General features: G+C 40.7%; 45 protein-coding genes, 2 pseudogenes and 1 riboswitch. Of the genes and pseudogenes, 22 read left to right on the forward strand and 25 right to left on the reverse strand.

Going from position 1 to position 57671, the window contains the following annotated elements:
- Window positions 1–342 (forward strand): annotated as a pseudogene (gene istB, locus HX743_RS05555) (IS21-like element ISAba8 family helper ATPase IstB); the annotation flags it as partial.
- 379 nt (window positions 343–721) lie between these two features.
- Here the strand turns inward: istB and HX743_RS05560 are convergent.
- A complete protein-coding gene (locus tag HX743_RS05560; RefSeq protein ID WP_178318709.1) occupies window positions 722–2956 on the reverse strand; it encodes an NADP-dependent isocitrate dehydrogenase in 2235 nt (744 codons plus the stop codon).
- 816 nt (window positions 2957–3772) lie between these two features.
- Here HX743_RS05560 and HX743_RS05565 point away from each other — a divergent pair.
- Window positions 3773–5041, forward strand: coding sequence for a sensor histidine kinase KdpD (locus tag HX743_RS05565; RefSeq protein ID WP_004974961.1), 1269 nt, complete (start codon window positions 3773–3775; stop codon window positions 5039–5041).
- A 96-nt stretch (window positions 5042–5137) separates the two neighbouring features.
- Here HX743_RS05565 and HX743_RS05570 read toward each other — a convergent pair whose 3' ends face one another.
- Genes HX743_RS05570 through HX743_RS05580 form a run of 3 tightly spaced genes read right to left on the reverse strand, consistent with a single transcriptional unit; the run spans window position 5138 to window position 9906 of the window.
- Complete coding sequence (locus HX743_RS05570) at window positions 5138–6574, reverse strand: efflux transporter outer membrane subunit (RefSeq protein ID WP_178318767.1); 1437 nt, start codon at window positions 6572–6574, stop codon at window positions 5138–5140.
- 22 nt (window positions 6575–6596) lie between these two features.
- Window positions 6597–8570, reverse strand: coding sequence for a MacB family efflux pump subunit (locus tag HX743_RS05575; protein WP_178318710.1), 1974 nt, complete (start codon window positions 8568–8570; stop codon window positions 6597–6599).
- Window position 8571: 1 nt separating this feature from the next.
- The gene (locus HX743_RS05580) at window positions 8572–9906 is read right to left on the reverse strand and encodes an efflux RND transporter periplasmic adaptor subunit (RefSeq protein ID WP_178318711.1); all 1335 of its coding nucleotides are present in this window, start codon (window positions 9904–9906) and stop codon (window positions 8572–8574) included.
- Between the two features lie 413 nt (window positions 9907–10319).
- On the opposite strand from HX743_RS05580, the gene HX743_RS05585 reads away from it, so the two are divergent.
- A complete protein-coding gene (locus HX743_RS05585) occupies window positions 10320–10769 on the forward strand; it encodes a bacteriohemerythrin (RefSeq protein WP_178318712.1) in 450 nt (149 codons plus the stop codon).
- A gap of 50 nt (window positions 10770–10819) precedes the next feature.
- Here HX743_RS05585 and holA read toward each other — a convergent pair whose 3' ends face one another.
- From holA to HX743_RS05605, 4 genes are all read right to left on the reverse strand, one after another.
- Window positions 10820–11818, reverse strand: coding sequence for a DNA polymerase III subunit delta (gene holA, locus HX743_RS05590; RefSeq protein WP_178318713.1), 999 nt, complete (start codon window positions 11816–11818; stop codon window positions 10820–10822).
- 21 nt (window positions 11819–11839) lie between these two features.
- Entirely contained in the window at window positions 11840–12370 is a 531-nt protein-coding gene (gene lptE / locus HX743_RS05595) for an LPS assembly lipoprotein LptE (protein WP_178318714.1), read from the reverse strand.
- A 196-nt stretch (window positions 12371–12566) separates the two neighbouring features.
- Window positions 12567–15188, reverse strand: a complete 2622-nt coding sequence (gene leuS / locus HX743_RS05600; protein WP_178318715.1) for a leucine--tRNA ligase — start codon at window positions 15186–15188, stop codon at window positions 12567–12569.
- A gap of 131 nt (window positions 15189–15319) precedes the next feature.
- Window positions 15320–15691, reverse strand: coding sequence for a DUF4124 domain-containing protein (locus HX743_RS05605; RefSeq protein WP_372238842.1), 372 nt, complete (start codon window positions 15689–15691; stop codon window positions 15320–15322).
- Between the two features lie 729 nt (window positions 15692–16420).
- Between HX743_RS05605 and HX743_RS05610 the strand changes: the two genes are divergently transcribed.
- The 3 genes from HX743_RS05610 (at window position 16421) to ilvC (ending at window position 19780) form a co-directional block, all read left to right on the forward strand.
- On the forward strand, window positions 16421–18148 hold the full coding sequence (locus tag HX743_RS05610) for an acetolactate synthase 3 large subunit (protein ID WP_096902629.1): 1728 nt from the start codon (window positions 16421–16423) through the stop codon (window positions 18146–18148).
- Entirely contained in the window at window positions 18145–18636 is a 492-nt protein-coding gene (gene ilvN / locus HX743_RS05615) for an acetolactate synthase small subunit (RefSeq protein ID WP_004974986.1), read from the forward strand. The genes HX743_RS05610 and ilvN overlap by 4 nt, the downstream gene beginning before the upstream one ends.
- Before the next feature lie 127 nt (window positions 18637–18763).
- Window positions 18764–19780 (forward strand): ketol-acid reductoisomerase, encoded by a 1017-nt coding sequence (ilvC, locus tag HX743_RS05620; RefSeq protein ID WP_004974988.1) that lies wholly within the window; start codon window positions 18764–18766, stop codon window positions 19778–19780.
- Between the two features lie 248 nt (window positions 19781–20028).
- On the opposite strand, the pseudogene HX743_RS05625 reads toward ilvC, so the two are convergent.
- Window positions 20029–20576, reverse strand: a pseudogene (locus HX743_RS05625) (transposase); the annotation flags it as partial.
- Window positions 20577–20976: 400 nt separating this feature from the next.
- On the opposite strand from HX743_RS05625, the gene HX743_RS05630 reads away from it, so the two are divergent.
- The 5 genes from HX743_RS05630 (at window position 20977) to HX743_RS05650 (ending at window position 25559) form a co-directional block, all read left to right on the forward strand.
- On the forward strand, window positions 20977–21867 hold the full coding sequence (locus tag HX743_RS05630) for a mitochondrial fission ELM1 family protein (protein WP_178318716.1): 891 nt from the start codon (window positions 20977–20979) through the stop codon (window positions 21865–21867).
- A 116-nt stretch (window positions 21868–21983) separates the two neighbouring features.
- Window positions 21984–23012, forward strand: coding sequence for a glycosyltransferase (locus HX743_RS05635; protein WP_178318717.1), 1029 nt, complete (start codon window positions 21984–21986; stop codon window positions 23010–23012).
- The gene (locus HX743_RS05640) at window positions 23012–23764 is read left to right on the forward strand and encodes a polysaccharide deacetylase family protein (RefSeq protein ID WP_178318718.1); all 753 of its coding nucleotides are present in this window, start codon (window positions 23012–23014) and stop codon (window positions 23762–23764) included. Before HX743_RS05635 ends, HX743_RS05640 begins: the two co-directional genes overlap by 1 nt.
- Window positions 23761–24531 carry a glycosyltransferase family 2 protein gene (locus HX743_RS05645; protein WP_178318719.1) on the forward strand — a complete coding sequence of 257 codons (771 nt, stop codon included), beginning with the start codon at window positions 23761–23763 and terminating at the stop codon, window positions 24529–24531. The genes HX743_RS05640 and HX743_RS05645 overlap by 4 nt, the downstream gene beginning before the upstream one ends.
- Entirely contained in the window at window positions 24528–25559 is a 1032-nt protein-coding gene (locus HX743_RS05650) for a glycosyltransferase (RefSeq protein ID WP_178318720.1), read from the forward strand. The genes HX743_RS05645 and HX743_RS05650 overlap by 4 nt, the downstream gene beginning before the upstream one ends.
- A 15-nt stretch (window positions 25560–25574) precedes the next feature.
- Here HX743_RS05650 and HX743_RS05655 read toward each other — a convergent pair whose 3' ends face one another.
- Window positions 25575–26465, reverse strand: a complete 891-nt coding sequence (locus HX743_RS05655; RefSeq protein ID WP_178318721.1) for a hypothetical protein — start codon at window positions 26463–26465, stop codon at window positions 25575–25577.
- Window positions 26466–26491: 26 nt separating this feature from the next.
- Window positions 26492–27313, reverse strand: coding sequence for a glycosyltransferase family 25 protein (locus HX743_RS05660; RefSeq protein ID WP_178318722.1), 822 nt, complete (start codon window positions 27311–27313; stop codon window positions 26492–26494).
- Between the two features lie 190 nt (window positions 27314–27503).
- Here HX743_RS05660 and HX743_RS05665 point away from each other — a divergent pair, with 190 nt between their 5' ends.
- Window positions 27504–28289 carry a glycosyltransferase gene (locus HX743_RS05665; protein ID WP_178318723.1) on the forward strand — a complete coding sequence of 262 codons (786 nt, stop codon included), beginning with the start codon at window positions 27504–27506 and terminating at the stop codon, window positions 28287–28289.
- A 14-nt stretch (window positions 28290–28303) separates the two neighbouring features.
- Entirely contained in the window at window positions 28304–29434 is a 1131-nt protein-coding gene (locus HX743_RS05670) for a glycosyltransferase family 4 protein (RefSeq protein WP_178318724.1), read from the forward strand.
- A gap of 67 nt (window positions 29435–29501) precedes the next feature.
- On the opposite strand, the gene HX743_RS05675 is transcribed toward HX743_RS05670, so the two are convergent.
- The 4 genes from HX743_RS05675 to HX743_RS05690 all read right to left on the reverse strand — a co-directional run bounded on the left by HX743_RS05675 (window position 29502) and on the right by HX743_RS05690 (window position 33778).
- Window positions 29502–29723 carry a hypothetical protein gene (locus HX743_RS05675; RefSeq protein WP_178318725.1) on the reverse strand — a complete coding sequence of 74 codons (222 nt, stop codon included), beginning with the start codon at window positions 29721–29723 and terminating at the stop codon, window positions 29502–29504.
- Between the two features lie 132 nt (window positions 29724–29855).
- Window positions 29856–30722, reverse strand: coding sequence for a lysophospholipid acyltransferase family protein (locus tag HX743_RS05680; RefSeq protein WP_178318726.1), 867 nt, complete (start codon window positions 30720–30722; stop codon window positions 29856–29858).
- Between the two features lie 311 nt (window positions 30723–31033).
- Window positions 31034–32818: an aspartate--tRNA ligase gene (gene aspS / locus HX743_RS05685; RefSeq protein ID WP_178318727.1), complete on the reverse strand. Its 1785-nt coding sequence runs from the start codon at window positions 32816–32818 to the stop codon at window positions 31034–31036.
- 195 nt (window positions 32819–33013) lie between these two features.
- On the reverse strand, window positions 33014–33778 hold the full coding sequence (locus HX743_RS05690) for a DUF4184 family protein (protein ID WP_178318728.1): 765 nt from the start codon (window positions 33776–33778) through the stop codon (window positions 33014–33016).
- 148 nt (window positions 33779–33926) lie between these two features.
- Here HX743_RS05690 and znuD point away from each other — a divergent pair, with 148 nt between their 5' ends.
- Window positions 33927–36053 (forward strand): zinc piracy TonB-dependent receptor ZnuD, encoded by a 2127-nt coding sequence (znuD, locus tag HX743_RS05695; RefSeq protein ID WP_178318729.1) that lies wholly within the window; start codon window positions 33927–33929, stop codon window positions 36051–36053.
- Window positions 36054–36158: 105 nt separating this feature from the next.
- Complete coding sequence (locus tag HX743_RS05700; protein WP_178318730.1) at window positions 36159–37622, forward strand: phospholipase D family protein; 1464 nt, start codon at window positions 36159–36161, stop codon at window positions 37620–37622.
- Window positions 37623–37690: 68 nt separating this feature from the next.
- Here the strand turns inward: HX743_RS05700 and HX743_RS05705 are convergent, their stop codons facing one another.
- Window positions 37691–38143: a hypothetical protein gene (locus HX743_RS05705; protein ID WP_004975032.1), complete on the reverse strand. Its 453-nt coding sequence runs from the start codon at window positions 38141–38143 to the stop codon at window positions 37691–37693.
- Window positions 38144–38322: 179 nt separating this feature from the next.
- Between HX743_RS05705 and HX743_RS05710 the strand changes: the two genes are divergently transcribed.
- Complete coding sequence (locus tag HX743_RS05710; protein WP_004975035.1) at window positions 38323–38793, forward strand: RcnB family protein; 471 nt, start codon at window positions 38323–38325, stop codon at window positions 38791–38793.
- Between the two features lie 78 nt (window positions 38794–38871).
- Here HX743_RS05710 and HX743_RS05715 read toward each other — a convergent pair whose 3' ends face one another.
- The 4 genes from HX743_RS05715 to HX743_RS05730 form a co-directional block, all read right to left on the reverse strand.
- Entirely contained in the window at window positions 38872–39381 is a 510-nt protein-coding gene (locus HX743_RS05715) for a phosphate-starvation-inducible protein PsiE (RefSeq protein WP_019836466.1), read from the reverse strand.
- A 139-nt stretch (window positions 39382–39520) separates the two neighbouring features.
- Window positions 39521–41302: an acyl-CoA dehydrogenase C-terminal domain-containing protein gene (locus tag HX743_RS05720; RefSeq protein ID WP_178318731.1), complete on the reverse strand. Its 1782-nt coding sequence runs from the start codon at window positions 41300–41302 to the stop codon at window positions 39521–39523.
- 219 nt (window positions 41303–41521) lie between these two features.
- Window positions 41522–43324, reverse strand: a complete 1803-nt coding sequence (locus HX743_RS05725; RefSeq protein ID WP_131260791.1) for an acyl-CoA dehydrogenase C-terminal domain-containing protein — start codon at window positions 43322–43324, stop codon at window positions 41522–41524.
- Between the two features lie 309 nt (window positions 43325–43633).
- Window positions 43634–44251, reverse strand: coding sequence for a hypothetical protein (locus HX743_RS05730; RefSeq protein WP_178318732.1), 618 nt, complete (start codon window positions 44249–44251; stop codon window positions 43634–43636).
- A 140-nt stretch (window positions 44252–44391) separates the two neighbouring features.
- On the opposite strand from HX743_RS05730, the gene baeS reads away from it, so the two are divergent.
- Window positions 44392–46047, forward strand: a complete 1656-nt coding sequence (gene baeS, locus HX743_RS05735; RefSeq protein ID WP_178318733.1) for a sensor histidine kinase efflux regulator BaeS — start codon at window positions 44392–44394, stop codon at window positions 46045–46047.
- Window positions 46048–46067: 20 nt separating this feature from the next.
- Complete coding sequence (locus tag HX743_RS05740; protein WP_178318734.1) at window positions 46068–46754, forward strand: response regulator; 687 nt, start codon at window positions 46068–46070, stop codon at window positions 46752–46754.
- A gap of 213 nt (window positions 46755–46967) precedes the next feature.
- Here HX743_RS05740 and HX743_RS05745 read toward each other — a convergent pair whose 3' ends face one another.
- From HX743_RS05745 to HX743_RS05765, 5 genes are all read right to left on the reverse strand, one after another.
- Window positions 46968–48413, reverse strand: coding sequence for a YdiU family protein (locus tag HX743_RS05745; RefSeq protein ID WP_178318735.1), 1446 nt, complete (start codon window positions 48411–48413; stop codon window positions 46968–46970).
- Between the two features lie 124 nt (window positions 48414–48537).
- Complete coding sequence (locus HX743_RS05750; protein ID WP_178318736.1) at window positions 48538–49704, reverse strand: acyl-CoA desaturase; 1167 nt, start codon at window positions 49702–49704, stop codon at window positions 48538–48540.
- Window positions 49705–49995: 291 nt separating this feature from the next.
- Entirely contained in the window at window positions 49996–50709 is a 714-nt protein-coding gene (locus HX743_RS05755; RefSeq protein WP_178318737.1) for a glycerophosphodiester phosphodiesterase, read from the reverse strand.
- Between the two features lie 168 nt (window positions 50710–50877).
- Window positions 50878–51462, reverse strand: a complete 585-nt coding sequence (locus tag HX743_RS05760) for a cob(I)yrinic acid a,c-diamide adenosyltransferase (protein ID WP_178318738.1) — start codon at window positions 51460–51462, stop codon at window positions 50878–50880.
- Between the two features lie 95 nt (window positions 51463–51557).
- Window positions 51558–53420 (reverse strand): TonB-dependent siderophore receptor, encoded by a 1863-nt coding sequence (locus HX743_RS05765; protein WP_178318739.1) that lies wholly within the window; start codon window positions 53418–53420, stop codon window positions 51558–51560.
- Between the two features lie 35 nt (window positions 53421–53455).
- A riboswitch (cobalamin riboswitch) is annotated at window positions 53456–53680 on the reverse strand.
- A 192-nt stretch (window positions 53681–53872) separates the two neighbouring features.
- Between HX743_RS05765 and HX743_RS05770 the strand changes: the two genes are divergently transcribed.
- The 4 genes from HX743_RS05770 (at window position 53873) to HX743_RS05785 (ending at window position 57631) form a co-directional block, all read left to right on the forward strand.
- Window positions 53873–54526, forward strand: a complete 654-nt coding sequence (locus HX743_RS05770; protein ID WP_019836282.1) for a phosphoribosylanthranilate isomerase — start codon at window positions 53873–53875, stop codon at window positions 54524–54526.
- A complete protein-coding gene (trpB, locus tag HX743_RS05775) occupies window positions 54498–55742 on the forward strand; it encodes a tryptophan synthase subunit beta (protein WP_178318740.1) in 1245 nt (414 codons plus the stop codon). Before HX743_RS05770 ends, trpB begins: the two co-directional genes overlap by 29 nt.
- A 174-nt stretch (window positions 55743–55916) precedes the next feature.
- Window positions 55917–56438 carry a DUF1543 domain-containing protein gene (locus HX743_RS05780; RefSeq protein WP_019836283.1) on the forward strand — a complete coding sequence of 174 codons (522 nt, stop codon included), beginning with the start codon at window positions 55917–55919 and terminating at the stop codon, window positions 56436–56438.
- Window positions 56439–56638: 200 nt separating this feature from the next.
- Window positions 56639–57631: a DUF2804 domain-containing protein gene (locus HX743_RS05785; protein WP_178318741.1), complete on the forward strand. Its 993-nt coding sequence runs from the start codon at window positions 56639–56641 to the stop codon at window positions 57629–57631.
- Window positions 57632–57671 lie beyond the last annotated feature (40 nt).

Raw genomic sequence — 57671 nt, forward strand, 5'->3', positions numbered from 1 at the left:
AGTACAGCCTATCAGCAAGGTAAACTGAAAACCTATATGCAACGTGCGGTACTGGGACCAAAGTTACTGATTATCGATGAAATTGGTTATTTACCGTTTGGACGTGAAGAAGCGAATCTGTTCTTTAACGTGATTGCCAAGCGTTATGAAAAAGGCAGTACGATATTGACGAGTAACTTACCCTTTAGCCAATGGTCTAAGTCGTTTGCGGATGATGTTACGTTGACCGCTGCGATGTTAGATCGGTTGCTGCATCACTGTCATGTGGTACAAATATCGGGTGAGAGTTATCGTTTGAAGGATAAAAAAAGAATTGGGATTCAGCCCCAGGTTGAAATTTAATACGAGATCAAAGGGGTCAATTTTACTTTGCCATTTGTAAGGTGAAAGGGGTCAATTTTAGAATGCCGTTGACAAGACTTCTTATTAGCTCTTTCAGTGCCAAACTTTTTGCCGCAATATACACAGCACAGGTCTCGCTCCGAGACCGCATCTTCTATGTGCTTTGGTATTCCCCATGAATTTGCCATTTTAGGTTTTCCTTATTTTATGGCTATAGTTGAATGAAAAATCCTAACCTTTGATAACTCACATTCATAAAATTTAGATCTAAGCATAAAATGAAATAGTTGTCATAACACTATATAAATGAGGGTGTAAAAAAACCAGCGCCGAAGCGCTGGTTTTTTACATCACTAACTTAGGTTAGTTTTGCATCATCTTATTGAGCTGCATCAAGTGCAGCATTGAATGTTGCGCTTGGACGCATTACTGCATTCACTTTAGCTTGATCTACTGCGTAGTAACCACCGATATCAACCGATTTACCTTGTACTTCCGCAAGTTCAGCAACAATTTTGTCTTCGTTTGCAGCTAAAGCTTGTGCAAGTGGTGCAAACTTCGCTTTCAACTCAGCATCTTCATCTTGAGCAGCAAGTGCTTCTGCCCAGAATTTTGCCAAGTAGAAGTGGCTGCCACGGTTGTCCAGTTCGCCAGTACGACGTGATGGAGACTTGTCGTTATCAAGTAATTTGCTGGTCGCTTGATCAAGAGTTGATGCAAGTAATTTCGCACGAGTATTATCTTCTTTAATACCCATTTCTTCTAAAGAAGCAGCAAGCGCAAGGAACTCACCTAATGAATCCCAACGTAAGTGGTTTTCTTCAACAAGTTGTTGTACGTGTTTAGGCGCAGAACCACCCGCACCAGTTTCGTACATACCACCACCCGCCATTAACGGAACGATAGATAACATTTTCGCAGAAGTACCAAGCTCCATAATTGGGAACAAGTCAGTGAGGTAGTCACGTAAGATGTTACCTGTTACAGAAATGGTGTCTAAACCACGCGCAACACGCTCAAGTGTATAACGCATCGCACGAACTTGTGACATGATTTGAATATCTAAACCAGTCGTGTCGTGATCTTTTAAGTATTTTTGAACTTTCTTGATCACTTCGTTTTCGTGTGGACGGTACGGGTCTAACCAGAAAATTGCTGGCATACCAGAGTTACGTGCACGTGTTACTGCAAGTTTAACCCAGTCGCGAATAGGTGCATCTTTCACCTGACACATACGCCAGATGTCGCCTTCTTCTACGTTTTGAGTCATCAACACTTCACCAGTGTCAATATCAGTGATGTTTGCAACACCTGCAGCAGGAACTTCAAAAGTCTTGTCGTGTGAGCCGTATTCTTCAGCTTTTTGCGCCATCAAACCTACGTTTGGCACAGTACCCATCGTACGTGGGTCGAAGTTACCATTCCACTTACAGAAATTGATCATTTCTTGGTAAATACGCGCGAAAGTAGATTCAGGCATTACTGCTTTACAGTCGTAAGGTTTACCGTCAGCACCCCACATTTTACCGCCACCACGAATCATTGCAGGCATAGAAGCATCTACAATTACGTCGTTTGGAGAGTGGAAGTTGGTGATGCCTTTTGCAGAATCCACCATTGCAAGTGCAGGGCGGTGTTCTTGGCATGCGTGTAAATCTTCGATGATTTCTTCACGTAAAGAAGTTGGTAAGGTTTCGATCTTTTCATAAAGACCTGCCATACCGTTGTTGACGTTAATGCCAAGTTCTTCAAACAATTTACCGTGTTTTTCAAACGCTTCTTTATAGTAAATTTTCACACAGTGACCGAATACAATCGGGTGTGAAACTTTCATCATGGTCGCTTTTACGTGTAAAGAGAACAAAATGCCTGCTTCTTTACAATCATCCAATTCTTTTTCATAGAAGTCGCAAAGTGCTTTCTTGCTCATGAACATAGAATCGATGATTTCGCCATCAAGTAACGCTACTTTTTCTTTCAATACAATGGTTTCACCAGAATGAGTGATGAGTTCCATTTTTACATTACGTGCGCGGTCAAGCGTCATCGATTTTTCGCCATGGTAGAAGTCGCCTTCATCCATGTGTGAAACGTGAGTTTGTGACCATTGCTTCCATTCACCCATAGAGTGTGGGTGTTTTTTTGCATAGTTTTTCACTGCAGCAGGCGCACGACGGTCAGAGTTACCTTCACGTAATACAGGGTTTACTGCTGAACCTAAGCATTTACCAAAACGAGCGCGTAAAGCTTTCTCTTCTTCAGTGTCCGCATTTTCAGGATAGTCAGGAATTGCATAGCCTTTTGCTTGTAATTCCTTGATACATGCAACTAACTGAGCAACTGAAGCACTGATGTTTGGAAGTTTGATGATATTGGTATCTGGATCTTGCGTGAGACGTCCAAGCTCTGCGAGGTTGTCGGCTACCTTCTGTTCTTCGCTTAGGTATTCCGAGAATTCAGAGAGTACGCGTGCTGCTACAGAGATATCACTCTTGACAATCTCGATGCCAGCAGGCTTAGTAAAGGTCTCAATGATCGGCAGTAGAGAGTAGGTCGCCAACAATGGCGCCTCATCGGTCAGTGTGTAAATGATTTTTGACTTTCCACCAGCCATATATAGCCCCTTGCTTTGATTGAGTTTTTTAGGAGCGAGATGATGACTCAGCCCCTGCGAACCGATTTGCCTAATTTAACCTTGAGAGTATCGACTCTCTATGCATTTCAGTCAACGTAATTACAGTGATGACGCCATTTCGCTACGAAATGATGTGTCTCATTTGTGCGAGTCAAGACACGGCTTAATGTAAAAATGAGCCTATTTAAACCTAAAAATCGCCTTGAGTATTTACTGTTGAAATACTAATCAAATCGTATGATGAAGATATGACATCAAAAATATATGTATATTTTATTATAAATTAACCAGTTGAGGGTTCGACTTAAGTCGAATGTTTGATAAATAACCGATGAAAATGATAGGTGGATATATTTATTCTATTTATTTTATATGTTTATCAATATGTTGCTTCTATTTTTTACAGTGTGATGCAATGTAAACTCTTGTATAGAAGTTGAGATTTTCTTCAAAAACGGAGGGAAATCTACAGATAAAAAGCCTGATTTATATTTTAAAAGTTTAGATCTATTTTTATGGTCCAAATTTTACAAAAATAAGCGTATTTTTTAGTGGGTTTGTAGCACCGTTTGATCCATCAAAAATCATAATCAAGCGTGAGCTAAACCCTTGTTAATCCATAGATGAAAAAATCAAGTAGTAAAGAAGAAATGCCGAGTTGTTACGCAGTTTTTTAAATTAGTTTGAAAGCTTGTGTTTTGTGTTAAAGTTTGTAAGTTAACTCTGAATTCAGTGGATGAGTTTTGTAGACAAAATAATTCATAGGCGCGGCACACTCTAATTAACGAGGCAAAAATGAAAATACAGTTGCTGGAAATTGGTCCTGAAACGGAGCAACTCAGTGCTTGCACACTCTCGTTATTATTGGGTGTACATACGCCAAGTAACCAAATTGATGGTTTTTTGAAGTTTGCCCGTCAAATGCTGCAAGTCGATCATGCCATTTTGACTTTTAAAAATGAGCCGTACATCTGGTATTCCACCAATCAAGTTTTTAAAGCCTTTCGTGCCAACCCAAACGCACGGTTAGACGCTTTCTTTCAAGGTCAGCAACTGATTGAACCTCAACATCCTCAATATGCAAATTTTGTGCAGCACATCGCAAGTTTGGGGATAGAAGCCGCGCGCCTAATCGCACTGGATTTACTCAAAACCGATGGGGAGTCGATTGGGCAGTTGTTGTTATTTGATCATCGTGAAGAAGCGTTTAGTTTAGGTGCTTTGCCGACAGTGGCGGAGTTTGCTGCAGGTTTGGTGCGTTATATTGAATTAAAAGTTGATTATGCAAGCTTAAAAGAACTGTATGAACAGCAGTCTGCATTGAATTTTAGTAAAACCAAATTTTTCCAAATTATTGCGCATGATTTGCGCGCGCCATTTCATGGCTTATTGGGGTTTTCGGAAGTTTTAGCGCAAGAGCGCGAAACTTTGGATGATTCTAGTATTCAAAATATTGCCGACTATTTATTCGACACAGCACAATCGACCTATAACTTGCTAGAAAGTTTATTGAATTGGGCGATGGCAGAGGGTGGACGCTTTGTGTATCACCCAATTAATTTTGAGTTAAAGCAATCGACCAAAATTGTTTGCGATGTGTTGAAAAGTTTGGCAATCAAGAAAAATATTGAACTGATTGATCAAGTTGAAGAAGGCATTAAAGTTTATGCCGACATCAATATGATTACCTCGGTGATTCAAAATTTGGTGTCGAATGCGCTGAAATTTACCTTTACCGATGGCACAGGCAAAGTCATTTTACGTGCAGAGCAAACAGAAACCAGTGTGGATATTTATATTCAAGATACGGGTTTGGGCATGACTGCACAACAACTCGAAACGCTGTTCGAGCCTAAACTTACTGTTAGTTTTAAAGGCACTGCAGGTGAAAAGGGTATTGGTTTAGGTTTGGTGTTGTGTAAGCGTTTTGTCGATTTGAACCACGGGCAAATTGTGGTGGAATCGAAAGAAGGTGTGGGAACGACTTTTAAAGTCAGTTTGCCAATTGCGACCAGTAGCCATCAAGTATTAAGTAAAGAAGCGTTATTATCTGAGAAAACTTAATTTCAAAGTTTATATACAAAGCAAGCAAAAGCCTGTGGATGTTTAAAATCATCCACAGGCTTTTTTTATCGTGATCAATTTAGATCAACTCTTGCATTATTGAATGTTTTGAATCGGACTACCACCCAACGCTTGCAATAAAGTCACATAGGCGTTGTATTGGTTTTGCTTGGTCTGCAATAAACTTAAACGTGCATTGCGGGTGGTTTCTTGTGCATCTAGCAGGTTTTTTAAGGCAATCGCACCATGCCGATAACGCACCTCAGTTAAGCGTTCAGTTTTCTCTGCCAGTGCTAAATTGCGGCTTTGCAGCGCGACTTGTTGATTCAGCGTGGTTCGTGCTGACAGTGCATTTTCGACATCGGCAAAGGCTTTATATAAAGTTTGTCGATATTGCACAATGGCTTTTTCATATTCCAAAGCATTCACTTTTAGATCGCGCTGCATATCATTCCATTGCAAAAATGGCAGGGTTAAACCTGCACCTAAAGTGGCAATTGGGTTTTTTAGGGCATCGCTTAAAGAGGTATGCGCGCCTGTACCGACACCTGTACTGAGTGTGCCTGTAAGACTGATGGATGGGTAATAACTGGCTCGATTGGCATCTTTATTGGCCAAGGCTTTACGTAAACGTAATTCGGCTGCACGTAAGTCGGGACGACGTGACAGCAGTTCTGCAGGTAAGCCAGCAGTAATATTCGGTAAACGAACAGCGGCTAAACTCTGTGGTTCATTGATATTCAACATTTGCACAGGTTGATGCAGTAAAACTGCCAAGGCGGTGCGTGTTTCAACTTTTTGCTGTGCAATTTGGCTCAAGGTTGATTTTTGACTTTGCAGGGCTTGTTCGGCTTGGTTTAAATCCAATCCTGAAACTGCACCCGCGCGATATTGCGCACTGACCAATTGATACGTTTTTTGCGTACTGGCAAGGTTTTGTTGTGCGACAACATAGCGTTCATTTAAATAACCCAATTGCCAATATAAATTGGCAGTGGTTGCAATCAGGCTTTGTGCGGTGGCTTGTAAGTCTTGTTCGGTGGCTAAGGCTTCCCAACGTGCAGCTTCAGTCTGATTGGCAAGTTTACCGAATAAGTCCAATTCATAGCTCAGTCCGGGATAATTCAGCGAAATCCCACGCGCTGTATCACCATTGCCCTCTAAACTAAATTGATGCCCTGTAGAAATACCTGCATTGCCAATCTGGACACCTTGCTGACTTTGGCTTTGTTTGGCTTGTAATCTAGCTTGTTGTAAATTCAGTCCTGCAACCGCGAGGTCACTGTTACGCGCCAAGACTTGTTCAACCAATTGATTTAAAGCAGCATCGTGAAAGAGTGTCCACCAACGGTCTGTATTTAGTTGTGCAAGGACTTGCTGGCTTTTTTGCTGCTGCTCAAACTGTTGAGGAATATTTACAGCAGGTGCCTGATAAGGTGTTTTGACTACGGCTGCACAACCCACTAAGCTGCTGCCAAGAAAAAGCGCAGTGACGAGTTGGCTGAATTGTCGTGACTTCTGGTTAAATCGCATCATCATTCCTTACTCTAATTCCTTATTCTCTAGATAGCGCATCGACAGGGTTCAGTTGGGCAGCATTACGTGCAGGAATAAAACCGAACACAATTCCAATCAGGCTTGAACAGACAAAAGCGGCTACAATCGAGGTGGTGGAGTACGCCATTTGAAAGGTTCCACCTGCCACATGATTAATCAATTGCCCAATTCCGAGTGCGAGCAAGACGCCAAGTACACCGCCTAAAATACACACTAAAATGGCTTCAATTAAAAATTGCTGCAAAATATCGCTTTGTCGTGCGCCGACTGCCATGCGTACCCCAATTTCTTGGGTGCGTTCTGTGACAGAGACCAACATGATGTTCATTACGCCAATTCCACCGACCACCAGTGAAATCACTGCAATAGCAGAAACCAGTAAGGTCATGGTGGCGGTAGTTTGTTGGATGGTTTCACGGATACTGTCGGCATTTTGAGTAAATACATCCTGCGCACCATGACGCTGTACCAACAGACTTAGGATGGCATTTTCTGCTGCAGCACTTGGATATTCATCTTTGACTCGTACAATAATGCTGCGCACATGGCTTTGGCCAAGCATGCGGCTCATTACCGTAGAGTAGGGCAAATACACATTTAAGCTGTCGGCATTGCCCATCATGCTTTTTTGTTCTTCGACCACGCCAATAATACGGCTGGGTACGCTGCCCAATAAAATTACTTGCCCGACAGGGTTGCTGCCATCACTAAAAAATGTATTTTTGGTGTTGTGATCAATCACCACATCTTGTGCTTGTTCCAGCACGCTGTGTTTGTCAAAAGGCTGACCCGACTGGAAGTTCATGCCGCGCACATAGAAAAAGTCTTCGCTCACACCATTGACTGTGGCAGAAGCCTCGGTGTCTTTAAAACGTACTGTGACGTTGCTATTGACCGATGGGCTGACCCCATCCACATAAGGTTGTTCTGCCAAAGCATCGGCATCGGCAGGAATTAGGGTTTTAAGCTGAGATGAGCGCGAGGTATCACCAAAACCACGCCCCTGAAACACGGTAATGGTGTTGGTACCTAAACTGCTGATGTTCTCTAAAATTTGTTTCTGTGAACCATTGCCAAGTGCCACAACAGATACAACCGAAGCGATCCCGATAATAATCCCGAGCATGGTTAAAAAGGTGCGCATGCGATGCGCATTCATCGCCAGTAGCGCCATGCGGAAGGCTTCACCTAAACGATCAAATACAGAACGCCAAGCTGAAGTTCTTTTTTGTGGCGGATGTTGCAAGGTTTGTTGGGCAATATCATCCTGATCGGCAGGTGTGTTGGGCTGATCAGAAATAATAAGCCCATCACTGATTTCAATAATCCGTGTGGCATTTTTAGCGACATTATGGTCATGTGTGACCAAGATGATGGTGTGACCTTTGGTATTTAGCTCACGCAAAATCCGCATCACTTCAATACCGCTATTCTTGTCGAGTGCACCTGTGGGTTCATCGGCAAGAATCACATCGCCACCATTCATCAAGGCACGTGCAATGGATACACGTTGTTGTTGCCCACCTGAAAGCTGACTTGGGCGGTTTTGGGTTTTATCGGCTAGACCTAAATCACTGAGCAGCGCAGTTGCGCGAGTTTGTCGTTCTTCAACATCGGCACCTGCATAAATTGCAGGCACTTCGACGTTGCCCGCAGCGCTTAAATCACCCAATAAGTGATAGCGCTGGAAAATAAAACCAAAATATTCACGACGTAGCTGTGCCAGTTCATCGGCTTCAAGTTGTCGGGTTTCACGTCCTTTGACTTTATAGCTGCCAGTGGTGGGTTGATCCAGACAGCCCAAAATATTCATGAGAGTGGATTTCCCCGAACCCGACTGACCTACAATCGCAACCAATTCACCTGGGTAGATCTTCAGGTCAATGCCTTTGAGAATCTGCACTGTAGATTCACCCGCAGGGAATTCACGGGTCAGATTGGTGACCTCTAACAGAGGTTGTGACTGACTCATCTTACATTCTCACTGATGGGCCAACACGACCACCACGCTTCGCCGCATCGTTTGAGGTATCGGAACCATCGGCAATAATGACTTGATCGCCCAGTTTTAGGCCACGAATGACTTGTACTGATGCGCGGTTGTTTAAGCCAAGCAATACCGATTGTGGTCGAGCTGAACCATCGGCTTGCAGCACGCGTACCATGCCTAAAGAGGCTTTACCTTGATCAACCAAGGCTTTTTCATTGGTAGTCAATTCCAAGCGGGCAGGGCGTTTGCTAGAACTGGCATCGGTATTGTCGCGCTCAGCACGTACGTTGCTGTCTGAATTATTGCTGTTGCCACGACTGCGTGAACGGTTTACACCTTGTACCGCAGCAGCAGGAATGGTCAGCACATTGCGTGCCTCTGCCAATACAATGGACACTTGTGCGGTCATATTGATGCGTAGCTTGCCGTCTTCATTTGGTACGTCAAATAAAGCGTTGTAGTACACGGCAGAACTTGAAGATGATGACGTATTGTTATTGCTTTCGGTATTGATGGATTTGGGTGCAGGTTCTACCTGACGTAAAGTAGCGTAATGTTTTTTCTCACTGTTGCCCAAGGTGGTGAAATAGACCGTTTGTCCCTCTTCGACCTTCATTACATCCGCTTCAGAAATTTCTGCTTTTACAGTCATGGTGTCAAGTTTGGCTAATTTAACAATCGTGGGTGCACTTTGATTGGCGTTCACGGTTTGACCTTCTTCGGTCACAATTGCAACGACAGTGCCATCCATTGGGGCAAGAATACGGGTATAACCTAAATTTTCTTTAGACGTGTCTAAAGTTAGGCGTGACTGTTCAATTTGAGCGTTAATGGCAGCAATTTCTGCTTGTGAAGTTTTATAGTTGGCTAAGGCAGTTTCAAGTTCGGCACGTGAGGTCGCATCTTGCGCATACATGGCTTGTTGACGCTGATATTCTGCTGCGACTTTGGCGAGATTGGCTTGTCGAACCGCCAATTGTGCCTGTTGGTTTTTAATACTGGCCTGCGCTGTTTTAAACTCATTTTCCTGTCGTACGGAGTCAATTTGGGCAATCAACTGTCCTTGTTTGACTTGATCGCCTAACTGAACATACATTTTTTTGACTTGACCTGAAACTTGCGCACCAACACTGACCATTTTGGTGGCTTCAAGTACGCCTGTTGCCAACACCGCACTTTCAATATCTCCACGGCTCACTTCGGCAGTAATGTATTGCGGTTGTTGTTCTTTGGGTTTTAAAAAATACCAAGCGGCAAATGCCAGCATCAGCGCAATGATAATTCCCGCAATAAGTTTGGTCGATTTTATTTTTGGCATGAGTCAAAAAACAGAAAAAGAAATTAAAAGGATTATAGAAGTGAAATAAGGATAAATCGTGAATTTTTTGAAGAAACTGCAAATGAGAATTATTTATTGGTGGTTTGAGCTAGATTTAATACAGTCTGAGTACGGTATTACATCCATAAAAAAAGTGAAAATAGCATCTGTTAACGAGGTGGGGTAGTTTGTTTCATCTCTATGATAATTTTATGAATTTTTATGATAAATGCTGAAAAATACAACTATGGTCTAAGTTGCTTAAAAAACCTTATTTTCTATATGGATTTAAGAATTAAAAGCAGCTAGTATCAAATTCCATAAAATAATTATGGATTTAATCATTAGGATAATACGGCATCGGGACGATGCAATAAAACATGACTTTAAGCAAAAAATCTGAGGGGTAAATCATGGAGTGGAGTGAGAAATTTAATATCGGAATTGATGTGATTGACAATCAACATCGACAAATTCTGGACTATATTAATGCGCTGGAAAAAATTCGGGCGACAGGTGCGCGGGAGCAAATCAAAGAAGTCTTGGATGACTTGATTGACTATACGCAATCGCATTTTAGCTTTGAAGAAAACGTGTTGTCACAGGTCAATTATCAATACTTACCATCACATCGTGGTATTCACGAACTCTTTGTGAAGCGTTTGAATGATTGCCGTCAGCGTTTTGCCAATGGCGAATCGGTAGAACATGATTTGTATCGTTTGTTGTCTAAATGGTTGATTAACCATATTCAGCATGATGATCAGGATTATGTCGATGCAGTACGTGACAATATGCTGCATTATTTGCGTTCACAGGAACAGAAAAAAGGTAAAAGTTGGTTTGCACGTTTCTTTAGCTAATCCTCTGAAAAGCAGATGATTTTAAAAATTATTTGATGAAGTCTGCTAAATTAAGCCGAGTGAGAAGCGAACAGTGTTTTACCACAGAGTTCTGTAATGGCTTGTAGCACCAGATGTTCAGGGTTTTCCTTGGACATCCCTTTTATGGCGGCATCAATACGCAATAACAGGGCGGGCCATTGCAAGAAACTATTTGGATTTAAACGTCGCAAAGCTTGCTGATAAACACTGACTTTGTTTTTCCAAATACCCAGTTGCAAAGCATTTTGTGGTTGTTCAAATAATTGCATCAGTAGACGCATTTCTTTGCTGATGCTCCATAAAATTAAACTCATGGTTTCTCCAGAAGCCATTAAGTATTGAAAAATTTTCATGGACTGTGCCAGATTGCCTGCCAATAAAGCATCGTTTAAATCATACGTGCTGTAACGGGATTGATCTTGTAAACAGGCATGTAAATGTTCAATCTGAATCTGCTGAATTTCAGGAAAGGTGTCACTGACCCGCATTAAGCTATTTTTGGCAGCCAAAAGGTTGTGTTCATGATGTTGTTCCAACCATTGCCACGCATCATGTCCCAATTGGATGCCAAGCTTTTCTGCTTCCAAACCTAAAATCTGCTGCCGATCTTTAGGATAATTCGCCGTGAGTGCAACATTGACCCCATTGGCATCAATCAACTGAAAAAAACTGGATTTCAGACTATTGTTGTCTTGTTTCGGCATTACCACCAACAGCAAGTTTTGTTCATTGTGTTGAATATAACTTTTCAGTTGTTTTAGTGTGCTGGCATCAGGCTTGATATTGCCGTGTACTTCAACCGCCAATTGACTCGAAAACAGTGACAGACTGTTTAAGGCATTGAATACATTTTTCCAATCGCTCACGCTATTTAAATCATAACGCTGACGTTCAATATCCTGTTTTTGCCAACTGGCACGAAAAGCATCCAGCAAGTTTTGTTCGAGTAAGGGTTCTTGACCATGCAAAATCCATACGCCACGTGCTTCATCGACACGTTTGAGGGCTTGTAGATAGTCAAGTTTCATAAAAAAATCGCACTCGAAAACTTATTTAGGGTTTGAATACACAGGTGGATTGACCAAAGGTAAACGATTAGATGAAATTTGACGCACAATTTGCTGTGCCACATCATCAATAATTACTTCTTTTAAGAATTTTTGTTCCTGATCATCGGTATTCACAGTTGCGACATCATACTGATAACTACGGCTTGCCATGATTGTACGAGGTTCGGTGATCGGGTTGCCTTGCGCATCTTCAATACGGAAAGTCACGCTTAAACGCAACAAGGTTTCTACCAGTTTGCCATTCAATTCCAAGCGAAGTGGCGTATAGTCAAGCACACGCAGTACATAGGCATTAGGGTCATTGCTGAGTTGTACGCCCGCTGTACCCATGTGAATAGAAAGTTTTTCTTCTAATTCTTCAGCATTGCTCGGTAAAGCCAGACTCATTTTTGAATAAGCCACAGGTGCAATGCTTGGATTGGTGCCTTTAAGATGAAAACCACAGCCGACTAAGCCAGCACTGAGTCCACAAGTTAAAACAATGACTGCTAGACGTTGGCTAAAGTGCATGTGCTGTCCTCTGTAATATTCTTGAAAGTTTAAAAGCGGAAGTTGAGAATATCTTGATTGTAGGTGCAAAGCCCATTGACTGACAACGGGCTTTGTTTGGAAATTGTTTTAATTCCTTTTTTGTAGGAGGGTTTAGGGGGATTGTTTTATAAAATCCCTCCAAGCCTCCCTTTAAAAAAGGGAGGTTTAAAAGCACTTAAACCACCAAATTCACTAACTTATTCGGTACCACAATTTCTTTCTTGGTTGGCCCAGTCAAGAATGGTTGTACTTCAGGTAAGGCTTTGGCAAGTGCAAGAATGTCTTCTTTAGATGCATCTACTGCTACATCAAGCTTGCCACGTAATTTACCATTTACCTGCACCACAATCGTTTGAGTGTTACGGGTTAATGCAGACTCATCGACTACAGGGAATAGGGTAGAAGTTAATTCAATTCCGAACTCTGCCAACAAGGTTTGGCTCAAGTGTGGTGCAAATGGTGCAAGCAAGGTCAATAACGTCACAATCGCTTCGCGTTCAACCGCAAGGTCTTGTTCGTTTTGCGCTTCAAACTTGTTGCAAGCATTCAAGAGTTCCATCAATGCTGCAATTGCAGTGTTGAACGCATGACGACGTTCAATATCATCGCCCACTTTTTGAATGGTTTCATGGGTTTTGCGACGTAAGTCTTGCGCTGCTGTAGCAAGTTTACTACTGTCAATTACAGTTGTATTGCTGCCTTTTTCAAGGAAACCTGCTGCTAAACGCCAAACACGTTTTAAGAAGCGGTTCGCACCTTCAACGCCTGCATCTGACCATTCTAAAGACTGATCTGGTGGTGCAGCGAACATCATAAATACACGTGCAGTATCTGCGCCGTATTGGTCAATAATGGCTTGTGGGTCGATACCGTTATTTTTCGATTTCGACATTTTTTCCTGACCACCAACAATCACAGCTTGACCATCGCCTATGTATTTAGCCGAAAGAACGCGACCTTTTTCGTCTTTTTCAAGCTCGATATCGGCAGGGTTAAACCAAGTTTTCTTGCCGCTTTCTGCTTCGCGGTAGAAGGTGTCAGCCAAGACCATGCCTTGAGTCAGTAAGTTGGTAAATGGCTCATTGCCTTGTACCACGCCTTCATCACGCATAAGTTTGTGGAAGAAACGCGCGTACAATAAGTGCAAGATGGCGTGTTCTACACCACCAATATATTGATTGACTGGCAACCAAGTTTGTGCAGCTTCAGGCTTGACCATGCCACCTGTAAAGTCTGGAGATGCGTAACGTGCGTAATACCAAGATGACTCTACAAAAGTATCTAAGGTATCGGTTTCACGACGTGCTTCGCCACCACAGCATGGGCAAGTGGTTTGATAGAATTCAGGCATTTTATTTAACGGGTTGCCTGAGCCATCTGGCACAACATCGGTAGGTAAAATGACAGGAAGTTGATCTTCTGGAACTGGAACTTGTCCACATTTTTCACAGTTGATCATTGGAATTGGGCAACCCCAGTAACGTTGGCGTGAAACACCCCAGTCACGTAAACGGAATTGTACTTTTACGTTGGCTAAACCTTGTGGCTCTAATTTCGCTAAAAGTGCATCAAAAGCCGCTTGGAAATCTAAACCATCAAATTCGCCTGAATTGACCAGTTTACCTTCTTTAGAACCGTACCATTCTTGCCATTGGGTTGTGTCAAAGTCCGCATCGTCTGCACCTTTGGCATCAATCACCTGAATAATTGGCAATTGGAATTTATTGGCAAACTCAAAATCACGCTCATCGTGTGAAGGTACAGCCATCACCGCGCCAGAACCGTAAGACATCAACACATAGTTGGCAATCCACACTGGCAATTCTTTACCCGTTACTGGATGCTTCACAAACAAGCCAGTCGCCATACCTTTTTTTTCGGCAGTGGCAAGGTCAGCTTCTGCCACAGAACCCATGCGGCATTCTTCAATAAAGGCTTTTAATTGTGCATTATTTTCTGCTGCTTTTAACGCCATTGGATGTTCTGCAGCAACAGCCACATAAGTTGCACCCATTAACGTGTCAGCACGCGTTGTAAATACAGTCAGACCATCTGCATAAATTTCAGGATTTGCCGATGGGAATGTGATTTCCATCCCTTGCGAACGCCCAATCCAGTTGCGCTGCATGGTCAAGACTTGCTGTGGCCAACCATCTTTTAAAGTTTCTAAATCGTCTAATAATTCTTGGGCATAATCGGTAATGCGGAAGTAGTACATTGGAATATCGCGTTTTTCTACCAATGCACCTGAACGCCAACCACGACCATTTTCGACCTGTTCATTGGCCAAAACTGTTTGATCGACAGGATCCCAGTTGACTGTCGAGAGTTTGCGATAAATTAACCCTTTTTTATACAGTTGCACGAATAACCATTGTTCCCAGTGGTAATACTCTGGGGTGCAAGTGGCAAATTCACGATCCCAATCTACTGCCAAACCTAGTTTTTTCAATTGGTCGCGCATGTAGGCGATATTTTCAAAAGTCCATTTAGCTGGGGCAACCTGATGCGCAATCGCTGCGTTTTCAGCAGGTAAACCAAAAGCATCCCAACCCATCGGTTGTAAGACTGTTTCACCTTTTAAACGGTGAAAACGGCTAATTACATCACCAATGGTGTAGTTACGCACGTGACCCATGTGCAGTTTGCCGCTTGGGTAAGGGAACATCGAGAGGATATAACGATGTGGACCTTCGACTGTGTCGGCAACTTTAAAGGCTTTGCGAGATTCCCAGTCATTCTGGACTTGAGGTTCAATCGCACTGGCTTGATATTCAGGGTCAATGTGAGTAGTCATAAGGTTAAAATCAGGAATAAACGGTTAAAAAAAGTGTGTCACACAGCATAGCGCAAAATGCAGCTAAATTGAATTTTGCGCGTTGGATTGTGCAGGAAAATTTAAGCGAGTCGTACTTTATGGCTTAAAACTTAAAAAACTTGTGGGTTGGCACGTTCTTGTTGTGCCTGATTTAAAGCTGCATTGGCTTCACGTTGTTGCTGATCCATGGCTGGATTTCCTGCAGGATGATTTGTGGTTGGTGTCGCTTGTTGGTTTGTTGCATTTGCAGCAGTAGGCTCAGGGTTCGCAGTAGAATTTGCAGGAATGGCAACAGTAGGTGCTGAATTTTTCCAGCCGTAGGTATCGACTTTACCTTTTTTCTTGGCTGTTTTTGGTGGTGGTGTCGTGGTGTAATGGGTTGATCCATTTGCATCGACCCACTTGTAATATTGTTTTGCAGAAACTGAGCTAGTGGCAAAAATTAGAATCAAGCTTGCAGAAAGACAACTCAAGCGGATCATTGGCGTTTTCATGTTTGGAAGTCCTGAGCAAAAAAGGTAAATGGCAGAAAACCAATTACAAAAAATCATGTTGGCTAAATTTTAGCAATAATTCCCCGTGAAGCTAGGATTTATTGACAATTTTTTGATGATTTTTATCTGCAATATCGCCTATTTAAAATTGGAGCATTGACTTGTCTATTTGCAAGTTAAAATAAGCTGAAATGCGTTGGTGAATCATAACCAAGCGATTTATATATTTTTTAATTCATTCTTTATTTTTATGTATGTGATATGAAAAAATTATAAAAAATTCAGCAAATCTCTGAAATTATTTGTTTTATATGGAAATATTAGACTTTGGATTAAATTGTGATGGATGACACAAAGCGCAAAAAATACCCAGTTTATAAATAAAGCAGAAAAAGCCGATTTTTAAACTTGACTTTAGTCGGGTAAACTACAAAAATGCACACTTTAGTTTTATGTGCCTTAGATCGATCACCCTTCGAATAAGTGTCATGTCATGCAATGGGCAACTTCTCTAGCCGAGAAGCTGAACAAAGCTTATAAAATGTGTTTACCCCAACACGTTTTAGATCTCATATTGCTTATACGGTAATCAGATCAGAAATTTTTCCTATTGCCATGAAAACTATGAAATATGTGTGCTATAACAGTGCAGGAATTAATGAACAAAACACTGCAGGTGTCTCCCATTTTGCAGTGACAAGACTAGGGTGAATCACGTTGGAACTTTTATCTGGTGGTGAAATGCTCGTTCGCGCATTGGCGGACGAAGGCGTTGAGCATGTTTTTGGATACCCAGGCGGCGCAGTACTTCATATTTACGATGCGTTCTTTCAACAAGACAAAATTAATCATTACCTTGTGCGCCATGAGCAAGCTGCTGGTCATATGGCAGATGCCTACTCGCGCGTAACAGGTAAAACTGGTGTGGTGCTGGTGACTTCAGGTCCTGGTGCAACCAACACGGTAACTCCAATTGCAACGGCTTATATGGACTCAATCCCAATGGTGATTTTGTCAGGTCAGGTTGCAACACACTTAATTGGTGAAGATGCCTTCCAAGAAACCGATATGGTGGGTATTTCACGTCCGATTGTAAAACACAGTTTCCAAGTGCGTCATGCAAGCGAAATTCCTTCAGTGATTAAGAAGGCATTCTATATTGCATCTTCAGGTCGTCCTGGTCCTGTGGTGGTTGATATTCCTAAGGATGCAACCAACCCAGCAGAAAAATTTGCTTACGAATACCCAGAAAAAGTGAAGATGCGTTCGTATCAACCACCGCATCGTGGTCACTCAGGTCAAATTCGCAAAGCAATTGATGAGCTATTAAATGCCAAACGTCCTGTGATTTATTCAGGCGGTGGTGTTGTACAAGGCAATGCTTCTGAGCAATTGACTGAACTTGCACACATCTTGGGCTTCCCTGTAACCAATACATTAATGGGCTTGGGCGCGTTCCCAGGTAATGATCCACAATTTATTGGTATGTTGGGCATGCATGGTACTTATGAAGCCAACATGACCATGCATAATGCTGATGTGATTTTATGTATTGGTGCGCGTTTTGATGACCGTGTAACCAATAACCCTGCAAAATTCTGTCCAAATGCCAAAGTCATTCATATTGACATTGACCCTGCGACAATTTCAAAAACCATCATGGCACACATTCCAATTGTAGGTGCGGTTGAACCTGTACTTCAGGAAATGTTGGTTCAATTGAAGCAATTAAATGTGTCCAAGCCAAACCCTGAAGCGATTGCTGCATGGTGGAATCAGATCAATGAATGGCGTAAAGTTCATGGTTTGAAATATGACAAACCAACCGATGGCACGATGAAGCCGCAACAAGTAGTTGAAGCTTTAGACAAAGTGACCAATGGTGATGCGATCATTACTTCTGACGTAGGTCAGCACCAAATGTTTGGCGCGAACTACTATAAGTACAAGCGTCCACGTCAATGGTTGAACTCTGGTGGTCTAGGTACTATGGGTGTAGGTTTACCGTATGCTATGGCGGCTAAACTGGCTTATCCAGATCAACAGGTTGTATGTATCACGGGTGAAGCATCGATTCAGATGTGTATCCAAGAGCTTTCTACCTGTAAGCAATATGGTTTAAACGTTAAGATCTTATGCTTGAATAACCAAGCTTTAGGTATGGTTAAACAATGGCAAGATATGAACTATGAAGGTCGTCACTCAAGTTCTTATGTTGACTCATTGCCTGACTTCCCTAAATTGATGGAAGCTTATGGTCACGTTGGTATTCAAATTAACCATGCCGATGAGCTTGAGTCTAAGCTTGCAGAAGCGATGGCGATTAATGACAAATGCGTATTCATTAACGTAATGGTTGACCGTACAGAGCACGTTTATCCGATGCAAATTGCGGGTCAATCCATGAAAGATATGTGGTTAGGTAAAGGGGAGCGCACAGAATGAGACACATTATTTCCGTTCTCGTTGAAAACGAATCAGGTGCGCTTTCTCGTTTAGTGGGTTTATTCTCTCAACGTGGTTATAACATTGAGACTTTAAACGTTGCGCCAACCGAAGACCCAACACTTTCACGTTTAACGCTTACAACTTATGGTGATGATCATAAAATTGAGCAAATCACCAAACAACTGAATAAATTGGTTGAAGTGGTTAAAGTGGTCGACCTGTCAGAAGGCCCGCATATTGAACGCGAATTGATGCTGATTAAAGTCAAAGCATCGGGTGCTGCACGTGCTGAAATTAAACGTACTGCAGACATCTTCCGTGGTCAAATTGTGGATGTCACACCAACGACTTATACGGTGCAGCTTGCGGGTACAACTGAAAAACTAGATGGTTTTATTGACGCGATTGCTGAAAACACCATTTTAGAAGTTGTGCGTTCAGGTGTGTCAGGTATCGCACGCGGCGAAAAAGTTTTAACCATTTAACTAAATTTCATAGTTAATTTTACTCATCGAATTCATTCCATCTCAAAGGATGGAGAGCTTACTGAAGTACTGAATAGACAAGTACTTGAGTAAGATAGGAATCCTAAGCATTTTAGCGGAGACAGCAATGCAAATTTTTTACGATAAAGACTGCGACTTATCTATCATTCAATCTAAGAAAGTAGCGATCATTGGTTACGGTTCACAAGGTCACGCGCACGCGCTTAACCTTAAAGATTCTGGCGTAGACGTAACTGTAGGTTTACGTGCTGGTTCTGCTTCTTGGAAAAAAGCTGAAAATTCGGGTCTTAAAGTTTCTGAAGTTCCTGCTGCTGTTGCTCAAGCTGACTTAGTTATGATTTTGACTCCAGATGAGTTCCAATCACAACTTTATCGTGACGTGATTGAGCCAAACATCAAGCAAGGCGCAACTTTAGCATTTGCTCACGGCTTCTCTGTACTTTATAACCAAGTTGTTCCACGTGCAGACTTAGATGTAATCATGGTTGCACCTAAAGCACCTGGTCACACTGTACGTTCTGAATTCCAACGTGGTTCAGGTGTTCCTGATCTTATCGCGATTCATCAAGATGCTTCTGGTAATGCACGTAACGTTGCACTTTCTTACGCTTCAGGTGTAGGTGGTGGTCGTACAGGTATCATCGAAACTTCTTTCCGTGAAGAAACTGAAACTGACTTATTTGGTGAGCAAGCAGTTCTTTGTGGTGGTGCTGTTGAATTGGTTAAAATGGGCTTCGAAACTCTTGTTGAAGCTGGTTATGCACCAGAAATGGCTTACTTCGAATGCTTACACGAGCTTAAATTGATCGTTGACTTGATGTTCGAAGGCGGTATCGCTGACATGAACTATTCAGTATCTAACAACGCTGAATATGGCGAGTATGTAACTGGTACTGAAGTGATTAACGAACAATCACGTGAAGCAATGCGCAATGCACTTAAACGTATTCAATCTGGTGAATATGCGAAAATGTTCATCCAAGAAGGTGCGTTGAACTACCCATCAATGACTGCTCGTCGTCGTCAAAATGCGGCGCATGGTATCGAAGTAACTGGTAACAAGTTACGTGCGATGATGCCTTGGATCCAAGCAAACAAGATTGTAGATAAAGAAAAGAACTAAGGTTGCGTTACGTGCCTTAAAAAATGGGAAAGCAGTGCTTTCCCATTTTTTTCGTGCCTTGGATCCAAGCGAACAAAATCGTAGACAAAGAGAAAAACTAAGTTTTAGTTTAATCTTTAAAAAACCCTTATTGTATATAAGGGTTTTTTTATGAGTGAAGTAAAGGATGTTACGTGCCTTGCGCTTCGCTCAGAACTGTGTTTTCACTCCTTGCGCTGTAAGCGTCCGCTGAACCCCATGCCTATTTTTTAATTTGAGTTGGATTTCCAGCGATGTGGCGTAATTCTTCTATTTGGGTCGCTTTATGCGTCGGCAGCCTTTTCAGCACATCACTTAAATAGGCATACGGATCCAAGCCATTCAGCTTTGCTGACTGGATTAAAGTCATGATATTCGCCGCTCGCTGGCCGCTGCGCAGCGAGCCAGCAAACAGCCAGTTCTTGCGCCCTAAGACCCAAGGTCGCATTTGATTCTCTACCCAATTATTGCAAATCGGTAGATTGCCATCATCCAAATAGCGGATTAAAGCTGGCCAACGCTTCAGAGTGTAATTGATGACCTTGGCGGTGGGAGAACTCGATGGCACCGTCAGATGATGTTGGTTGAGCCATTCATATAGTTGTTGCATCACCGGTTGGCTATGCTGTTGTCGGTATTCGCGGCGGTCTTCCGCTGTACCATCGGTCTTTTTCCTGAGTTCTGCTTCTATGGCATACAGTTTCTGAATCAGCACTAATGCCTGTTCAGCGACCTGACTTTTCCCGGTCACATGCAGTTCATGGAATTTACTGTTAGCGGCAATGTAAAAATGACCCCCCAACAGCATTTGAAAATTGACCCCCTTGGTTAATATAGTGGTCTTTTTGGACTGCTCAACATGTTAACTTTGGAGCAAGCAGGGACAATCCAAATACTTCATCAACAAGGTCAATCTATTAAGGCAATTTGAACCGTACCGGGTTTGTCGGAGACTCAATATTCTGAGAGACTATTCCGATGAAAAAACCAAACTATACTCCCGAAATTAGAGAAAGAGCGGTTCAATTACTCATTGAATCTGAAAAGGCGGATTCAAGCCTTGTGACAGTTCAATGAAGTTTATATTTCGAGTCATTGAGGAGATGTAGCTTTGCTTACTTTAAATGCTTTGATAGAGTAAAATAATGCGATTCTTGCTTTAGATCTGGTGGGTGAATATGCATATTGTATATGTGAGTGATGGCAAGGCAGGTCATCGCTCTCAGGCATTAGGTCTTTTTAAGGCAATGCAAAAGCAAACACATATTGAGTTCACTTTTGAAGAAATTTCGATTGATCATTTACCATTGTTGAGTTTGTTGGCCGCATATAAGAAACAAAAACTTGCAGCAGTATCGCAGCCACCTGATTATATTTTTGGAGTAGGCAGTCATACACAATTCCGTGTTTTTTTGATGGGCAAGGTTTTTCCGCAAGCGAAAACCGTGATTTTAATGAAACCCAATTTTCCATTATCTTGGTTTGATCATGTGGTTATTCCTGAACATGATGGTGTTGCTAAACAGGGCAATGTGATTGTTACAAAAGGTGTGCTGAATCCAATTGAAAATGAGCAGCGACACATGCCAAACCGTATTTTGATCGCATTAGGTGGTTCATCTAAACGGCATGTTTGGAATGCAGATAAGGTGTTGTCTGCGATTGGGCAGATCGTGCAGCAGAATATGCAGTGTGACATTATTTTGACGAGTTCTAGGCGTACACCTGCTGATTTTTTAGCGACATTGGCTCAGCAAAGTTTTGCTTCACGACTACAAATTTTTCCAGTTGAAGAAACGCCGCAGGGTTGGATTTTTGAAGAGATGCAAAAAGCGGAAGCGGTATGGGTGACTGAAGATAGCGTATCTATGATATACGAGGCACTCACTGCAGGTTGTAAAGTAGGGCTTATTCAGATAGATCGAGTGAAAGAGGATCGGATTACGCGTTCGGTACAGCATTTGCTTGATCAAAAACTTGTATCGAATGCTAGACAAATTGCTGAATTATATTCTACGACTGCTTTTAAAGAAGCAGAGCGTGTGGCGAATAGGATGCTAGTTAAATGAGGTGTAGTTGTTTAAATTGTTATGATGGACTAGCTTATATCCTATTATTCTTTTTTAACAACGATTAAAATATACCAATCTATAAATGGGACATTCATTTGTTTCTTGAGTGATTTATGAAAATATTACATATTGCGAATTTTGGGTTCAACAAACAAGGTGCTCATTTTTATTGTACAGACCGTAAGATTTCTGCGGGTTTGATTGAAAATGGTCATTTTGTATATGACTTTAGTTTTCGTGATATGGCTAGAATGGGAACTATTTTTAAAACAAAAAAATTAGGGGCAAATTGGGCAAATAAAGAAGTTCTTAAAATAGTTTCTAATTTAGAACCAGATCTAGTTTTGATTGGACATAGCGATTTAATGAGTCCAACGGTGTTAAAAGAGATCAAGCAACAATTCCCAAAGACAAAAATTGCATTTTGGTATGTTGATCCTTTGTATTTGGAGCAAAAACTTGGTTTTGTTCGTGAATTTTCTCCATATTTAGATGCTATTTTTTGTACGACTGGTGGAGAATATCTTCAAAAATTGAAACAGCCAAATTTAAAAGTAGCTTATTTTCCTAACGTCGGGCATTCAAATGTTGAAATACTAAAACAATTTGAATCTACAAATATTGATAAAGAATTTATATTCTGTGGTGTTGTTTATAAAGAACCAGAACGTGAAAAATTTTTGAAAGACTTGGCAAATACTCTTCAAGCACATTCATTGAAATACCAATATTATGGTTGTTTTGAGCAAGCTGGCGTGTATGGAAAAGGTTATTATAAAGTGCTTTCAGAAGCGCGTATGGGGTTAAATTATTCACGTAAAAACGATGTAACTTTATACAGTTCAGATCGTATTGTACAGTTAACGGGTAATGGTCTATTAACTTTTAGCCCTCGTATCCCTGATTTTGAAAAACTGTATAGTGAACAAGAAATTGTCTATTTTAACGACCAAAATGATTTAGCTGAAAAAATTAAGTACTATGCAGATCATCCTGATGAGGCAAGAAAAATTGCAGAATTGGGTTGGAGCAAAACGCGTCATAGTTTTAATGCTAAACGTATTACTCAATTTATGCTTGAAGTTACTTTTGATCAGCCTTTATCTGAAGCATATGAGTGGGCATATGAGGTGTATATCTAATGTGGTTTGTTTATGTGGTACTTGGTTTAATTGTTTTTGCTGCAATACTTTACTTATTAGGTAATTATACCTTTTGGTTACCATTACGCAGTGCGAAATTGCCACGTATTGTGATGTTGCATCAAGTAACTCCCCATGCAGAAGCTTCAGGTATGAATATGCCACCGGCTAAATTTGAACAGTTGTTGCAGTATTTGGTAAAAAAACAGGCTGTTTTTTGTTTCGTTTCCGAACTTGACCAGTATGAGGGGCAGAGTAATGTTTTTGCCCTGTCATTTGATGATGGCTTTCAGGATAACTACCAATATGCATTTCCTTTACTCAAAAAATATAATGCGAAAGCAACAATTTATTTAGCAACACAAATTGAAGGTATTGAGAAGTTAGATACAGCACAAATTCAAGAAATGTCAGCTTCGGGCTTAATTGAGTTTGGTGCACATACTCAGCATCATGTAAATTTGTTGAAATTATCTGATGAGGAAGCATTTGCAGAAATGCAGGCATCAAAAAAAGATGTAGAAGTTTTAGTAGGGAAATGTCCAAGCTTTGCTTATCCATTTGGGCGTTTTAATGACAAACATCAACAAATGGCAAAAAAAATTGGTTTTAAAAATGCTGTATCTACACGTAAAAAAGTAGAAGCTTATACAGAAACTAACCAATTTAATATTCCACGTGTCAGTACACATGGCGCAATGAATGCTTTGCAAATGCGTATTGCTTTAGCCAAAGGACGTTATAAATTATGATTCCGTGTAGTGTTTATATCGTAACCTTAAATTGTGCTGAATGGCTTGAGAGTACACTGGAAAGTGTAAAAGACTTTTCAGAGGTCATTATTTTAGACTCAGGCAGTACAGATCTTACTTATGCTATTGCAGAATCATTTCCCAATACGCGAATTTCTCATCAAGATTGGCAGGGCTATGCGGGTCAAAAAAGCTTAGCTTTAGCGCAATGTAAAAATGATTGGGTTTTAAATTTAGATGGTGATGAAGTTTTATCTTCTGAATTAAAAGCTGAAATTGAGCAAACGATACAAAGTAATCAATTGGATGCTTTAATTACACCAATTAACGATGTGTTTTTAGGTGTTCCCAATAGTAAATATACAAAAAAGCATGCCAAGGTACGTTTTTTTCGTAAATCTAAAGGGCGATATGACTTAGAAAATAAAGTGCATGAAAATGTGATTGTAGATGGTCAGAGTGTTCGTGCAGAAGGTGATATTTACCATTATGGTGAATCAAGTATTTTTGTTAAAGTTGAAAAGAATAATCAATATTCTGAATTAAAAGCACAAGAAAAATACCAAAAAGGTAAAGTGCCGAGTTTATTAAAGTTGGTTTTAGTTATGCCTCTTACTTTTATAAAGTCTTATTTTATTAGACGTAGCTGCTTAAATGGGTGGAGAGGCTTTGTAAACAGCATGGTAAATGCTTTTTATGCATTTTTAAAGGAAGCTAAATTATTTGAGCAACATCAAAAAATGAAAAATAAACAGGATAATCTATGAAGATTGTTCAAGTTTTGGCAACAAGTGGTGGTGTTGGTGGTTTAGAACAACACACTTTTAACTTGGTTAATGAATTATCTCAGCAACATGAAGTACATATTATTGCACACCCTTGCTACGCGGATAAATTTAATGCGCATGTATGTTTTCATGCTGTAGATTTTTCTCGTAGTCGTTGGAATATATTTTTACTTTGCCAGCTAAAATCTATTATTAATAAAATTCAGCCAGATATTGTACATGCACAAGCAGGAAAAGCTGCTGAATTGATCTCTAAAATAAGAACATGGCTAAAACCTGTTAAATTTGTAACAACAGTCCATGGTACGAAAAAGAACAAATCAATTTATACTTTTGCAGATGCCGTTATTGCAGTTAGTCAGGCTTTAACGCAGGGAATTCCTAGTGAAAAAGCGTATGTGGTTTATAATGGGGTATATACACAACCAAATTTATCTGACGAGCAAAAACAACAACTAAAGTCGGAAATCTACATTCAACATTCTTTATTAAATTCTTCTAAAAAAATAGTAATGTGTATTGGACGTTTAGAGCCTGTAAAAAATATAAGTTTACTACTTCACGCAATGTCTAATATAGATGCACATCTTTTTATTGTTGGTGATGGGTCATTGCGCTCAGATTTAGAGCAACAAACAGCAGCACAAAAAATGCTAGATCGTGTTGCTTTTTTAGGTTTTAGGACAGATGCTCGTGATTTAATCCAAATCGCTGATGTTGTTGTATTGTCCTCGGATCGTGAAGGATTTCCATTAGTGATGGTTGAAGCTTTACAAGCAAATAAAACGATGGCATCTACTCGTGTAAATGGTGTTATAGAATGGTTGCCAGAGCCATATCTTGCAAATATTGGACAAGTGAAAGAGTTGCAACAAGCAATAGAAAATGCTTTAACTCTACAAGCACAAATAGATTTTTTACCTTTGTTCATGAGAGCAAGGCAAGAGTTAACTGTTACAGCCATGGCACAGCAAACGCTCAATATTTATGAGCATTTGCTAAAATAGTTGTTTTGGGCTTATTTACTTTTTAACTGATAAGCGTATTGCATCTAAAACTACAAAATTATGTTCAACATTTATTGTATGGCAACCATCATCGTTATTGTTCCATGTGGGTAAAACAACTTCCAAAAGTTGCTCTTTGTATGAGGTTGGGCTAAGTTCAAGAATTTCTTTGAATTCAATATTTCCGCCATAACGCTTTAATGAGTCTTGACTAGGTCTTATAAGTTTTTCTTTATAAATAAAAGGCTTACCAGCCATTCTGAATTGCTGATGACCTTTGCAGACTGGATTTTGTGGGTGTTCTTGCCAGTTAGGATTTAAAATATCTTGAGTAAAGAAAATATCTAAACGGTCACCAAATTTTTTGCAGTTTCTACGTGTGGAAGTCAATAAATACCACATACCCTCATGGTAAAAGGGAGTGGTATCTACAGCCTCAATATTTTCAAATAGGTTTGAATGTTTTTCCCATTTGAGAGGAAAATCAGTACATTTCCAAAGTTCAATTGTTCTTTTAGCACTTGTTTCTGGAATCATATACCAGTCATTTTCAACTTTAAAAACGCATGGGTAGGAAAGATGATAATCCTGTTTTAGAATGGTTTGCGGTTCTGTATAGGTGCCATCTTTAAATACTTCTAAGACCGATAAGAATCCAACGGGATGAACATCATCGACTTCTTCAAAAAAAATGAAATGACGGTCGTTGTCCTGAGCATAGAAACAGTCAGCAAAAGTGAATTTGCGCGGTGAATGAATTTCAAACAGGTTCTTGAGCTGTTCTTGGTTTTTTAAGGGTTGATCTAGCCAGCCAAAGCGCATATACCAGTGGGAGGTAAACTTTTTAGCTTGTTGGTTTTGCTGGTATTTATACCATTTTTTTAATAATGAACGCGATAAAGACATAGCTTGAAATCCTGAATTAATAATGATCATATTTCATTTGAAGATTTATGCATTTTTATAAACGTGGACAAGCGAATAATTCTTTTAAAAACAAAGATTGAAATGATTCTAGATATAATATCATTTTTAATTTTATTAAAATTCTTTTTGAGGCGATTAGGTTTTTTCATGAAGCTTTTTCTATCATTTGCGATATGACTTATTTGGGCATCATCATGCTCGAAACAATAGAAAAAAGGAGTTGAAACAGTATCCGCCAATAAGTATTTCCAGTCATCAATATAGGTAAGTTTTTTTATTTGTTTATAAATAAAATTGTGCGCAGTCTTAGGTGTTAATGAGTAAGCATATGTAGCTGTGTAAAGATCTTTAGGGCCAGTCATATGAAATGAACATTGATCGGGGCTAACATAGCCTCTAATTCTTCGGCGAGATGGTTCAGAGTGGCCACCTAGAAATGCGAAATCATGATTTGTATTTAATAAGGAATGGAGCTTTTGGCTAATGTTATTAAAGTTAAGAATCACATCATCTTCGATGATAATAACGCGATCAAAACTATTGTAGTCTCCCTGAGCAAGTCGTTGCCATAGAATCATATGGCTGAGAAAACATCCAAGTTCACTAGGCCCTAATTCATGTTCACATTGATTCGCAATTTCACGGCTAATATTTAAAAACGTTAAATATTCGGGCTGTAGTTTCTTTCCATAGATAGCATCAAAAAAAGAAAATTCGATTTGAATATCTTGAACATGTTCTTTTAGCGATAGAAGTTGGTCTTTCATTTTTTCTTGTCGATCTAAACTATCTTTTAAAGATACACATAAGATAAGAATTTTTTTCATGTTGCTTTAACTTGAAATGTTATAGTTAAGGTATTCTATACTGCACTACGCTTGGTTGATAGTCTTAGACTGTTTTGTGATGGGTTAAGGCGAAATGCTCGTTCTTAATCAGTGATCATTTTATAGCAGCTACGCTTCTTGTGAACATATATTTCAGTTTAAAAGTTAAAAGAAAATAGGATTGTAAGCAATGTCAATTAACTTACCCATAATTCATGCATTATGGATCGGAAATAAATTGGGGCCAATTTCTAGAAGTTGTCTTCAATCCTTTGTGATGAGGGGACATGAAGTTCACTTGCATACATATGGTGATATTGATGACTTGCCTGATGGTGTGAATCAAGTTGATGCTAATTTAATTATTTCTGCCGAAAAAATTATAAAGCATAATGAAACAGGGAGTTATGCCTTATTTTCTGATATTTTTCGTTATGAACTAATGCGTAAAGTAGATGGTATTTATGTTGATTGCGATGTTTATTGCTTAAAACCATTATCTATCCCAGAACATGGGTATGTTTTAGGTTTTGAAGATGATAACTGGATTAATGGTGCAGTATTAAGAATACCAAAAAATAGCCCATTGTTAGAAAGTTTATTGAATGCAGCATATGACCCGCAATTTGTACCGCCATGGTATTCAAAAAGTCGTCAATTTAGATTAAGAATGAAGAAGGCTTTTGGTATAGGTACAAGTTTAGCTGATATGCCTTGGGGGGTGATCGGTCCCAAAGCGATTACATACTATGTACGGTCATATCAGCAAGAAAACAATGTCCAGCCTATAGACATTTTTTACCCAGTTCATTATCAATGCATTAGTCAATTGTGTGATCCAAATTTAACTATTCAAGAGCTTACAACGTCACGTACTTTGGCTATTCATTTATATAATGAAATGTTACGAGGTATAGATTTAGAAAGTATTGATTCGAAGTCTACTTTAGCTTTATTGCTAAATAATAAAATATAGGGATTGATGTTAGTATGCTTAAAGTTGGATTAATCATTGACGAATTCTTTGGTGGAGCTGGAACTGCTTTTGGTGGCTATGGTTTTTTAGCGCGAGAATACATCTCTAAGTACATTCCGAATAAGGATATACAAATTGATGTTTTGCTAGGGAAGGGTTCGAAGAAACTCTGTGTTGAAGAATATAATATTGACAATATTCGCGCTTTTCGTTTGCCTCGAAGAAAATGGTTTGCAAGAAGGTGGCTTAAAAAGCAAAATTATGATGTTTATTTGAGCATTGAGTTGACAGATAATTACATTCTGTTAAATGAACCAAATAAAAATAAGAAATTAATCTTATGGATACAAGATCCTAGACCTAAATACGAATGGGATGAAATAGAAACTGTAAAATTATTTCCTGAATATAATTATTATAATCAGGAAATTTATGATTTAGTCCATGACTGGTATAAGAATGGGCGTGTAAAGTTTATTTCACAAGGGTATTTCTTAAATCAGAAGGCTATTGATTTATATAATTTAGAGCAAAATGTAAGCATACAATATTTGCCAAACCCAATTAATGTAGATGAAAGTTTTGATGTAAAAAAATTTCCAAAGAAAAATATGATTATTTTCTTGGGGCGAATAGAGTCTGTAAAGCGTGGTTGGCTTTTCTGTGAAATTGCAAAGAAGATGCCTAATTATGAGTTTTATATATTGGGTAAGACTCATCGAGAAGAGGGTAGGAACTCTCAGATTATGTCCGATTATAATGCTATTCCAAATTTACATTTTGCGGGTCACGTAGAAGGTGAAGAAAAGGAAAAATATTTAAAAGAGGCAAAAATTTTAGTTAATACCTCAATTCATGAGGCTTTGCCAATTTCATTTTTAGAGGCATTATCTTATGGAACATTATTGGTTAGTAATAGAAATCCAGAAGATCTAACTTCTAAATTTGGGGTTCACGTAGGGGACGTTTTAGGTGATGGTTTTGATAAGGTTGATTTGTATGTAAATGCAATTAACTATTTATTAATGGATAATGGTAAAAGAGAGAAAATTTCATTAGAAGCAATTGAATACATTAAAAATATCCATAATGTACCGAAATTTATCAATGATCTCAGAAATGTTATTGCTGAAGAGTCTAGATAATTAGATGATGTAAAAACAGGAAGATTACATATTCCTGTTTTTACATCATTCTATAGTATTTGAAGGTTTAATTTTCCTTATCCGCATTACCTTTCAACACCATATAAATCAAACCGACGAAAATTAATAATGCGCCTGCAAGACTACTCACGCAGAACAAAACAATACGATTATAGGTGGTTAAGTTAAACAACTCGTTGGCCAAAATGTAGCGCATGAATAGCCATTGTACGATTGAAAAAATAATCAGAACGATTGCACGACGACGAACTTCAGGACGCATAGCCATAGGAGATTCACTTAAAAGTGGAAATTGGGGTCATTATGCCACTATCGATAATTGATCTCAATTGAATAAGGTGAATCTATGCAATCTTGCTCAACAATGAGATGTAAGGTTTTGACGGTAGTACCAATAATTTTATTGACGATAGACGTTGATGTTCCCTAAACAATGTCTAAAGCGCTTATAAGACCAGATATATTGTTCAGGTGCTTGATTGATTATATCTTGCATCGCAATATTGAGAGTATCTACAGAGAGCTGTAAATCTCTAGACAAAATGTCATCTGAGAGATTTGTGCAATGTAAATCAAAACTAGATAGATCGTCGTTGCGGATACAGCTCAAACCAATCACATTACATTGTGTTTTTGCAGCGAGTTTCGACACCAAAGTCACAGTTAGGGTATTTTGCCCAAAAAAATGGGAATAAATGCCACCAGAAGGCTTAGGTAAATGGTCTGGTAAAATGACAGTTAAGCCACCTTGTTTCAAATGTTTAAAAATGGCACGAATCCCTGTTTCATCTGTCGGGACTAAGGTTGCATTAAACTTTTGACGTGCTTCTAGTATATAACGGTTGATGCTCTTATTTTTGTTGGGCTTGTACATAATCATTGGTGCGGTATAGACATTTAGCCAAGCATTGAGCAACTCCCAACAGCCAAAATGCGGTATTACAACGATGATACCTTTTTGATTGGCTAAAGCTTCAGTTAGCACCGATTCACCATGAATATGCTTTAATAAATTTAAGCTATAACTGGGTGGCATCCCCCAGCATTTAATAAACTCCATATAGGTGAGGCATTGGCTTTGCATACTTTTTTTAACCAGTTGCTGCTGTGCATGTTCAGTTAATTCTGGATAGGCCAACTGAATGTTGATTGTGGTGATGCGTTTAATAGATGAATTGAAAGCATAAAGCACAAATGCTGCGAACAAAGCCAGAGCTTGCAAAATTCTTAAGGGTAATAGCGACAGTGTCTTGAAGATGAAATACATTGCAGTGTGCGAATCTCGGTTATTTTAACAGATGACTTGTTTAAAAAATTGTCAAGAGACTATGCACTTTCAGAAAATAGTACAAAAAGAATGAGAATCTACAGAACAAAAAATTAGAATAAATCAATAAATACAGTAATATCGTTTTAGCTATGATCACATAACTGTTATGTGCTACATCATAGCGCAGTTTATATCTTATGGATGAACTAAATTGATCTAAGTATTGGTTCCATTTTAGTGATTAAATTTTTAAGTAATAATCCAATAAAACCCTGCAATTGCAGGGTTTTTACATCAGGAGCTAAAAATTATTTAGCTTCTTCAGCTTTTGGTTTTTCACGTAAGCGAATACCCAAATCACGCAATTGATTTGCTTCGACTGGCGCAGGTGCTTGTGTCAATGGACATTCAGCAGTTTTGGTTTTCGGGAATGCAATCACGTCACGGATAGAAGATGCACCTGTCATCAACATCACTAAACGGTCAAGACCGAATGCCAAACCACCGTGAGGAGGCGCACCGAATTTTAACGCATTCAATAAGAAGCTGAATTTTTCTTCTGCTTCTTCTTCAGAAATACCAAGCGCTTCAAAAATCGCTTTTTGCATTTCTAAAGTATAAATACGCAGTGAACCACCACCAATTTCAGTACCGTTCAATACCATGTCATACGCGACAGATAAAGCTTCACCAGGGTTGCTTTTCACATCTTCAACGCTTGATTTTGGTAAAGTGAATGGGTGATGCACAGAGGTCCATTTACCATCATCAGTTTCTTCAAACATTGGGAAATCAACCACCCAAAGCGGTGCCCATTCACAAGTTGCAAGGTTCAAATCGTGACCGATTTTGACACGAAGTGCGCCCATTGCATCGTTTACAATTTTAGCTTTATCTGCACCAAAGAATACGATGTCGCCATTTTCAGCGCCTACACGTTTTAATAAATCAAGCACGATTGGCTCAATAAATTTCACAATTGGAGATTGTAAGCCTTCGATGCCTTTTTCAAGCTCATTGACTTTAATATACGCCAAACCTTTCGCACCATAGATGCCTACAAATTTAGTGTATTCATCAATCGCACTACGTGGCAATGAACCCGCGCCAGGAACGCGAAGGGCAACAATACGACCTTTCGGATCTTTCGCTGGGCCAGCAAATACTTTGAACTCAACGTCTTGCATCAAGTCAGCAACGTCTACCAATTTCAGTGGGATACGCAAGTCTGGCTTATCAGACGCATAATCACGCATCGCTTCTGAATACGGCATATGTTGGAATTTGTCGAATTTCACGCCTAGAAGTTCATCGAACATCTTCACGGTCATGCCTTCCATCAAATCCATAATATCATCGTCACTCATGAACGATGTTTCAATGTCGATTTGAGTAAATTCTGGCTGACGGTCTGCACGTAAATCTTCGTCACGGAAACATTTAGCGATTTGGTAATAACGGTCAATACCACCAACCATCAACAATTGTTTAAATAATTGTGGAGATTGTGGCAGAGCATAGAAGCTACCGTTAGATACACGGCTTGGTACTAAATAGTCACGCGCACCTTCAGGCGTTGCACGTGTTAAAATTGGTGTTTCAACATCCAAGAAACCATGATCGTCTAAATAGTTACGAATTAGGTTGGTGACTTTAGAACGGAAACGTAAGCGATCTAACATTTCTGGACGACGGATGTCCAAGAAACGGTATTTCAAACGAATTTCTTCTGAAATGTTGGTATTTTCATCGTTCAATGGGAACGGAGGCGTTTCAGATGCTGCAAGAACTTCAATTTCCTTGCCTAAAACTTCAATTTGTCCACTGACCATATTGGCATTTTCTGTGCCTGCATAGCGACGACGTACACGACCTGTGATTTTTAATACAAATTCTGAACGTGCTTTATCTGCAGTTGCAAATGCTTCTGGAGTATCTGGGTCAATCACGACTTGCACAAGACCATCACGGTCACGCATGTCTAGGAAAATTACACCACCGTGGTCACGACGACGGTGTACCCAACCACACAGGGTCACGGTTTGATCAATTTGAGCTTCGGTTAAAGAACCGCAATAATGAGTTCGCATCATAGCGTTAAAAATCCAACTATATGGGTTAAGGAAGCGAATACGTAAACAGCGCACCGCCTTTAGCAAAGGTAGGATTATGCCTCTTTGGGCATGTGGCGACAAGAACCTGCTGCAAAAACAGTGGGTTTTTAGCGGGAATCTGCTTGAAACTGAAGAATGTAGGCAGATGAAAGAGAAAGTAGAGCGATAGAGCGTTTATTCCATTCGCCCTTGAGAATCTAAAATCAGAAATAGCAGACAGCCCAAACTCAACATGAGTAAGGCACCTTGGCTAAACTCATTGATGGCACGTCCTGTAAAATAATATAGTTCGGCTTGCCAAGTCGCATCGGGGATATAGCGCGCATAATCCCAAAGTGAAAAACCACCACATACAATCGACAAGAGAATGAGAGCGATGGCATAAACGCGAATTTTTTTGCTTACAGAATTGACCTGCCGATGCTTGCGATAATAATGCAGGCTCATCCATAATAAAAAAGGCAGCGCCAAAATAGAGCTGCCAATTTGCAGTACGCGATGCATTGGATAAATACCTGTTCCTAATTGTACCGATTGCGCTAAAAAATCCTGAAAGGCAAAACTACGAAAGTCGTGATGGGTTAAACCATCCCAAATTAAATGGGTGGCATTGCCAATCAGTAAGGCCAGAATCAAGCCACATACAAACCCAAGTACAGATTTTATCGTGTTTAGATTTAACGGGTGATGGATTCCCACAAAGCGATACAATGCAGGGCGATAGAGCAAATACCACAGCGCACAAAACACAAGACCCAATAATAAATTCGGATACAGCAATGCTGACCATAAATGAGGAGTGGGATCATGACGCAAAGTAAACAGACGGTGTAAATCTGGCAACATCGTGCCTATAGCGAGTGCAGCGATAGGCAGACGTTGTCCTGAAAGCTTGGCGAGTGGTGGGGCAAGTACCGCATGTGAGAGCGTAAAGGGCATACCAATTCAAAGTAAATAATATAAAAAATCAGAATAAATTGTGATGAATAGCTTAATTGAGAATACAGAGGAACAATGTTTTTTATTGCAATGTTAATGAAACGTTATATTATAACATCAATTATTTTTACTAATTTGAGCATGGGTCATGTCGTTCCATAAAAATTTAATAACACTTTCCATTTTTTCAGTGCTGACACCTGCAGCATTTGCCAATACTGAAAGCAGTAGTACACAACTGGAAACCATTCAGTTACAAGCACATCCTTTGGTGCAAACTGCGGCAGATTTTGCAGTGGCCGATCATGTGATTGATCAAAAAACGTTGGCACAGCGCAGTACCACCATTGGTGATGCAATGTCAGATGAGCTAGGTGTATATTCCAATCAATATGGCTCAGGTTCTAGCCGCCCTGTGATTCGTGGACAAGATGGCCCTCGGGTTAAAGTGCTGCAACATGCTTCAGAAACTGCCGATGTGTCTATGCTTTCACCAGACCATGCTATCACTGTAGATCCGATTTTAGCCAAACAAGTTGAAATTATTCGTGGCCCATCAACATTACTTTATGGTGCAGGAACGGTTGGTGGCTTAGTTAATGTGACCGATCAAAAAATTCCAACTCAAATGCCAAATAATGGTTTAGAAGGACAGGTAGGTTTACGTTACAACACAGGTAGCGATGAAAAGCTAGTGAGTGCGGGGGTAACTGCAGCACTCAGTGATCAATTTGCGCTGCGTATTGAAGGTTCAAAACGTAAAGCCAATGATTACATTACCCCAAACTATTGGGTAGAGCATCATCATACAGAAGTACATGTTGAACCAGATGGCTCAACCCATACACATGAACATGAAGAGTTGGTAAAAGAACGCCGTGTAGACAATACCTTTGCCGAAGGCCAAACGGTGAATATTGGTGGATCATGGATTCATGATCGTGGTTTTGTGGGCGTGTCATATAGTAATCGTCAGGATAAATATGGGTTGCCAGGGCATAGCCATGAATATCATGGTTGTGTATTGCACGATGATCACTTTCATGGTTGCCCGACACCTAATTCAAATACTGTTGAAGAACATGCACATGGTGGCCCATGGGTGGACTTAGAATCACACCGTTATGATTTGCGTACCGAACTTGATCAGCCCTTTGCAGGCTTTGATAAACTTCGTGCGCATGCCAGTTTTACAGATTATGAGCATGATGAATTAGAAGAAAATAAAGTCATCAGTAACTTTAAAAGCAAAGGATATGATGCACGTTTAGAATTGGTGCACAAACCCCTTGCAGGTTGGGAAGGTGTGTTTGGTACACAGTTTAGCCAGCATGAAATTGATTTGACTGGTCAGAAGGAAAAACATGGTGATCATTATCATGAAGCAGTACCTATGCCAGATACGAAAACACAAAAATACAGCTTATTTGGTTTAGAGCATAAACAATTTGGTGATGTACATGTGGAACTTGGTGCGCGTGTCGATCATCAAAAAGTTCAAGCAGATTCGGACAAAAAAGATTATTCAGGTACTGGTGTATCTGCTTCTGCTGCAGCCAATTGGCAGTTTGCACCCAACTATAAATTGTCACTCACAGGCTCACATCAGCAACGTTTACCTGTAGCGCAAGAGCTCTATGCTGATGGCTTACATTTCGCAACCAATACTTACGAGGTGGGGAATCCTGATCTAGATAAAGAGACATCTAATAATTTAGAGTTAGGTTTGCACTATGAAGCCGACAAACTCGATTATTCGCTGCATGTTTACCATAATTGGTTCGATGATTATATTTATGGCGCAACAGTAGCGCAGAAAGGTAATTTGCGTGGTGTGGAATATACTCAAGACAAAGCCAAATTCTACGGTACAGAAGCCAAGTTAGGCTATCAGCTGAGTCCAGATTATAAACTCAGTGTGTTTGGTGATTATGTTCGTGGCGAAATAGATAACCAAAATGCACCACGTGTACCTGCAGGCCGTTTGGGAACTAAAGTAGATGCTAACTTTGCCGATGGTTGGTCGGGTATGGCGGAATACTATCGTGTATTTAAGCAAGACAAAATTGCAGCGTATGAACAAGAAACAGAAGGCTATAACATGGTCAATGTTGGCGTAGCTTATGCAGGAAACTATGCCAATAAACAAGATTACCGTGTGTATTTTAAAGCCAATAACTTGTTAGATGATGAAGTCTATTCACACGCATCTTTCTTGTCGCATATTCCACAAGTGGGACGCAACTTTACTGTGGGCGTTGAATTTGGTTTCTAAAATTCAATTTAAGCTTTATAGGATGTCTGTGTGAAAACACAGAAATCCTCTTGAAAATCCAAACAATAAAACCTAGTCTGAGCGCATCGGACTAGGTTTTTTGTTATGCGTATCTTTCAGCGAATTCATCAAAAATTGAATTGGTCGCCTCGGGCTTATTTGGGACTGGTTTTAGGTTTACTGGCTTTGGGTTATTTGTCCTCGGCTATTTACCACAGTCTTAAACCGTTACCAGATGGTCTGAATTACACCGGAAAATTACGCCATGCACCTGTCAAATTTATTGCCGATCAGACCTATATTGATGCGCAAGGTGTTCAGCAGCAACAGCACCAAATTTTTAAGGAGATTTTAGGTTTAATTGATGCTGCGCAAACCACCATTGTGGTGGATATGTTTTTGTTTAATGCAGAGGTGGGGACGTCTAAGCAACAGCATCAACCACTGACACAGCAATTGACCGAAGCTTTAATTCATAAACGTCAGATGCAGCCAAATATTGAAATCAAAGTCATTACTGATCCCATTAATTCGGTATATGGTGGCATTGCACCTGAACATTATCGTCAATTGCGTCAGGCAGGTATTGATGTGATTGAAACAGATTTAACCCCGCTGCGCGCATCGAATCCGCTGTGGTCGGGGTTTTGGTATCTCTGCTGTCAGGGCATTCCAAATAATGCTGAAAAGGGTTGGCTACCCAGTCCTTTCGGCAAAGATAAAATTACCTTACGTAGTTATTTCAGCTTGCTTAATTTTAAAGCCAACCATCGTAAAACCATGGTGGTCGATACCGCCGAAGGCTGGAAAGCATTGGTCACGTCGTTTAATCCACATGATGGCAGTTCACGTCATTCTAACAGCGCTTTATTGGTGACGGGCAATACCGCAGTAGATGTGTTGCAAACAGAACAAGCCGTCGCGCGTATGTCGCAGGGCAATCTGTCTGGGGTGATTGTGGGGGAGTTTGAGGCAGATCATTCTTACCCTCAAGTGCAGGTTTTAACGGAACAGGCCATTTGGGATGCAAGTTTATCAATGATTGAAAATGCTAAGGCGCAAGAGCATCTTGATTTGGCGATGTTCTATTTATCGGAGCGACAAATCATCAAGGCACTGATTGCTGCACAGCAACGTGGCGTACAGGTGCGGGTATTACTCGACCCGAATAAAGATGCTTTTGGACGTGAAAAAAATGGCATTCCAAACCGACAGGTGGCGGCAGAATTACATGCTGCAGGGGTGAAGGTACGTTGGTGTAATACCCAAGGTGAGCAATGCCACAATAAAATGCTGATGAAATCGAATGCCACACAGGCTGAGTTGATTTTAGGTTCTGCTAATTTCACCGCACGTAATTTAAAAAACTATAATTTAGAAAGCAACTTGCGTGTGGTCGGACAGGTGCAAGACCCTGTATTTCAGGATGCTCAACACTATTTTAATACCGCATGGTCAAACCTTGAGGGTAAAAATATGAGTGTGGATTATGCGGTTTATGCCGATGAGTCGAAGTGGAAATATGCGCTGTATCGCTTTATGGAATGGAGTGGTTTATCGACCTTTTGATTTTTTAATTGTATGCCTTGAACTCAAAAATCCCTCTTATTGAAAGAGGGATTTTTTTGAGCCGAATATTACTTTACAGGATTTGGCGGCACCATTTCATCCAAATCTTTATCACTCATTTGATCTAACTCGGCAATATCGGTTTTGATTTTCCATTGTGCTTCATCATCCACAGGATTCGGTAAACGCGCTTCTAACCAATCACAAACCACATCTGGGCTAAATTCTGGATGGTTGCATTGAATTACCCACGATAAAAAATCTTTGGCTTCACCATTCATATACGGTGGCGGTGAAACAGGTAAGAATTGAGTCGGTAAGCGTTCATCTCTGGAAATATAATTCAGCACATGTCCCAATTCCTGCACAGTTTGCCATGCCAACGGGTGTTCTACATCAATTTGAAATTTGAACCACCATGCATGCTGACCGTCTGAACCATAAGCGTCTACACGGGCTTGCTGTACACTTGGAACTTTGCAGAAAAACTGATGAAGGCGGTCAAAATTTAATTCAGGCACGAGGTTTCATCCAATTTCAAAAAAAATGTATCTTAGCATAGGGGTTGGAGATATTTCATAAATGGCGAGCCGTGTCGGTGAAATCTGCGGAGATGAAAGTTTAAAATTGCTGATTTTTTATTCATTGTTTATCCTTAATTTGAGCTTAGAATAAAAATATGAAAATAGGAGTGCTAGATATGAAAGTGGCGATTTTAACTGCATTGAGTGGCATGCTATTTTTAGGTGTGTCGATGCAGAGCTTGGCCGAAACCAATCGTTGGGCAGGATATACAGGCGTCAATACACAGCGTGATCAGCATCGTCCTTATTCGCCACAACATCGTCCTGCTTATCCGCAGCATCGACCTTATCATTCACAGCAACCCTATTCCTATCCACCACATTATCCATACCATCAACGACCTGTGCCGCAGTGGGGGCAGCCCACGATTCGTAGTGGCATCAATATTCAATACAATGCGCCAAGTACTGTGCAATATAACCACCAAAGTTACAGTTGGGTAAATGGTGAGCCAAGTAGCGCACATATTGAAAGTTCGACCTATCGTGTGGTGACCGACTGGCAGCACTTGGGTTTACCCGCTCCGCCACGAGGTATGTACTGGATTTTTGAACATGGGCGTTATGTGTTGGTGGCAAATCGTTGAGAAAAAAGTGAAATCATAGACATCAATGCTTCTAGATATTGAGTATCTAGGAGCATTTTTTTGACCTATTTTAGATTTTTACGCCAATTCATCATCTTCTGGGCGAGGGGTTTTGCCTTGTGCTAAAGGCTTTTCACTGTGCTTGTCTCGAATAACGGAAGGGTAATGCCAAGATGCAAAACGCACCACTAAAATTGCAGCGGCTAAAATTAAAATTGAACCAGTAATAATCACTAAATCGAGATCAGCTTTATGGTCGTGTTGAATATCTGAAATTAGCAAACGGGTTAGTGCGGTAATGGCAATATAAATTAAAAAACGTACAGGCATGTGATTGGTTTTAAAATAAATACCAACCATTGCTCCTAGTTCTAAATAGATAAAAAGCAATAAGATGTCATCAATAGTGGCATATTGTTTGATGGTGAAAATATCAATTACCGTATGTCCAGCAGACCAAATGACCATACAGCCAATGATAAAGAGCGCAAGATAATGAAAACTTTCTACTGCCCAATTGCCATATTTGTCTAATAGGCTTTCAACTGCTTGAATATTTCTATCTATTTTTGAACGACGTACTGCCATTTTCACCTCCTGTTTGAGTATGGATATTCAGACTTCAACAAAGGTAATGCAAATTTCATGCACAATTTAGAATACGGATATAAAATTTAGTATAAAAAAACGCCTGATGATTCAGGCGTTTTTGCAGATACTGTATGAATTAAGACTGGTTGGTGAAGTAATCTTCACTGAAGTTCATTACCACTTCTGCACCCGCTTTCACTTTGGTAATGCGTAAAGCTAGTTCTGGCAAAATACGTTGTACAAAGTACAGTGCCAATGACAATTTGTTTTGATAGAACTCACCCTCTTTTTGTTTGGCTGCATTGGCAATGCGCGCAAACATATATGAGAAGCTGAGCAAACCTACCGCATGTAAATAATCAACCGCTGCTGCGTTCGGGAAATCTACATTTTCTTTGGCTGCATTTAAAACGTATTGAGTCACGGATTCAACTTCAGTCGCTGCATCTAAAGTTGCATCTTTAATGAAGTTGAGGTCTGCATCTAAACCATTGGTGAAATCACGGATTTCTGCAATGTATTCTGCAATAAATTCGCCATTACATTTAATGGTTTTACGACCAATCAAGTCTTGCGATTGTACGCCGTTGGTGCCTTCATAAATTTGGGCGATACGTAAATCACGAACACATTGCTCCATACCCCATTCACGGATATAACCATGACCACCGAAGCACATTTGCGCATCAAGTGTCGCATTGAAAGCAGTATCGGTTAAGTAGGCTTTGGCAATTGGGGTTAACAGTGCAACACGGTCATTGGCTTTTTTCACAGCTTCTGCATCGGTAGAGAATTTAGTGATATCCAATTGTTGACCCACATATACCGCAAATGCACGTGAAGCTTCGTTATTGGCACGTGCATTGAGCAGCATACGACGCACATCGCCATGCACCAAAATGCTATCCGCTGCTTTGTTTGGTGATTTTACGCCCGATGCACTACGGCCTTGAATACGGTCAGTCGCATATTGCGCAGCATTTTGATAGGCAAATTCAGATGCACCTAAACCTTGAATTCCCATAGACAGACGTTCGTAGTTCATCATGATGAACATGGCAGCCAAGCCTTCGTTTTCTTTGCCGACCAAGTAACCTTTGGCACCATCAAAGTTCATCACACATGTTGCAGAGGCTTTAATGCCCATTTTGTGTTCGATTGAGCCTGGACCTACTGGGTTGCGCTCACCCAACGAACCATCTTCATTCACCAAGAATTTTGGCACGATGAATAAAGAAATACCGCGTGAACCTGCAGGAGCGTCTGGTGTTTTCGCTAAAACTAAGTGAATGATGTTTTCTGCGAGGTCGTGATCACCACCTGTAATAAAGATTTTAGTCCCTGTGATGTTGTACGTACCGTCTGCATTTGGTTCTGCTTTGGTTTTAATAATCCCGAGGTCTGTTCCTGCATGTGGTTCAGTCAAACACATGGTACCTGACCACTCACCTGAGTAAATTTTAGGTAAATAGGTTTCTTTCTGTTCTTGTGATGCATAACTGCTTAATGCCATGCCTGCACCGACAGATAGCAGTGGATACAACATGAAGGATGGATTGGTGGCAAACAGCATTTCATCTGACAATACTGTCAGCATTTTTGGCATGCCTTGACCACCCCATTCTTCATCTGCGCCTAAACCAATCCAGCCGCCTTCGGCATATTGTTTAAATGCTTCTTTAAATCCAGCAGGTGTGGTGACTTCGCCATTGTTATAGGTCGCGCCTTCTTCATCACCGCTACGGTTAATAGGCAACGTCACATTTTGGGCAAATTTTGCCATTTCTTCCAAAATTGCTTCAGCCGTTGCAGCATCAAGGTGAGCGAGGTTTTCATTGTTTTGCCAGAATTGTTCTGCATTGAATACATCATTTAAGATGAATTTCATATCGGCAAGTGGGGCATTATAAATTGGCATGTGAGTTCACCTGTTTATTGTTTGAATCTTGATTCGTTGAGTTCAGTGTAATCTACAATTGTGAATGTTGTAGACCACTAAAGCGAAAGAATGCTTTATTTATAAAGAAAAAGGACTGTCAATGCTATGACCGTCCTTTCTCAATTTCTGTACTCAAGAGTACAACATTTTGAATATCCCGCTAAATATGTTCAATGTTTAGCGAGTTTCAATTTTCGCTTAGAAAGCAAAGTGTTCAGCATCTAATGCAAATAGTGGCTCTACACCTGTTGCAATCACGTCTACGTGTGAGCGAACACGTGGCAAGATTTTCTTGAAGTAGAAACGTGCAGTCGTCACTTTAGCATTATAGAAGTCTACATCGGTTGTGCCTGCTGCAAGTGCTTCTTGAGCGACCAATGCCATACGTGCCCATAGGTAAGCTAGTGTTACATAACCAGAGAAGTACATGTAGTCTACTGCTGCAGCACCTACTTCCTCAGGGTTTTGCATTGCACGCATACCAATTTGCATGGTCAAATCGCCCCATTCTTTATTGAGCGCTGCGAGCGGTTCAACAAATTCTTGCATTGCTGCGTTGTCTTTGTTGGCTTCTGCAAATTTATGGATGATTTTGGTGAAGTCTTTCAACATTGCACCTTGTGTACCCAAAACTTTACGACCTAACAAATCGATTGCTTGAATTTCAGTTGTACCTTCGTACAAGCATGAAATACGTGTATCACGCACAATTTGTTCCATGCCATGCTCAGAAATGAAGCCATGACCGCCGAAGACTTGCACACCATGTTTTGCAGATTCAGAACCTGTTTCAGTTAAGAATGCTTTTGCAATAGGCGTCAATAAAGACAAGATGTTGTCAGAGAACTTACGTTCTTCTTCAGTTGCACCTTGTTCAACGATATCTGCGTGTAGAGACAACAGATACACTAATGCGCGACCACCTTCAGCAAACGCTTTTTGAGTCAATAGCATATTGCGTACAGCAGGATGCACAATAATTGGATCTGCTTCTTTTTCAGGGGCTTTCGGACCAGAAAGTGAGCGCATTGCCAAACGGTCTTTGGCATAAGTCAACGCACCTTGGAAAGAACCTTCAGATGCTGCAAGACCTTGTACCGCTGTACCGATACGTGCAGTGTTCATGAACGTGAACATGCAGTTTAGACCACGGTTTTCAGGGCCAATCAAGAAACCTTTCGCATTATCAAAGTTGATGACGCAAGTTGCATTGCCATGAATACCCATTTTGTGTTCGATTGAACCACAACGTACACCATTACGCTCCCCTAAAGAACCATCTGCATTCAGGTTGAACTTAGGAACGATGAACAGAGAAATACCCTTAGTACCTTTAGGTGCACCAGGTAAACGTGCCAATACGATGTGCACGATATTCTCTGCCATGTCATGTTCACCAGCAGAGATAAAGATTTTCTCGCCCGAGATTGCATAGCTTCCGTCGGCCTGAGGTTCAGCTTTAGTACGGATAATACCCAAGTCAGAACCTGCATGAGATTCGGTTAAACACATGGTACCTGTCCACTCACCTGAAACAAGCTTTGGCAGATAGGTTGCTTTTTGTTCATCTGAACCGTGGTGTTCTAAAGTACGTACAGCACCATGAGAAAGACCTGGGTACATGCCCCATGCCCAGTTTGCTGTACCGACCATTTCTGAAATCACGTTTCCTAGAGAAACAGGTAGACCTTGACCGCCGTATTGTTCTTCAGCAGAAAGAGACGGGAAGCCAAGTTCGATATATTTTTGATACGCTTCTTTAAAGCCCGTTGGTGTAGTCACCACGCCATCATTCCAAGTACAACCTTCACGGTCACCGCTTTGGTTGATTGGAGAAAGTTCATTTTCACAGAAATCTGCTGCAGCTTCCAAATATTGGTCAACCAATTCACGGCTTACGTTTTCTTGGAATGCAGGTAATTTTGCATAGTGATCTTCGGCATTTAATAATTCATGCAAAACGAATTGCATATCACGTAAAGGCGCTTTGTATTGTGGCATATCGGTTTCCTCAATACTGGTTTGACCAGCGTTATATTTTAAATGGATTTCAGCACATGCCTTCTCAGACATGCCATGTTGGAATGGTTGTAATCGTGCAACATCTTCTAATTCGGTACAAGCATCTGCATAGCATTTCTTGGTGACTGTAAAGTCAAAGATTTTTACCTTGAAATGGCTAAGTTGTTTGAGTGTAAATAGTTTTGCTGAATTTGAAATGATACAAATAGTCAAAACCGTAAAGAGATATGTCCAATAAAAAAGGCGCAATTTGCGCCTTTTTTATCTATTTATGCTTTTTAGAGTGGCTTAAGCAGCCTTATCCGGTGCTGAAACAGGTGCTTTAGGCTGGAAGTGAACGATACATTTGCCATCTATTGTTTGTATGCCGACTTTTAGCTGCACGGCTTTACCATCGGTTTGACCTTGGCAGGCTTTGGTCGCAGCTTGTTGACGCGCTTGACGTTCAGCTAAACGTTGATCGTATTGCTGGGTTAACTCAGCACGTTTCGCATCGGTTAGTGGTTCGCCACGATGCATATGCATGCCACGGAATTGACCACGATCGGCTTTATCGGCACGCATTGGGTGATGTTCACCACGTTTCATTTCATCACGGTTCGGTTTAAATGTAATCGCACATGTGCCTTCTAGTGTTTGCTCACCTGCTTTGACTTGGACTGCTGAACCCACCGCTTTGCCATCGCAGGCTTTTTTAATGTCTTGCATGACTTGTTTACGTTCAGTACGCATTTTTTCAAATTGTTTGCGTTGTTCAGGCGTCATGTGACGGTCTTTCTGATAATGACCATGCATATATTGCGACTGCTTCATATCTTTTGGTGCTTGGGTGGATTGACAGGCAGTAAACGCACCTACAGATAAAACGCTGGCAGTGGCTAAAGCAATTTTTGTCATCTTATTCATTCTAAATTCCCCCCATACAAGAGCATGTGATTTTGGATGATTAAAGATTAAATAATAAAGATGAAGAAACAATGGAGAGTTTTTTCTAGCACTGTTGGTTACAATGCTCAAAATCGACAAAAAAAGCTGAGATTGCGCTTTTGAAAATTCGCCGTATACCCATCGCATTACGCCTGTTCTTAACAGTGCTGCTGACGACCTTGCTGATTACCACGGTCAGCTTGGGGGTATTGCATGTCAATATGCAGCGAAACTTCAGCAAATATGTGGCCGATGTCGAAATGCAAAAGCTGGACTTGCTCACTCAAAACTTGGCAGAAGTCTATGTGGTATATCACGATTGGGGCAATGCCATTCAGGCGCAAATTCTCCAAATTGAAGGTGAAGCTGCGCCCGATGATTATGACCGTTTATCGCGGTGGTGGTTACGTCGTCAGTATGACATTGCATTGCAGCAGCGTTATTTTCAGGAACATACCTTAGCCAATGTAAACCCAAGTGTGGTCGAGCCTGAGCCAGGCAAACGACAGGCCAATGCGGAAGAACTTCGCTGGTTAGAGCTGAATTTACCTTCACAATTTCAGCCATTTGAAGGTTTAGTATTTCCTTTGAGTGCCAATCAGAATGCTTTCCGTCCTGATCGTAAAAATGAAGGACACCAAAACGCGACAGAATCATCTGGAAAAAAACAATTTATTTCGATGCCTGACCGTTTAGGCTTGAGTTCACGCTTATCTTTATATGATGCCCAGCGGCAATTTGTAGTGGGAGAGCCTGCTGAAACTCAAATTTCCTTTCGTCCAATTATGGTCGGTGAAAAAATCGTGGGTTATCTGGGCTTAAAACCTGTGTTAGATCAGGAAGATGCTTTAAGTATTAATTTTTTTAGTAAACAAACTCGTTATTTATTATTGGCTTATGCTTTAAGTATTTTGGCGAGCTTGATTGCTGCCTTATTGTTGGCGACCTATTTTAAAAAGCCAATTCAGCGCTTATTAAATGGCACACGTGAATTAACCAAAGGCCATTATCAGCATCAGGTCAAGGTCAATCGTAATGATGAGTTGGGTGATTTATCTACCGAATTGAATCATTTGGCGGTGATTTTAGATCAACATGAAACTTCACGTCGTCAGTGGGTGGCAGATACTTCGCATGAATTAAAAACGCCATTGGCGGTGTTGCAGGCGCAAATTGAAGCTATGCAAGATGGTATTCGCAAAGCCACACCAGAGCATTTGGCTGCGATGATGCATCAGGTCAATAATCTGAAAAAACTCACACAGGATTTATCGGACTTGGCGCAAGCCGAAGCTATGCAGCTGAAATGCTATTTCTCGAGCATTGATCCATGGCAAGTGATTGAGCAGGAAATCGAAAGCTTTAAGCCGAAATTTGAACAGGCGCAGTTGGACTTGATCGTGTCGGGTGAAGGCACGCAATTACAATTGGATATAGACCGTTTTAAGCAAATTATGCTCAACTTATTGAGTAACAGTATTCGCTATACCGAAGCGGGTGGGCAGGTACATATTCACACCAGTCAAAGCGCAACAGAATGGACAGTATATGTAGATGACAGTCCGTTTGGTTTAAGTGATGAACAATTGGCACGTTTGGGTGAGCGTTTCTATCGCGCCGATGATTCACGTACACGTGCCACAGGCGGGACAGGTTTAGGTCTGGCTTTATCGGTCAAAATTGCTAAAGCATTGGGCGGAGAGTTAAGTTTTGCACATTCACCATTGGGTGGTTTACGTTGCAAATTAAGCTTTCCCAAAACAATCAAATCTTGAAAGACTTTAAGGAATCGTGCATGAAACATATCTTGCTGGTTGAAGATGAAATTGAACTTGCCCAATTGGTGCGAGATTATTTAGAAGCTGCTGGTTTTGAAGTCAGTATGTTTCATGATGGACAAGAAGCCTATGACAGCTTTTTGCAGCGTAAACCGAGCTTGATGATTTTAGATTTAATGGTACCGCGTATGGATGGTTTGACCATTTGCCGCAAAGTGCGTGAACAGTCCGATGTGCCTATTATTATGGTCACGGCACGTACTGAAGAAATTGATCGGGTGCTAGGCTTGAACATGGGCGCAGATGACTATGTGTGTAAGCCTTTTAGCCCGAAAGAATTGGTCGCGCGCGTGCAAGCGGTGTTGCGCCGTTTGGAACGTAAGGCTGAGTCCGAAGATCAGTCTTTGTTCCGTATGGATAAAGCGCAGCAGCGTATTTGGTATCAGCAAAAAACCTTGAATTTGACCCCTACCGAATTCCGTTTATTGGAATTGTTTTTAGAGCATGTCGGGCAGGTGTATTCACGCGCGCAGTTGCTAGACCATATTAACCCAGACAGTTTTGAAGTGGCAGATCGGGTGATCGATAGCCACATTAAAAACTTGCGCCGTAAAATTTCTGATGCTGCCGAAACAGGTAATCGACATGAGTGGATTCAGGCGGTGTATGGTGTGGGTTATCGTTTTGAATATCCTGATGAGTAAAAAAAATTAATCTAGTCCATCTTTAATACAGAGAGATGGGCTAGATAAAATATTTGTCATTTCACATCACAGCTAAATTTTGTAGTTTGTACAATCAATTGTTCAGCAGGACAATGGTTTTTATTGCATAAACATTTTGCAAGATACTAATTTTTAAAGGTTTGTTGATGTTTTAATAAAATCATAGTGTTAGGCATTTGTGCAACAAGGCTATTAAGATGAGCAACTCACCATCACTTCTGGCACATCACTTGGTAAAGGTGCTAAATCTTCAGGTTTTTCCAATGCTGTTTGCTGAATATAGGGTTGGCTGAGCAAGTTAAATAAACGCTCAACTTCTGAAAAATCATCACGCTCTGCTTGCTCAATCGCCTTTTGTGCCATGTGATTGCGCAAAATATACTGAGGGTTGACTTGCTGCATAGCAATATCTAAGGCATCGGTATCCTGATGTTCACGAATTTGTAAATACTGCGCCAAAAAGCTTTCCCACTGACGACGATCCAAACAATCATCCAATATTTCTGTGTATTGTTTATTTTGTAGACGGATAAAACTTTGGGTGTAATCCAGTTGCTCACTTTGCAAAATACGTAAGAAGTTGGTTGCGCAGTCAAAACTGTCTTTATGGAAGCTTGGCAGTCCCATTTTTTCACATAAACCGAGTTTATAATGCTCCAAAAAAGTGGGTTCAAAATGTTCTAAGCATGCTGCCAGTGCTTGTTTCCAGTGTTCTTTCTGATCTGGGTTTTGCTCAAGTGGAATTAAATTATTTAACCAGACCCATAAATTCCAGTGTGCTACGCTGGGTTGTTGTTGGTAGGTATAACGTCCTTGATAGTCCGAATGATTGTTGATCCAATTGGGACGAAAACGCTCCATAAAGCCATACGGGCCGAAATCGAGTGTTGAACCTGTGAGATTTAAATTATCGGTGTTCATCACCCCATGCGCAAAACCGACCAATTGCCATTTGGCAATCATGACAGCGGTACGTTGAATAACTTGCGTAGCAAAGGCGAGTACAGGCTGTTCGGCTGCCAAGCATTCTGGATAGTGCCATTCGATACACTTTTGCACAAATTCAGGCAGTAATTCAGGTTGATACTGATTGATCCATTCAAAATGTCCCAAACGAATATGACAGTCTGATGTGCGTAATAGCATTGCACCAAGTTCTAATTTTTCACGTTGTACGCCTTGAGTAGATGAGGTAAATCCAACGGCATTGCTTGATGGCACACCCAGTGCATTTAAAGCATGACCTGCCAAATATTCACGAATCACTGAACGTAATACTGCACGTCCATCTCCCATACGTGAATAAGGCGTTTCCCCCGCACCTTTTAAATGCAGGTCGATTGTACGTTGATGTGTGTCCAAAACTTGCGCAATGAGTAAACCGCGTCCATCTCCCAATTGACCTGCCCACTGACCAAATTGATGTCCTGCATAGACCATTGCCAAAGCAGGAAATTCTTTAAACGTCTTTTGACCACTGCAAATTTCCACCCATTGCTGTTGTTCTTCGGCTGTCCATTGCAGTTCTTTTGCCAAGGCTGCATTAAAGTGTCCTGCTTTTGTACCTTTTAAAGGTAAAGGCTGCTGCATGTGATAAAGACGGGCGGGCAGGGTCGGATAACGTGGATTAAATTGCATGATGATGAAGCGCTTGGCACAAAGTGAGTTTCACTATAGCAAACTTAGACTTTAAAAACTGTAGTCTAAAAATGCAGAAAGCCCTGAACAGGTCAGGGCTTTCGCAGTGCATCAGAACAGAGGTTTATTCAGATACAGGATTCTTTTTCAGGTTGCGCATCAGCAAGTTCAAGGTTTCACGATGGTGTGAAAGACGCTGTTCAACCAATTGGAATTCAACTTTTAATTTGTCATCCATTTGGTGGATTTTTTCAGCTACTGATGCTTTTTTCGCCTGAATTTCTTGCTCTTTTAACTTTGCCCAATCGTTCAAAGTTTGAGTAAAGGCATCATATTCTTGCGAAATACGGCTTTTAACTTGGCCAATGTCATCATTTACATTGTGTCCATAGACCGCCAAGTCTTGTTCTGCATATTTAAAACGCATCGCCAATTCTGCTTTTTTAATATTAAAGCTTGGAATACGGCGTAAGTTTTTCGCTAAGCCCAACTTCGAGCATGACCAAATTAACCATTTGGTTGGATCATATTGCCACCATTTTACGCCATTACGATAATCATACTGAAAAATGTGGTGATAGTTATGATAACCCTCGCCCCAAGTGGCAATTGCTAACCAGAAATTATCACGCGCGGTATTTTCGTCAGTATAAGGACGAGAACCCCACATATGACATAGTGAGTTAATAAAGAAAGTAACATGGTGGCTTAAAATCAGACGCATTAAACCGCCTAATAACAACACACCCAAAATATCGCCTACAGCCCAACCTATTGGCACCAAAATACCAACGTGAACTGCAATCACGAGCGGAATATAGTATTTGTGTTGGAACATCACCAACTTGTCATTTAACAAATCTGGTGCATTTTTAAAGTTCGGCTCTGCAGCAGGATAGTCACGTAACATCCAGCCCATGTGCGCATACCAGAAGCCGTTATTAATTGAATATGGGTCTTTTTCGACGTCATCGACATGACGGTGATGGGTGCGGTGACCTGAACCCCAATACAGAATACTGTTCTGAACGGCAAATGTTCCCATAATCATTAAAATGATTTTCAAGGGAAGGGTAGCTTCATAAGCACGGTGTGCCCATAAGCGGTGATAACCTGCTGTAATACCCAAGCTACTTACGCCAAGTAATACAAACATGCTGATCCAAGCGGCAAGGCTAAAATCATGGTGATACGCATATAACGGAATCGCGATCACTGCAACAATAGGTAAGAAAACCAGTGCAAAGATGGCAATCCAGTTGATTGGGGCTTTGGGTAAGGGAGCATTCATCTCCAACAGCACTCCTAGAACCTTGGGAGGTATAAATGGACGCTTAATCCTTTATAACGCTATGACCGATCTGTAGATTCAAATCATAGTATTAAGTTTTATAGGGATTAATTTTTTCGCATATTAGCATGAGCTTATTCACGATCACAGCATTATTGTACAGTTGTATTGTACTGGGTGGTAACAGAATATAATGGCTTCTGCGAGATTTTACGGAGATATTGTATTTGGCAGCCAAACAAGCACAATAAATCAATTATTTATCCATCAAAATATTTGAGGTTGTACCGCTCACAAGTGTTGCATCATCAGTTTAGGATAATCGGTAATTAAACCCTGAACACCCAAATCTTTAAGCTGTTTGGCACGTTCAATTTGGTTGACTGTCCAAACACTGATATTCAGTTGGGCTTGTTGTGTGGCCTGAATGAGTGCATTGGTTGCGAGTTCATTCATCCAACCAATTTGGCAACAGCCTAATGCTAAAGCCTGGTCAATGGCTTGATATTGCAAATTATCTTCAACCAATAAACCACGTTTAAAGCGTGATTTTTGTTGTTGCAAGGCCCAATGAATTTTTGTATCAAAACTGGTGATGATAGCGTTATGTTCAAAACCCTGTAAATGTTGCTCTAAACTTTGGATAATTTTTTCAGCATCGGCATGCGAGTTGACCGCTTTGACTTCAACTTCAATATGATCAAAATTTTGAATAATGGTCATGGTTTGATTGAGTAGGGGGGTGGTTTCGACTTTATTCCAGTCCGACCACATCACTGCATGGTTATAATGGTTTAAATCTTCCAGACTACATTCATACAACGCTTTGTCTTGTCCTGTGGTGCGGATGAATTGATCATCATGCATAACCACCAAGGCATTGTCTTTGAGTTGACGCACATCAAACTCAACCGCACGAATGCCAATATTTTGAATGTATTCAAAACCACCAAGCGTGTTTTCAGGCGCTTCGCCACGCGCACCACGATGACCAATTATGCGCATAATGTGCCCATGAATTGAAAGTTTGCTTTCATTTTGCAAGTACGACGTGACAAAGAGATGACATCTCTTATTTTGGTCGGATGATGTGAAATTTCAAGCAGCATCCGACGTGATTTTTTAGATGCAAAATCAGGGCTTTATTTTAGTTTCCGATTCTAGAGTGTGATGTCAGTTACCAATACTGTCGTTGATGTTCTTTTGCCATAACACTTCGCTGCCTCCTTCGGCACGTTGCAAGCTGCGAGATGCCACAAATAGCCAGTCAGACAGTCGGTTCAGTAATTGCAAAGATGGTGCCTGAATATTTTGATCACGGTTGTGTACGGTCATTAAACTACGTTCTGCACGACGACATACGGCACGGGCTTGATGTGCATAACTGCATGCCAATGTACCTGCAGGCAGAATAAATTCTTTGAGCATTGGCAGGCTTTCATTCATGCGGTCAATGTCTTGTTCTAGGAACTCAATCGCAAGTGGTTGTACGAGATGGTAATTGGGGATACAGACTTCACCGCCTAAATCGAATAGCCAGTGCTGAATCAGGCTAAGCGATTTGTCCCAAGTGTTTTTGTCTTGAATGTTGCTATGTGTAATTTGTGAGCGCAATACGCCTATGCAGGCATTGAGTTCATCGACATCGCCCAGTGCATGAATGCGTAAGTCGTCTTTGGCGACACGTGAGCCATCGCCCAGTCCTGTTGTGCCTGAATCGCCTGTGCGGGTATAAATTTTGCTTAAACGGTGGCCCATAACTTTTCCTTAGGTAGAAATGAAAAAAAGGATAATGCCGGTCAAAACATTATCCATAAACTGCGCTGTTTTATATATTTTTTTGAAGCTGAGAATTAATAACGGAAAGTGACTCCAGCAGAGGCAAAACGACCGCCATTAATGTACCAATCTTCTGGTGAGTTGTCCCAAGAGCTTGCAGCTTTATAGACTTCTCGATATTGCACATCGCCAATGTTCTGAATATTAGTAAAGATTTTAACCGTTGGGTTAATATTCCAATAAGCATTGAAATCGACGGTTGCATAACCTGGAACTTTTACACTATTTGCGCTATTGCTAGCATTGGCATGTGAACGAGCTATTACCGAAGTACTAAGTCCATAGACAGCATTTTCTAGTCCTGCAGTGAAGGTAAGCGTCTGTTTTGGACGATAGGCAATTTCTAAACCTGTTGCTTTATTTTCACTTTCAACATAAGCATATTCTGTCGCGAGGAATAAATCGTCTTGTTTCCATTTAAGACCTGCCTCACCGCCTGTAAAATTGGCTTCCCCAACATTTTGATTCATGCTGTCGCTATAGACGATTAAGTTATCCACATTGGTGCGATAAACAGAAAAACTAGTTGCTAGATTATCCGTAATAGCATAATCAAAACCGAGTTCATAAGAGATGCTTTCTTCAGGTTCTAAATTCTCATTACCGCCCCATTGAGAATAGAGTTCATTCAGGGTTGGAGCACGGAATGCACTGCCAATATTGGCATAAACGCTTGCATTAGGCAGGAAATGATAGCGAATAGCACCTTGACCTACTGTGTGGCTTCCAAAAAGCTCATGGTCTTCTACACGCAGACCAACTTGGGTGTCAAACAGTTCATTTTTAAATTGGTGTTGTAGATAATAACCTGTGCTATTAACGCTTTGATCTTGGTTTTTGATCGAACTTGTTTTGTAGTTGGCGTCATTATAAGTTGCACCAACTAAAATGTTTTGATTTGGTGTGAATTTCCATTTTAGGTTTAAATCACTTTGGTTGTTTTCAGTGTTGTACTGTGTGAAATATGATGGAACATCTTGCTTGTCTTGAACGTTTGCAAAATGAGCGCCTAAAATTAAATTTTGCAGAATATTGTAATCAACTTTTGCATTAATGACACGATTTACAAAATTACGAGGAGCTGTGTTGGTAATGTAATCATTACTGAAAATACTGGTTCCTTTATTTTCACTAATCGAAGCAGAGGCATCAATCTGATTTTCCTGGAAATAGCCTATTTTAGCATTGTAGCCTTTTTGATCGTAGCTGGCATTGTCGCTTTTATCTTGGCTTTCAAAAATGCGAGTTCCATCACTTTCTAAGCGTTGCCCACCTACTTGAGCGTAGAATCCTTGATCTGTGACTAAATCTGCTTTTAGAATGGTTTTATAAGTATTGTTTTCACCATAGATGCCAGTTAATTCTGCACCAGACTTCACAGGTTTTTTTGAAATAAGTTGAACTACACCACCAATTGCATCACTACCATATTGAACGGAAGCTGGGCCTTTCAAAATTTCAATTTGTTGAACATCCGAAGTATCTAAATATGCAGGATAAAGTGGACCAAGCTCATTTTGGCTATTTAAGCGAGCACCATCTTTTAATACTAGGGTATGTACGGCTTTAGTTCCACGTAGTCCAATTTCTGAAATTTGCCCCATCCCCCCGCTTTGTTTCACATAAACAGAAGGGTCTTGTTGGATTAAGTCAGATAAATTGAGAGCAGGATTCTTTTTTATCGCATTTTGATCAATCACAGAAATCCGCGCAGGCACATTGCCAATTTTTTCTTCAGAACGTGTCGCGGTAACGACCAAAGTGTCTAAAGATGCATTTACAACATTAGAACTGTCTTGTGCAGATACAGACGTAGAGAAACCCATCGCAAGCGCGATTGCGCCCACTAAAGCAGTAGGCTGAAAAAGAGTAGACATGACTTTGCTCCATACATTCACCCCACGTGAATGATTGAGTTAAGGGCACAACAAGCAGGTCTCCGGACTACAATGTGCCAAGCATCTTCTAATTTATGATTGCTTTGCTGTATATCCACCTTCCCATATTGTTCATACAGTGGTGTAAATCATAAGATTTAAATCGATATACGTTTCATGGTTACCGTTGCGGGGGCAGTGTTGGACTTTCACCAACTTCCCTAAAGCTCAAAGCTAGAACTCGTTGCATTTGCGCGAAGTATAAAGTCTGTATGCCATTTAAACAACGGAAATGTAGAATAATCCGCCTGAACTTCACTCAACCTCTGAAAATTGCATTACAATGTTTCGCCCTAATATATGATTTTGTTTGTAAGAACAGATAATTTAAAAGTCACATACAGCAAGATCAGCAAAATGAAGATTGAAAATCAGGATTAGAGTGCAAAACGATGCGTACCCGTACCAAAATTTGCGGAATCACGCGAATTCAAGATATAAACAGTGTGGTACATGCGGGTGCAGATGCAATAGGCTTGGTGTTTTATCCTCCAAGTCCGCGCCATGTGAACATTGAACAAGCACAATGCTTGCTGCAAAACATTCCCGCTTATGTGCAAGTGGTCGGTTTATTTGTCAATGCAACGGCAGAAGAAATTGCCGCTGTACTCAAACAAGTACCTTTAGATATTCTGCAGTTTCATGGCGATGAAACACCGTTGCAATGTCTGCAAATAGCAGAGCAAGTTGGACGTCGATGGTACAAAGCCATTCAGGTCAAACCCGATTTAAATGTGTTGGATGCAATAAAAAGCTATCAACAAGCAGGTGCAAGCGCAGTATTATTAGACGCGTGGCATCCTGAGTTGAAAGGTGGTACAGGACACAGTTTTGACTGGTCAAAATTCCCCAAACTCGATATTCCTTTAATTTTGGCGGGTGGTTTAAACCCTGAAAATATTGAAGATGCAATTCAGACGACTCAAGCCTATGCTGTTGATGTCAGTGGCGGAGTTGAGTCTGCAAAAGGTATTAAAGACCAACAACTCATAGAAAACTTCATGCAAGGAGTCCAACGTGGATCAGCAAAGTACAAATCACAATAACTCAGTGATTGACTATACCCAATTCCCAGATGCAAAAGGGCATTTTGGGATCCATGGCGGACGTTTTGTGTCAGAAACGCTGATGGCGGCTTTACAAGATTTAGAAAAATTGTATTTCCGCATGAAAGATGATCCGCAGTTTTTGGCAGAATTCGACCGCGATCTCGCCTACTATGTAGGTCGTCCTAGTCCTTTGTATTATGCTGAGCGATGGTCAAAAGAGTTGGGTGGTGCGCAAATTCACTTAAAACGTGAAGATTTGAACCATACTGGCTCACATAAAGTGAATAACACCATTGGTCAGGCATTATTGGCAAAACTGTCTGGTAAAAAACGCATTATTGCCGAAACAGGTGCAGGTCAGCACGGTGTAGCAACCGCGACCATTGCCGCTCGTTTAGGCTTAGAATGTGTGGTGTTCATGGGTGCAGAAGACGTCAAACGTCAGGCCATGAACGTGTACCGCATGCGCTTACTCGGGGCAACGGTTGTGCCTGTAGAAAGTGGCTCTAAAACCTTAAAAGATGCCATGAACGAAGCTATGCGTGACTGGGTGACCAATGTCGATTCAACGTATTATGTGATTGGTACTGTGGCAGGCCCACATCCGTATCCGCAATTGGTACGTGATTTCCAATCTATTATTGGTCGTGAAGCACGTCGTCAAATTCAGGAGCAGGCAGGTCGTTTACCTGACGCACTTGTGGCGTGTGTTGGTGGTGGTTCCAATGCGATGGGCTTGTTCTATCCATTCTTGAATGATGCCGAAGTAAAAATGTACGGTGTTGAAGCTGCGGGCTTGGGCATTGAAACAGGCAAGCACTCTGCGCCATTGAATGCAGGACACGTGGGCGTATTACACGGCAACCGTACTTATTTAATGTCTGATGCACAAGGTCAGATCATCGAAACTCACTCTATTTCTGCAGGTCTGGATTATCCGGGTGTAGGGCCAGAACATAGCTTCCTGAAAGATATGCACCGTGTCGATTACGTGCCAATCAATGACCAAGAAGCATTGCAAGGTTTCCGTGATTTAACCCGTATTGAAGGGATTATTCCTGCTTTAGAAAGCTCACATGCGATGGCTTATGTGAGTAAGCTTGCGCCAACGATGGATAAAGATCAAATCATTATTGCGACTGTTTCAGGTCGTGGTGATAAGGATCTAATGACTGTTGCCCGCATTGATGGTGTGGAAATGGTGGATATGTAAATTTCAAGCTGCTTGAAATAAAGCATGCTGTATTTCAATTCAATCGTGCTGAAGCAATTCGGCACGATTTTTTATTTGGAGAATTAAAAAATTCTCGCTACTTTAAATGATCAAGCTTAAAAATCATCAACCCTTAAAGCGATCAAGCTTAGGATATTTGCGTAGGAGTTGGATATGCCCAGTTTATTTATCGTCATGTTAGGTGGGCGTCATGCGCGAGCCAATACTGAAGTGCATGATGTGGTACTCGCGGTAGGAGACTCTTTAGAAGAGACCTATCCTCAACTCAAGCAGGCTTGGTTTGCAGAACTGAAAGGTTTGCATATTGATGCATGGGCGCAAATTAACGGTGTTGAGTTTGAAGGCAAATCCTACTATTTGAAATTTACCGATGCGCAGCCGAATCAGGCAGAAAACCGACTGTATTTGATTAATTTAGGTGGATATGACCCACGTGAATTTGGTGAGTTGCATCGTTATGTACTGGTAGTGGCGCAAAACCCAATGGTGGCAAAACAGCGTGGTAAAGCCTATTTCGCTCAGCATTGGCAAAAACAGCATACCGATCGGGTATTAGAAGTGGATGATTGTATTGCAATAGATCAGGTGCATGGTCGCTATGTGCAATTGGTTGAAGGATCATTCTCAGGCAATCGTTGGGAAAATACCTATCTGACTTTGAATGCTGATGCTTAAAAGCATTTAGAATATTGAGGCAGGAATAGATAAAATTATATTTTGTGTATTTAGTGAACGCTCAAACCTTAAAATAGTAAAACAATCTATGTTTTTATAGTTTTTGAACAAAATCATAAGTTGCGGGTTTTTTGTACATGCATTTGTAGGCATAATACGACCAAAGATGAATTGTTTTTAGACAATAGGGAATGTCTTCAATGGATTTAATTCAGGCGAATGGACAACCGCATTATGGACGTTTTAGTGAACTTCCCAAAAAAATTGATTATCAGGCTTACCAATATAAATCACCGTATGGTGAGGTACTATCAGGTTGGCGTAAACGCTTAAAATATAAAAAGTTTAAATTTTGTAGTATTCAACACCAACACTATACCATTGGGCTTGCGATTGCCGATATTGCTTGGGCAGGGCACGGTTTTGTCTATATTTATAATCACATGACGGGCGAAGTGCAGGAATGGAATGCGATTAATTTTTTATCGCGTAATACGGTTTTAGATGAGCAACCGTTATTTAATCAAAGTTTTTTTGAAAAATCGCCATTTCAAATTGAAATTCAACATGCCAATGGTGTGCGTTATATCCGCGTGACCAAATATGGTGAAATTAAACTCAGTGCGCGGATATTTTGTGCAGGCACAGACCCGCTAAGTATGTGTAGCCCAACAGGTATTAATGGTTGGACTTACACCCAAAAACTGACCACACTCGGCTGTGAAGGCTATTTTGTTAATAAAACAGGACAAACCATTCAATTCCATGAACGCACCTTTGCCTCTTTAGATGACACCTGCGGGTTTTTACGTCCTGAAACAGCATGGTTTTGGTTGTCGTGTAACTTCTGGGATACCGAAAACCGACGTGTAGGCTTGAATTTGGCTTCTGGTGTGAATGAAAGTTTTGGCAACGAAAACTGTTTGTGGATTAATGGCGTGCTGTATCCATTAACAGATGTGTTGTTCCAACCTGAAGATGACTGTTCGTGGAGTATTCGTTCACTGGATCATCGTTTGAATTTAACTGTCAGCACAGGTTGGCGCCGTTATGAAAATCTGAATTTACGTCTGGTCGGCAGTCAATTTAGTCAATGGCAAGCCAAAATTAGCGGTACTATTCAACAAGACGATACCGAAATTATTTTGTTAAACGAATACGGCTTGCTTGAACAGCATTATGCCAAGTGGTAGGGCAGATTTTTAATCACGATTGTAGTCACCGCTTGCAGAT

Source organism: Acinetobacter sp. Swhac1, assembly GCF_013390985.1.
GTDB classification, from domain to species: domain Bacteria; phylum Pseudomonadota; class Gammaproteobacteria; order Pseudomonadales; family Moraxellaceae; genus Acinetobacter; species Acinetobacter towneri.

Excerpts from the sequence above, each read along its gene's own strand:
- HX743_RS05560 (WP_178318709.1), bottom strand. The coding sequence starts at position 2,956 with ATGGCTGGTGGAAAGTCAAAAATCATTTACACACTGACCGATGAGGCG.
- HX743_RS05565 (WP_004974961.1), top strand. The coding sequence starts at position 3,773 with ATGAAAATACAGTTGCTGGAAATTGGTCCTGAAACGGAGCAACTCAGT.
- HX743_RS05570 (WP_178318767.1), bottom strand. The coding sequence starts at position 6,574 with ATGCGATTTAACCAGAAGTCACGACAATTCAGCCAACTCGTCACTGCG.
- HX743_RS05575 (WP_178318710.1), bottom strand. The coding sequence starts at position 8,570 with ATGAGTCAGTCACAACCTCTGTTAGAGGTCACCAATCTGACCCGTGAA.
- HX743_RS05580 (WP_178318711.1), bottom strand. The coding sequence starts at position 9,906 with ATGCCAAAAATAAAATCGACCAAACTTATTGCGGGAATTATCATTGCG.
- HX743_RS05585 (WP_178318712.1), top strand. The coding sequence starts at position 10,320 with ATGGAGTGGAGTGAGAAATTTAATATCGGAATTGATGTGATTGACAAT.
- holA (WP_178318713.1), bottom strand. The coding sequence starts at position 11,818 with ATGAAACTTGACTATCTACAAGCCCTCAAACGTGTCGATGAAGCACGT.
- lptE (WP_178318714.1), bottom strand. The coding sequence starts at position 12,370 with ATGCACTTTAGCCAACGTCTAGCAGTCATTGTTTTAACTTGTGGACTC.
- leuS (WP_178318715.1), bottom strand. The coding sequence starts at position 15,188 with ATGACTACTCACATTGACCCTGAATATCAAGCCAGTGCGATTGAACCT.
- HX743_RS05605 (WP_372238842.1), bottom strand. The coding sequence starts at position 15,691 with ATGATCCGCTTGAGTTGTCTTTCTGCAAGCTTGATTCTAATTTTTGCC.
- ilvN (WP_004974986.1), top strand. The coding sequence starts at position 18,145 with ATGAGACACATTATTTCCGTTCTCGTTGAAAACGAATCAGGTGCGCTT.
- ilvC (WP_004974988.1), top strand. The coding sequence starts at position 18,764 with ATGCAAATTTTTTACGATAAAGACTGCGACTTATCTATCATTCAATCT.
- HX743_RS05630 (WP_178318716.1), top strand. The coding sequence starts at position 20,977 with ATGCATATTGTATATGTGAGTGATGGCAAGGCAGGTCATCGCTCTCAG.
- HX743_RS05635 (WP_178318717.1), top strand. The coding sequence starts at position 21,984 with ATGAAAATATTACATATTGCGAATTTTGGGTTCAACAAACAAGGTGCT.
- HX743_RS05640 (WP_178318718.1), top strand. The coding sequence starts at position 23,012 with ATGTGGTTTGTTTATGTGGTACTTGGTTTAATTGTTTTTGCTGCAATA.
- HX743_RS05645 (WP_178318719.1), top strand. The coding sequence starts at position 23,761 with ATGATTCCGTGTAGTGTTTATATCGTAACCTTAAATTGTGCTGAATGG.
- HX743_RS05650 (WP_178318720.1), top strand. The coding sequence starts at position 24,528 with ATGAAGATTGTTCAAGTTTTGGCAACAAGTGGTGGTGTTGGTGGTTTA.
- HX743_RS05655 (WP_178318721.1), bottom strand. The coding sequence starts at position 26,465 with ATGTCTTTATCGCGTTCATTATTAAAAAAATGGTATAAATACCAGCAA.
- HX743_RS05660 (WP_178318722.1), bottom strand. The coding sequence starts at position 27,313 with ATGAAAAAAATTCTTATCTTATGTGTATCTTTAAAAGATAGTTTAGAT.
- HX743_RS05665 (WP_178318723.1), top strand. The coding sequence starts at position 27,504 with ATGTCAATTAACTTACCCATAATTCATGCATTATGGATCGGAAATAAA.
- HX743_RS05670 (WP_178318724.1), top strand. The coding sequence starts at position 28,304 with ATGCTTAAAGTTGGATTAATCATTGACGAATTCTTTGGTGGAGCTGGA.
- HX743_RS05675 (WP_178318725.1), bottom strand. The coding sequence starts at position 29,723 with ATGGCTATGCGTCCTGAAGTTCGTCGTCGTGCAATCGTTCTGATTATT.
- HX743_RS05680 (WP_178318726.1), bottom strand. The coding sequence starts at position 30,722 with ATGTATTTCATCTTCAAGACACTGTCGCTATTACCCTTAAGAATTTTG.
- aspS (WP_178318727.1), bottom strand. The coding sequence starts at position 32,818 with ATGATGCGAACTCATTATTGCGGTTCTTTAACCGAAGCTCAAATTGAT.
- HX743_RS05690 (WP_178318728.1), bottom strand. The coding sequence starts at position 33,778 with ATGCCCTTTACGCTCTCACATGCGGTACTTGCCCCACCACTCGCCAAG.
- znuD (WP_178318729.1), top strand. The coding sequence starts at position 33,927 with ATGTCGTTCCATAAAAATTTAATAACACTTTCCATTTTTTCAGTGCTG.
- HX743_RS05700 (WP_178318730.1), top strand. The coding sequence starts at position 36,159 with ATGCGTATCTTTCAGCGAATTCATCAAAAATTGAATTGGTCGCCTCGG.
- HX743_RS05710 (WP_004975035.1), top strand. The coding sequence starts at position 38,323 with ATGAAAGTGGCGATTTTAACTGCATTGAGTGGCATGCTATTTTTAGGT.
- HX743_RS05715 (WP_019836466.1), bottom strand. The coding sequence starts at position 39,381 with ATGGCAGTACGTCGTTCAAAAATAGATAGAAATATTCAAGCAGTTGAA.
- HX743_RS05720 (WP_178318731.1), bottom strand. The coding sequence starts at position 41,302 with ATGCCAATTTATAATGCCCCACTTGCCGATATGAAATTCATCTTAAAT.
- HX743_RS05725 (WP_131260791.1), bottom strand. The coding sequence starts at position 43,324 with ATGCCACAATACAAAGCGCCTTTACGTGATATGCAATTCGTTTTGCAT.
- HX743_RS05730 (WP_178318732.1), bottom strand. The coding sequence starts at position 44,251 with ATGAATAAGATGACAAAAATTGCTTTAGCCACTGCCAGCGTTTTATCT.
- HX743_RS05740 (WP_178318734.1), top strand. The coding sequence starts at position 46,068 with ATGAAACATATCTTGCTGGTTGAAGATGAAATTGAACTTGCCCAATTG.
- HX743_RS05745 (WP_178318735.1), bottom strand. The coding sequence starts at position 48,413 with ATGCAATTTAATCCACGTTATCCGACCCTGCCCGCCCGTCTTTATCAC.
- HX743_RS05750 (WP_178318736.1), bottom strand. The coding sequence starts at position 49,704 with ATGAATGCTCCCTTACCCAAAGCCCCAATCAACTGGATTGCCATCTTT.
- HX743_RS05755 (WP_178318737.1), bottom strand. The coding sequence starts at position 50,709 with ATGCGCATAATTGGTCATCGTGGTGCGCGTGGCGAAGCGCCTGAAAAC.
- HX743_RS05760 (WP_178318738.1), bottom strand. The coding sequence starts at position 51,462 with ATGGGCCACCGTTTAAGCAAAATTTATACCCGCACAGGCGATTCAGGC.
- HX743_RS05765 (WP_178318739.1), bottom strand. The coding sequence starts at position 53,420 with ATGTCTACTCTTTTTCAGCCTACTGCTTTAGTGGGCGCAATCGCGCTT.
- HX743_RS05770 (WP_019836282.1), top strand. The coding sequence starts at position 53,873 with ATGCGTACCCGTACCAAAATTTGCGGAATCACGCGAATTCAAGATATA.
- HX743_RS05780 (WP_019836283.1), top strand. The coding sequence starts at position 55,917 with ATGCCCAGTTTATTTATCGTCATGTTAGGTGGGCGTCATGCGCGAGCC.
- HX743_RS05785 (WP_178318741.1), top strand. The coding sequence starts at position 56,639 with ATGGATTTAATTCAGGCGAATGGACAACCGCATTATGGACGTTTTAGT.